This is a genomic window from Mycobacterium sp. 852002-30065_SCH5024008, assembly GCF_001665645.1.
Taxonomy (GTDB): Bacteria; Actinomycetota; Actinomycetes; order Mycobacteriales; family Mycobacteriaceae; genus Mycobacterium; species Mycobacterium paraffinicum.
In genome coordinates, this window is the sequence record NZ_LZSZ01000121.1 from 1 (window position 1) to 46971 (window position 46971).

Below are 46971 nucleotides of genomic sequence, written 5' to 3' on the forward strand. Positions count from 1 at the left end.
GATGTGTATAAGAGGGAGCCGACCTCATCCTCGTGGACATCTGCCGGTCGCTGCCGCAGCTGGACTATGAGTTGGCGACCGAAGACGAACTCGCAGAAACGGTGGCTCTGGTGGCCGAGTACGGCGGTCGCTGTGTCAGCCGGGTCGTCGACGTCCGCGACGAGGCTGCATTGCAGCGAGCCGTCGACGACGGTGTCGACGAACTAGGCGGCCTCGAGGGTGCGGTGGCCAATGCCGGTGTCCTCACCGTTGCTTCGTGGGACAAGACGACAGCACAGCAGTGGCGCACCGTGGTGGACGTGAATCTCATCGGCACATGGAATACCTGCGCTGCCGCGATTCCGCACCTGATAGCTCGTGGCGGCGGCAGTCTCGTGAACATCAGCTCGGCCGGTGCGCTGAAAGGTTATCCGCTGCAGCTTCCCTATACGGCCGCCAAACAGGGTGTGGTCGGTCTGACTCAAGCACTGGCCAACGAGCTCGCCGCGCAGAGCATCAGGGTCAACTCCGTTCATCCCACCGGTGTCCCGACCGGCATGATTCCCACTGCGTTGGGTGATCTACTCGGGGGCGAGCGCGCGGATCTGGTTCCGAGCTTCATCAACGCTATGCCGACTCCGTGCATCGACACCGTCGACGTCAGCAACGCGGTGCTTTTCCTCATCTCCGATGAGTCGCGTTTCGTCACCGGCTTGCAGTTCAAGGTCGATGCGGGAGTCACGATCAAGTGACGGCGCAGCGGCCGGCCGGCTGTCGCTGATCAGACGCCGGCTACTCGGTTGCCGTGCCTCGTGCAAGGCCGGTCAACGCAGCCAATCACATTCGGTCAGCTCAGCCGAGAGCTCCCACAGCCGTCGCGCGGTGCGCGGATCCCTGGTCTTTTTGCGCGACCTGGTGACCCGTGGTTTGCCGAACTGCAGAAGCGTGGGTGCGAGATAGGTGCCTGGCGCGAGATCCTGCGTCGCGGCGATGACGCTGGACCGCGCTGCGGTATGTGCGCTCTGCGGAAAGTCCTTCAGCCACCACTGATTCGACGACCATCGCAGAAATCCCCGGTCGTAACGGACGATGTCGGTGTCGGCACCCCCGGGGTCGACGGCAACGGCGGGCATTCCGCGTCGTCCCATCTCGCTGGTGAACAGCATCACCGCGAGCTTAGACTCGCCGTACGCTGACCACTTCGAATAACGCCGGGTTTGCCAGTTCAGGTCCTCGAGGTGCAATCGGCTGAACATGTGACTCAGGCTGGTCACCGAGACCACCCGGGTGGTGATCCGGTTGCTGAGAAGACATGTCAGCGCGTAGTGCCCCAGGTAGTTGATGCCCATGTGCATCTCGAAGCCGTCGGCCGTTCGGCGCAGCGGCAGACCGAGGACTCCAGCGTTGTTCACCAAAACATCGACCTCGTCAACAGATTCGGCGAATTTGCGCACACTCGTCAGATCCCCGAGGTCGAGTCGAGCCACCGCAACGTCGCCGCCGATAGCGGCTGCTACCCGCTCAGACTTCTCCATGTCGCGGGCAGCGATCACGATCTGGTGCCCTTGAGCGGCAAGCGCGGTCGCTGTCTCTTTTCCCAACCCACTGTTGCCGCCGGTAACGATTATCCGCACAATCCGGGGATCCTCATGCGATCAATCGACCTTATTGTGGCGTGGTCTGCGCCACGTCACCGTGATGAGGCGAGCCCTGCGCTCACGGTGTCGAGATCGTGACACCTGAGAGGTCCCCGGCGTCGCGCCAATCCTGGAGAAGTTTCTCGAACGCGTAATAGCCCAGGCCATACAACTCACCGGTATAGGAGCGTGGCCGTAGTTCACCCGTCCCATCGGCGATCTCCTGACCGTCATTGTTGAAATAGCCCGGTGTGCATTCGCGGATGAAGTCGGTGGTGTCGACAGAGACACTGCGGACATGGTCCACGTATGCGTCCTGGGCTTCCGACGTGACCTCGACCGTCGCGGCATTGCGCTGCGACGCCTGCTCGATGATCCAGGCGATGTGGCGGGCCTCATTGTTGAACGTCTCCGTCGTCGAGGCATTGAAACCGCCCTGGAAGAAGCCCATGTAGAACGAGTTCGGGAATCCGTGGGTCATCACACCGTGCAGCGTCCGAAACTCGTGCGCCCAGTTGTCGTAAAGCGACCGGCCGCCGCGCCCGGAGATCTTGTCGATTCCCCACCTCCGCTGTAGGTCGCTCGTCACTTCGAATCCGCTGGCGAAGATCATGCAGTCGATCTCGTATTCGGTGTTCTCGTGAATGAAGCCGCGCCTGGTTATCCGCTCGACACCTTGTGTGGGTGCCACGTCGAGAAGCGTGACGTTAGACCTGTTGAAGGTGGGGTAGTAATCGTCGCTTGACGCCGGCCGCTTGCACATGTGGCGGTACCACGGCTTCAGGATCGCCGCTGTCTTAGGATCTTTCACCGTTGAGTCGACGCGAGTCCGCAGTCGCTCCATCACGCGATAGTCCATGACTTCACGTACCGCGAGAAACTCCTCCGGTGATTGCGGCCATCCGGTCTGCTCGAACTGCGCTGAGAGATTGCGGTTGATCTCCGTCCATATGTCGCAGATCCGGTCTGGCTCACCAGGCAACAACCCGTCGAGCGCAGCCCGGTGGAAATTCATTTGGCGTTCCCGTTGCCAGCCGGGTTGTAAGCCGGCTATCCAGTCCGGATCAGTCGGGGTGTTGTGACGCTCGTCGACAGTTGAAGCGGTGCGCTGGAGGACGAACAGCTGTTCTGCGTATCGCCCCAGAAACGGAATCGCCTGGATTGCCGAGGCGCCGGTACCGACGATTGCCACCCGCTTGTCGCCCAGCTTGTCCAGAACGGGCTCTTCTTGACTGCCGCCGGTGTAGCCGTAATCCCAACGGGCAGTGTGAAACATCTCGCCCTCGAAGTCGTCGAGACCCGGCACGCGCGGCACCTTCGGCGTGTTGATCGGCCCCATGGCAATAATCACGAACCGGGCCCGTAGGTCGTCACCCCGATCGGTTCCGATGCGCCATCGGCAGATGGACTCATCCCAGCTCAACGCGTTGACGCAGGTGTGAAACAGCGCGCCTTGATAGAGACTGAACCGTTTGGCGACACTTTGGCAATACGTCCTGATTTCGAGGCCGTCTGCAAATTTTTTCGACGGAACGAAACCCATCTCCTCCAGCAGCGGCAAATAACAGTAGGAGTCGTTGTCGCAGGACAGGCCGGGATAGCGATTCCAGTACCAAACGCCGCCGAAATCACCAGCCTGTTCGATGATCCGACAGTCTTCGACGCCCGCCTTGCGCAGATGGTAGCCGGCCAAGACACCGGCCCAACCACCGCCGAGGATTGCCACATCCATCTCGTCGTTGAGCGCCGGGCGTGACACCCGCGGCAGGTGTGGATCGCTGTAGTCGAGTCCGGCGCTCGTTTCCGATGCCGGGGCATACTGGGCCTGCCCTTCGGGCCGGAGCCGGCGGTCGCGCTCCCACCGGTACCGCTGGCGGAGGGTGGGGATGTCCACATCTTCTGGGTCGGGCAGAGTTGTCGGTTCACACGTCATCGGCGTGGCTCCTCTGTCGGTCGGACGATGAACACCAAGGGGAGGCTTTCCATCGCCAGCAGCGCGGCGTTGGGAAGGTATCTGATGTCCTCGACCGGCACGGCCAGGCGTAGGTCGGGGAGTCTGCGCGCAGTCTGTCGCGCCGCGACCAGCAGCTGCATTCGTGCCAATGCGATTCCCAGACACAAATGAGTGCCGGCCCCGAAGGTCATGCTCTTCCTGAGGTTGATGCGGCTGGTGTCGAATTGGCGCGGGCATTGGAAGACGGATTCATCGTCGTTGGCCGAGGCGAACAAGATGAGCAGATGTGCGCCCTGGGGTAACTCGATGCCACCGAGGTGCACTGGGGCCGTTGTGACCCGCGACAGGGCACGTACCGGAGGTTCGAGCCGCAACAGCTCCTCGATGAGTTTGCTCATCTGCGCGTCGTCGTGGCCGGCCGCGTAGAACTGCTCGCCGATCTCCGGATTGGTCGCGACCTGGAAAAGGATGTTGGTAAAGGCTGTCGACATCGAGTCGTGGGTGTTGATCAGCAACGCGCGCGCAGTGGCGACCAGCTCTTCAAAACTCAACGGTTCCTCGTCAGAAGCGGGTGCCGTGATGATGTCGGAGAGCATGTCATCTTCCGGCGCGTCGATGCGCCGGCGAACCAGATCGATGAGATAGCGCTGCATCTCGGCAAGGTCATGCGCCGCGGCGATCATGTCTTCTCGAGTGTTCTGCAGACTGAATTGGGACAAATAGGCACTGCCCCAACGCTTGATGGTGGCCATGTCGAGGTCATCGACCTGCAGTTGCTGCTGGCTGAAAGCGATCGCCATAGGCAGCGCGAGATCGTGCAACCCGTCGACGCGTCCACGGTCGACGAAGCCGTCGATCAAGCCATTGACGAGAGCCTCGAATTGCGGTTGAAGGGAATTCATCCGCTTCCTGCTGAACGCCTGTGACAACAGCCGGCGCACCCGGGTGTGCTTGGGCGGATCAATGTTGGCGACGTCGGGAAAGAACCCACCGCCCTCGCGCTCTAATACTTCTTTGATCGCGTCGAGGTGGCCGCTCGCCATGTGCTTGTAGTAGCCGAGCTCCTGGGAGAACACCACAGGGTCGCGAAGTACCGTCATCAGGTCTTCGTGACGCGACACCAGATACATGCCTAGGTCTTCTTCGAAGTGGACCGGGTCGCTGTTGCGCAGCGCGCGATAGTAGTCGAACGGCTTCTCCTGCACGGCAGGGTCGATGAAGGACACCTTCTCCAGAAGGTCCGAATATTCGCCGCCGGCGGGGCAATTCGCTGCGCTTTCGGAATGTTCAGTCGTCACGGGTATGCCTTCTTTCGATCACTTGTTGGCAGTCGCGGTCGCCGACATGCGAGCCGTCTGGTTCTGGCTGTCCCAGGTGTGCGGGCCGATTCCGCGTTGCCGCAGATCGGCCTTGATCACGCGCAACGTTGCTTGGGTCTTGGGCAATTCGTCGATGAACTCGATGTAGCGAGGCACCATGAAACGCGTCATCCGGCTCGCGAGGTCCGCTGCCAGCTCTGGCGCGGTGATCGACGAGCCCGGACGGCGCACCGCGAACAGAAGAACCTCGTCTTCCATCGAGTCCGCCGGGACCGCGACCGCGGCGCACTCGACGATCTCCGGGTTCTGCAGCACGTCTGCTTCGACTTCGAACGATGAGATGTTCTCTCCTCGGCGCCGGATCACGTCCTTGAGCCGATCAACGAACGTGTACTCGCCGTCGGCGTTACGGACGAGCGCATCGCCGGTGTGGAACCAGCCGTTGCGCCACGCCGCCGCGGTTGCGCTGTCGTTGTTCAGGTATCCGGCGTTCATCACCCATGGCTCTCGCGCCCTGATAGCGCATTCTCCAGGGGTGCCGTCCGGGACCTCGTAATCGTTGTCGTCCACCAGCCGGACTTCGAAGCCCGGGTATCCCTGCCGAAGCCGGCCCACGGTGTGTTCGTTGGCGGGGTTCCACCCCGAACGGATCGCCACGCCCCCTTCGGTGCTGTTGTACACGGTGCAGATGCGCACGCCGAATCTCTCACTGAACTGCCGATAACTGTTGCCCAGGGGAGCCATGAATAGGTTGGTCAACGTGGTGGCGCCGTCCGGGCTGTTGGGATCGCGCAGTAGCACGTCTGCCATCGAACCCACGAGCATGCCTGTGGTGATAGCGAATTCGGTTATGTCGCTCCAGAAACTGCTGAGCGCGAATCGTGGTCGCATGACGACCTGGCCGCCGACCATAGCCGCGTTGTAGGGGATGGATTTGGAGCCGAAGTGGGCGTGTGACGTGGTGCAGTAGAAGACGTCGTCTGACGTGAGGTCTTCGAGCGGGAAGGTCCCGGAATTGATCGAGTGGAGCTGACCCCAGGGCAGACGTACGGCCTTGGAGGGCCCGGTGGTTCCCGAGGTGTAGGTGATACAGGCGATGTCGTGGAACCGGGGCTCAATCATCACGCGCTTCGCCTCGGCGACGTCGGTGTCGATATCGGTCGGCCGGGTCGGGGCGGGCAGCTCGGCCGCCGGGATAGCTGTCTCGTCATCGTCGTCGATGACGAGAACCGTTGTAATCGTGTGTAATTCAGCAGCAACGGCGTCGAGTGCGCTGAGGTGTCGTGAGGCGACAACGAGCAGCGCTGGTGCGCAGTTGTTGATGGCGTAGGCGAGCATACGGCCACGAAATTCCGGGTTGGTGGCCGCGTCGACCGCGCCGATGCTCGCCAGCCCCAGCCACACGGCCACGGAGTCCAGGCCGGTGTCGAGGACGGTGACCACGACATCCCCGCGTTTGACGCCCAGTGCGAGGAAGCGCGCTGACCACAGGGTCATCGACTCTTGCAGTTCGGCCCACGTTGCTGCCTTGCCGTCGACCGTTCGGATGAAGTGCCGACGCGGATCGGTCACGGCCATCCTGTTGACGATGGCCGGCAACGTTTCCTGGGTCGGCAAGGTCACGCGTACTTCCAGAAAGCCCGCATCATCGAGATCTTGCCGGCGTCATTGAAGGTGAAGTGGTCGATCAGCGGACCCACGTGCTGCAGGGCGCCGTTGCGGGTGACAACACCCTGCAAGATGGCGATCGCCTCGTTGCCGCAGATGACGATGTCGCGCTCGAGCCACAATTTCATCGGAGACAGGTCAGAAACCATGCCCCAGAACGTGGTTCGCAGGCTCTCGATCCCGCTGTAGGTGTCGACCCCGACCGGGTCTTCGAGAACGCTGTCATCGGCCCACAACGCCAACCAGCCCTCTTTGTCGTGATTGCTCAGCGTTTCGCAGTGGCTATTGATCGCTGCGACAATCGCGTCAGCATCGGGCATAGGTGTTCCCTCTCTCGAGATTCATTCAGTGCCGGGACATGGTCAGACTTTGCTCACTTCGTCGCTCCAGCCCGAGTCACGCTCCTGCACAGCAGCTTTGACGCCCTCTTCATGGATGATACGGAGGTGGTGCTCTTTGGCGACGGCTGCTTCCGCGTCGGGCACGTAGGGGTCTCGGCCCACGTCGACCATCGCCGACAGCCCGGCCGCCTCGTAAAGGCGGTGGGTACCGCGCTTGTTGGCCACGAGGTCGCCGGTTTCCATTCGCGCGATCTGCTCGGCAAAGCGCATCGCGACGGCTTCTTCCTCTCCCAGCGGGACGACCCGGTTCACGTAGAACAGTTGGCGCGCGGTGTGCGCGTCCAGCCATCCCCCCGTCATCCACAACTGCTTCATCACCCGGATGGGGAAGTGGAACGGCATCAGTGCATAGGGGCCGTACGGAGCGCCGACCCCCACCCGAGACTCTTCCCAACTGAAGCGCGAGTTTTCGGCGGCGATGACTACGTCCGCGGCGAGCAGGAATGTGTTCGCGTGGGGCCCGACAAAGCCCTTGGTGGCCACGACGAGGCCCTTGGTGAACCGCCACGGAGGTAGCAATTCGCCGGTGTGTACCCAGTACTTGTCCTCGATCGTCGCGGGTTCCTGTCCGCCGACGGTTTCGCTGGCGACTTGTTGGATGTCGTGTCCCGACGAGAAATTGGGTCCCTCTGCGGACAACAACACGCATTTGACGGCGTCGATACGGTTACAGTCGGCGAGAACGCAGTAGAACTCCTTCTCCATTCCACTGTTGATGGCGTTCATCTTCGCAGGCCGGTTCAGACGTACCGTGACGATGCTCCCGTGCCGCCGTACAACCAGGAACTCCATTCCTGGCCAATCGGTTTCAGACACGGTCTTCCCCCCGTCCCGCAACGTGTTCAGCCACGGGGAAGACCGAGAACATGTTGCGCGATGATGTTGCGCTGAATTTCCGACGTTCCGCCCGCGATGGTGGCCGCGACACCCCGGGTGTAACGCTCGAAACCGCTAGCGAAATACTCGTCATTGTTCATGTGCTGGTAGCGGCCGGTTAGGGGATGAAGCAGACCTTCGATCCCGGATGTCGACAGCACAACATCGGCGGCGCGACACTCGGCTTCCGAGCCCAGAAGTTTGAGTAACGAGACGGACGATGTGTCGGTTTCGCCCCGCGCGGCCCGGGCCAAAGCGGCTGATCCCAATGCGCGCAGGGCGTGATAATCGATGATCATCGACGCGTACTGGTCCTGGCCGAGCGGTGACTGAGGTTGACAATCGGCGATCAGGTTGTCGAGTCGATCGGCGAACAGCAACCACATCATGGTCCGCTCGTGGCCGAGCGAACCATTAGCCACTCGCCAACCCTGATTCAGCGCGCCGACAAGGTTTTTCGCCGGAACACGGACGTCGGTGAAGAAAACTTCGTTGAAGTCGAGATTGTCCGCGCTGGCGATGTCGCCGAAGGGCCGGCAAACCACGCCCTCGCTGTCGGTCGGAATCACCAGCGCTGAAATGCCCTTGTGCTTGGGTGCATCGGGGTCGGTACGCACGAAGGTCAGCAGGAAGTCGGCATCATGGGCCCCCGACGTCCACACCTTCTGGCCGGTGACGATGAAATCGTCGCCGTCGCGGACAGCGCGCGTCCGCAGGGAGGCAAGGTCAGAGCCGGCGTTGGGCTCACTCATCCCCAGCGAGGCTGTCTTCTCACCCCGCAGCACCGGGACGGCCCACTGCTGTTTCTGTTCCGGCGTACCGAACGAGATCAAAGATGTCGCAACGATGTTGACGCCTTGCGGATTGAAACTGTGGAAAATTCTGCGCCGGCACAGTTCGTCGAGATGGACGAATTGCTGTAGGACGGTGGCGTTGCGTCCGCCGAATTCGGGTGGCTGGGCGGGCAGCAGCCAACCCTGATCGAACAACAGGTGCTGCCAGTCCTTGGCCCATTGCGGCATATGCGACACCGACCGAGGCCGCTCCCGTGTGAGGGCTTCCGATGGGGTGTGCTCGTCGAGAAACGCGGCGAATTCGGCCCGAAAGGCTTCGACGTCGTCGTCAAAAGTCAGCTGCACCATACTCCTTCGCGACGAATGTGCGGTGCTCTTCTGCGCTGCCGAGCAACAGCTCGCCTGCTCGCGCGCGCTTGATGGCGAACTGCAGATCGTTTTCCCAGGTCAAGCTCATCGCGCCAAAGCATTGCATTCCGTGGCGCACAACCTGCGACTGGGCTTCGCCCGCAGCGGCTTTCGCCATGCGGGCAAGCAGGCGGCGGCGGGGATCGTGGGCGGCAATGGTGAGCGCCGAGAAGTAGGCCAACGCGCGGGCTCGCTCGACCGCTACGTACATGTCGACGGCCTTATGCTGCAGCGCCTGGAAAGACCCGATCACAACCCCGAACTGCTTGCGCTGTTTCAGGTGGTCCAGGGTGAGGTCGAGGATGCGTTGGCAAGCTCCGACAGTCGTGATCGCCATGGCGGTTAGCGCGACTTGAAGCGCCCGTTCGCGGTCGCCAACGACACGGTCATCCTCAGCGACGCGCACGCCGTCGAACCATAGGTCGGCGACATGCAGGACGGGATCGAACGTCGCTAGCCGGCGAGCAACCACCTGGCTGGCGTCGACGATGAACACCCCAGATGCGGTGGTAATCGCGAGCCGATCTGCGCGATCACCGTCCAGGACGAACCGGGCCACACCGTCGAGGAGCCACCCGTCACGCGCGCGCCGTGTTGTGACTCCGCCCCAGACGGCCGTGCCGGAGCCCGCCGGGTCATACCGATCACCCACCAACGGAGCGAACTGCGTGAGCGACGCCAAGAAGGGCGTCGGATCGGTCACGCGACCCAATTCTTCTAAGACGAGGATGAGTTCGATCAGATTGTCCGGATCGCTCAGCTCAGTCCAACCCTGATCCCGGTACCACCGCCAGAGGTCATCCGCGTTCGCGCGTCCTTCCGCGATCTGTCGAACCAACGCCGGCGGACACTGTTTGTCTACCGCCTCCCGAACCGTATCGCGCCAAAAGCGCTGGTCGTTGTCGAGCTCAAGAAGCACGCACGCTCCGTCTCCGTTGCAGGTCTGCGCCGAGAATACTATTCTCTTTAAATGAAAGTCAATGTTGGCGGTGGTTGACAATCACTATAAGCAGATAGCAGCATTCAGCATTGGCGGAGCATGTCGACGGTGGTCACCCCGGCCATCGAGCATCGCCCACGTCGGCGATCGCACCGGGCCGGTCACGAAAGGTGCGCGAGCACTCGGCGCCCGACTAGGCGGCCCGGCCGGACAACGCGGCTATCACTGAGCAGGAGAAGCATGATGGCAAGGCAGCCGAGTTCGGCAGCAGACGAAGAGTCGCGTGTCGAGATGGACGTGTCCGACGTCGACCACCGGGTCGGAAAGCCCATCGGTGGTGGACAGTTATGGGATCCCTGCAGTTCGTCGGATATTCGCCGCTGGGTCATGGCGATGGACTATCCGAACCCGCTGCATTGGGACGAGCAGTTCGCTCGGGACTCGGCTTTCGGCGGCCTCGTCGCTCCGCAGTCCATTGCGGTCGCGCTCGATTACGGGCACGGCGCGGCACCTGCCTGTGTCGGTCACATCCCGAAGAGCCACTTGATCTTCGGCGGCGAGGAATGGTGGTTCTACGGCTGTCCGGTGCGCCCGGGCGACCAGCTTTTCCAGCAGCGGCGTTTTCACGACTACAAAGTGGTGGAGACGAAATTCGCTGGACCGACGATGTTTTCGCGAGGCGACACCGTTCACAGGAACCAGCATGGGGTCTTGGTGGCCCGCGAACGTTCCACCGCAATTCGCTACCTTTACGAAGAGGCGACCAAGCGTGGAATGTTCGAAAGCCAGCTCGGCGAGATCAAGCGGTGGACGCAGCTGGAACTCGAGGAGATCGACCGAGTGCGCCGGGATTGGCTGGAATCCAATCGGGCCGGCGTTTCCCCGCGCTTCGATGAGGTCAAGGTGGGCGATACGTTGCCGCGCCGGGTCATCGGGCCGCACAGCATCGCCACTTTCACCACCGAATATCGCGCGTTCGTGTTCAACACCTGGGGCTCGTTCTATTGGGTCACGCCCGAAGGTGTCGACGACCCATGGGTGTATCAGGATCCGGGCTTCGGGAAAGACTTCGCATTCGACGAGGAAGACGCGTTCATCGATCCGCGCAAGCGTGACGGCCTGTATGTCGGTCCGTCACGGGGCCACATCGACGCCGATCGCGCGAGCGAAGTGGGTATGGCCCGCGCCTACGGCTACGGTGCGACGATGGGCGCGTGGTGTACCGACTATCTCGCCTACTGGGCAGGCCACGACGGAATGGTGCGCCACAGCAAAGCCGATTTTCGCGGTCCTGCTTTCGAAGGCGACGTGACGTACTTCGAGGGTGAGGTCATCGACAAGCAGTCCGAGTCGGCGTGGGGTATGCCTCTTATCCAGGTGAAGGTGCACCTGAAAAACCAAAACGGCGAAGAACTCGTCAAGTGCACAGCCGAGATCGAATTGCCGTTCTGAGCGACTCCGGCATCCGATGACGACCAACATTGCACCGGCGCCGTCGATCTCAGCAGGTCCGCCGTTGAGCGAAGAGCCCGGGCTCGGGGCACTCACACTGCCCGGCTTCCTGCGCGAAGTCACATCGATGTACGGCGATCGCGAAGCCCTGGTATTCCACTCGGCGGACGGGGATACCCGTTGGACGTACGACGAGCTGTGGGAGCAGGCCGTGCAAGTGGCGGCCGCCCTGCGAGCCAGTGGTGTCGGCAAAGACACCCGGGTGGGTCTGCTGATGACCAACCGTCCCGAGTGGTTGGCGGCGTTCTTCGGCATCTCGATGGCCGGCGGCGTTGCTGTGGCGCTGAGCACCTTTTCCACACCGGCCGAGCTCGAGTATCTGCTCACCGCATCGAACGTTGCGCTGTTGCTCTTCGAACGGCAGGTGCTGAAGACGGATTTCCTCGCGGTGTTGTCCGATCTCGTGCCCGAACTGGGTGAAACAACCTCCGCGCCATTGCAATCCGAGAAATTTCCGTTCCTTCGCGGGCTCGTGCTGGTTGGCCAGCCAGGCCCCGGTGCCGATGACTGGGCAACCTTCTTGGCCCGCGGCGCTCGGCAGCCGCGTCAACTGGTCTTGGCAACGGCGGAGGCGGTGAACCCCAGCGATGCAGGAGCGTTGTTCTTCTCGTCGGGTTCGACGAGCAAGCCCAAGGGCATCCTCAATGCGCATCGCGGCATCACCATTCAGATGTGGCGTTTCCGACGAGTGTGCGGATTCGAGCCGAGCGACGACATTCGATGCTGGTCGGCCAACGGATTTTTTTGGTCGGGCAATTTCGTCATGTCGCTAGGCGCGACGCTGGCGGCGGGCGGGTGCCTGGTGCTGCAGCCTACTTTTGCTGCCGTCGAAGCGTTGGAATTGATGGCCTCGGAGCGGGTGAACTATCCGTTCGCGTGGCCGCACCAGTGGGCTCAGATCGAGGCCGCGCCCAACTGGCACTCCGTCGATCTCAGCAGCATGCGATTTGCCGACGTCAAGACCCCGATCGCCCGCCACCCCACGGTCACCCACGAGTGGTATCTGCCGGACCACGCCTACGGCAACACTGAAACGTTCACGATAACAACCATTTTCGACGTCAACGCATCGCCGGAGCAGCACATCGACAGTTGGGGCGTCGCCCTTCCGGGTGTGACGCTGAAGATCGTCGACCCGATGACCGGCCACGTTGTGCCACGCGGCACGAGCGGCGAAATCTGTGTCAAGGGGCCCACCCTCATGCTTGGCTATATCGGGACGCCGCTTGATGAGACGCTCGACTCCGAAGGTTTCTTTCACACGGGCGACGGGGGGCACCTTGATGAGGCCGGGCGGCTGTTCTGGACGGGCCGGCTCACCGAGATCATCAAGACCGGCGGCGCGAATGTCTCACCGCTGGAAGTCGATGAGATCCTGGCCCGGTATCCGGCCGTCAAGGTGGCCAAAACCGTTGGTGTCCCGCACGAGACGCTCGGCGAGGTCGTCGTGGCCTGCGTTGTGGCACATCACGACTCGAGTATTGAGGCCGAGAAGATACTGATGTTTCTCCGCAAGCACCTCGCAAGTTACAAGGTGCCGCGTCACGTACTGTTCTTCCACGATGACGACATCTCGCTGACCGGCAGTGACAAAGTCAGAGTCGGTGAGCTACGTCAACTGGCCGCCGCGAAACTGCAGTCGCAACAGCGATCAGCCCCCGTCGGAAGTTGACGCCTCACCCCGATGCACGCAAGGCTATGAGATGGCGGGCCGCTCGCCTTCGTCTGACTTCGCGGTCAAGGTGCGACCGCCTTTCGGCACCACGACCAGACGACGTCTTCCGTCAAGCCAGTTTCCCCGATACCGCCATGCAACGCGTTGTACTGCCCCAGGGAAGTCATCGTCGAGCCCAGCAACGACGTCAACTGCTTTACCGTGAGATCTTGCCGGATCAAGCCCGCCCGCGAACACGCGGTCAGGATTTGCGTCAGTAACTGACGGTGGGGTTCCCACACTTTGGCAAACGCCTCAGGGTTCTCCAACTCCAGACTCAGGTTGTATATCAGCACCAAACGGCCGCCCACCTCCTGCGACGCTCCCGGCCGCGAAAGAACGGCGCGGCACCACGCCTCGAGTTGGGCCATGGGTCCATCGGCAGCCTGCACCTGAACTCGTATCGCTTCGGTGAACTGCGCGGTCAGGTCTTCGTACAAGGCCAGCAAGAGTTCGTCCTTGCCGGCGAAATGTTGATAGAAGGTGCGAACACTGAGATTGGCTCGATCGGCGAGAGCCTGGAGTGTGAAGTTGGCTTGACCCGATTCCTGGACCAATTCCAACGCGGTCGCCATGAATTGCGTACTGCGTTTCACCGCCAACGCGCGAGCTTCGCCGAGCCGACGCTCGATAGCTCGTTCCTGCCAGCCCTTTGTGGCATCTTTGGCCGCAGGCGTCTCTGCGGGCGGTTCGCCTGAAGTCACGATTGTCTCCCTGTCCAACAAAACGCCATAGGGCCACCATATTGGCACCAGCTCCGCGGTTACGACGGGATGCTGCCGCGTCAGCCCGCCGCACACGGCCTGCTCGTCGGCGACGTGAGAATCATCCTCTCAATATCGGAAGCGTTACTATCCTATTTTAGGATTGCGAATGCGCAGGAACCAAGTATTGACGTTACTCAAAATGTTAAGCTCGCGATGCTCGTGATCGTGCGTCCCTGCCGCGCCCGCCGAAATCGGCGCCGGATGGGGCGCGTCGTTGCTCGGGCCGGCGAAGGGCGAGCTTGCGCCGGTGAACCGCCCAGAGCGAACGATTGTCCTCACCGATCACCGATAGGGAGACGTAGTGATGAGTCACAACAGCACCTTTCAGGCCCTCGTTGCACGGAAAAACGAAGACCACTTTGACACGGCGGTCGAAACACTCGACATGTCCGAGCTGCCGCCCGGCGAAGTTCTTGTGAAAGTGCATTATTCGAGCGTCAATTACAAGGACGCCTTGGCGCTAACGCCGAACGGCGGGGTGGTACGCAACTATCCGATCGTGCCCGGCATCGATCTCACCGGTGAGGTAGTGGAATCGGATTCAGACGACTTCTCCGTGGGTGAGCTGGTGCTGGCCCACGGTTATGAGATCGGTACGGGCAGGCATGGGGGCTACGCCGAATACGCGCGGATTCCCGCCGACTGGGTGGTCAAACTCGGGTCACTCAGTCCGCACGAGGGTGCTGCCATCGGCACCGCGGGATTCACCGCTGCCATGAGCGTGGCCGCCCTGCAGCGGTATGGGGTCAGGCCCGATGACGGGCCTGTGGTGGTGACAGGCGCGACCGGTGGCGTCGGATCGGTCAGCATCGACCTGCTGAGCGCAGCGGGCTACCACGTCGTGGCGTCAACCGGCAAGCCCGGTGCCGCTGACCGACTCAGAGCGCTGGGTGCAGCCGAAGTCATCGGACGGCTGCCTGAAGACCCTGATGCAAAGCCGCGGCCGTTGGGCAAGACCCGCTGGGCCGGAGCGGTCGATTGCGTCGGAGGCGCTACCCTCGCCGACGTTCTCAGCACCGTGCGGTACGGCGGCGCCGTTGCGGCCAGCGGGTTGACCGGAGGCGCGGGCCTTAAGACCACGGTCATGCCGTTCATCCTGCGCGGAGTGGCATTGCTGGGCATCGACTCCGTGCAATTGCCCATCGGCGCCCGCCGCGAATTGTGGGATCAGTTGGGAGGATCGAGCAAGCCGCGGTATCTGTCCGACGTCGTGCACGACGTCCCTGTCAAGGATGTGATCGAGGTGCTCGACCAGGTACGCGCCGGGAAGTTTTCGGGCCGCGCGGTAGTACATATCAAGGAAGGCTTCTAGTCGACGAAGGTCTCCCGAGCTGCGCGACCGTGTGGCACGTCCTCACGGCGGACACTGTGGCGGTCTGACGTCAAGCACTCGTCGCCCCATCCCCCCAGGACCGCAGTGACGAGGGAAGCTCATCCTCGCGGCCCATCCAAGACGGATCACCCCGCGCCATGGTCATCCATCCCACCTCGTTCACGGCTGCTACCAGAAGCGCGGCGAACTCGTCGCGTACGAGGGGATGTTGTGCAGTCGCAACAGCGCTAGGCGGCAACAGCTAGCGCTGTTGCTCCGAGATTGTTGGTACGTCCCGGCTTTCGCGCGCATCCCCAGTTGATGCGTCGGATGGGTTGTTGTCGGCCATGGGGTTCTGAGCTCGGTTGGTTGTGAAGCGCCGGACGATTCGCAATTGTCGCCCCTCGCGTCCGGGTCCCCAGATGGCAACGGCGGCAGCAGAAATCAATACGACCAAGCCCAGCATCAGTAGAGATGAGTGCATCGCGAGCATGAAGGCGTCTTTCGCGTGCCTGGACAAATCGCGTCCTTGCGGTCCCAGACGGTCGGCGATCGTCAGCGCTTGTGCAAGCGAACCGAGAGCCGGTTCCCTGATCGTCGGTGGCAGAATCGCGACGTTGGAGACGAGTGCGTGGCTGTATCCCGCAGCGAGGATTGATCCGGCGAGGGCAATGCCCAGCGCACCGCCAATCTCCCTCGTCGTGTCGTTGATTGCAGAGGCTACGCCTTGCTTACCTAACGGGACCGATCCTGTTATGGCGGTGGTTGAGGGCGCATTGCAAATGCCCATGCCGGTGCTGAGGACGAACATCGGCCATGCCAGGTCAAAGTACGTCGAGTCGACATTGAGCAGGCGCATGCATAAGAGTCCTGCTGCCAGTATCGCGAGTCCCGCTGCTACGGAAATACGTAACCCTAGGCGGGGTAGGTACCACTGGGTGAGCGCGGCACAGACGAGGAGCGGGATCGCCAGGGGGCATAGCGCCATAGCGGTTTGCAGTGGGCTGTAACCCATCACGAGTTGCATGTACTGCATGATCAAAAAGAAGAACCCGAAAATAGCGAAGAACAAGGTTGTCATGCTGATGGAGCCGGTCAGCATGTCAGGTCTTCTGAATACACGGATGTCAAGCAGTGGATGCTTGCGGCGCAGTTCGACTAAACCGAAGAAGACGGCGAGCAGGATTCCACCGGCGAGGCAGCCATACACACTGGGGTTGCTCCATCCGCGAAGGGGAGCCTCGATAACGCCGAAGACGAAGACTGCTACCGCTGAACCGATAAGCAGGGCGCCCAACCAGTCGACAGGGGTTGCCTCCGGATCCTTCGAAGACGGGATGGTGAGGGCGAAGGCGAACAGCAGAGCGGCTGCTCCGACGAATGCCCAGAAGATGATCTGCCACGGACCGAACTGCGTGAGTATCGCGGTCCCCATGAAGCCGACTATCGCACTCGACGCGCACACGCCGGCCCAGATGCCAATTGCCTTATTGCGCTCTTCCTCCGGATAAGCCGCAGTCAGCAACGAGAGGGTAGCGGGCAGTATGGCTGCCGCGCCTACTCCTGTGGCACCGCGCGCAATGATGAGGGATGTTGGGCTGCCGAAATAGAGGGGCGCCAGCGATGCGGAGGCGAAGATGACGAGTCCGATCAGGAGAACCGTGCGCCTCCCGTACCGATCCCCCAATGCGCCGGCAGGCAGCAGCAGGCAGGCCATCACCAGCGTGTAACCGTCGACTATCCACGTCAATTGCGACTGCGTCGCAAGGGTTTCCTTCGCGATAGCGCCCAACGCGGCGTTCAGCGCCACCATCGACGAAATGACCAGTAGTACGCCCATCGAACAGACCACGAGAAGCCAGATTCTGGCACGTCCCGACATCAGGTTTGTCTCGGTGCGCCCAGAGTCGGCGATTGTTTTCGACACTTCCTCGTCAACCTCGTTGATCGTCGCGTTCCGCGTTCTGCGTTCCGTCGATACTCGGCCCGGTACCCGTCGCCCTTCAGTCACGTCGGGACGCGGCTGAAACCATCACGCTGATGTCTTCGCCTTGAAGGAGTTTGAACTGTGAGGTCGAGATCGAAGTAGCCCCCCATCGGGTGATCCTGCCGTCATCGCCAATCACGACGATTTCGTAGCAGCGAAGCTCACTTGTCGCGGACAGCGATTCCCCGCAGGGTGGTATCTCGAGCGAGAAGAAGCGATTTCCGCGTGCCGATGTCTCGAAGAATGTTTTCTGGAATCCACTGTTCTCCAATGATGCATCGAGCCAGTTGCTCCGTTGCTGTGCGCTCGGTCCGTATCTCGCCTGCACGAACACCTTTGGCAAGAAGCGCTTTCATCTGTCGAATCCGCGTGGTGAAAGACCATGCCGGGTTGGACGTGTCGGGAGGTGTTTGGCGCAGCCAAGCCAACTGAATCCGGAACTCGTCGGGGAATTGGTCCAAGGCATTGATGTTCAGCCAACTCAGCGCGTCGAGTTTCTCCACGGTCGTCGAATCCGAACGGACGATGTCCGTCCAGGCACCGCCAACCTTGCGTCCGAACTCGAGCATGATGGACAGCAACAGCTCGTCCTTGGAACCGATCAACCGGTAAACCGTCCCGGTGCCCAATCCCGACGCGGCGGCGATGTCGCGAACTGTCGTCATTTCGTATCCGCGCCGACCGAATTCGGCGCGCGCGACCGCCCGCAGGTGAGCAGCCTTGAGATCGCTGTCGTCGTCGGTGTCGATCCAACTCTCGATGACGTCCTTCGCCATAGTGAGTGCCTCCGACTTGTCGAGGTCGGCGTCGGCAGGGGAGTTGATTGCAAGGCCTTCCAGCAGGATCCGACTCTTCAGTTTGGCCACCTCGTCGACGGATGCGTTGTGTCGGACGGGATCGAGACCAGCGTGCAGCATGCTCTGGCAGATGCGGTCGGCCAAAGTCGGCAAATCGAAGTCAGGTCGGATATAGCCGCTCCAAAGGCCAGCGCGGAGCGCCTGCACCATCGCGGCCTGGATCTTGGCCGGCGGGCGCTTAGCCAGTTGGACAAGCTCGGGATCGTTACTGGGGCCCTCGTAGAACGACATCTGAAGCGCCGCACGATGTTCCACAGCGCAGCGTGCGATTTCACACGCAAGTGTGGTGATCTGGTCTGCCACTGGACGACGGTCTGGTTCGTCGACACGTTCGAGGGCAACGTCACCGATACGATCCAAATCGGCATGATAGCGCCGGATGAGTTCGACGAAGATAGCCTCTTTTGACTCAAAATGGTGATAGAGACTGCCGGCCAGAATGCCCGCGGCGTCGGCGATCTCTTGCAGCGATGTCCTTAGACCCTTAGCGGCGACGACGGCGCTTGCCGTTCTCAGGATTTCGGTGCGGCGGGTGGCGTCGACCGACTGTTGGTCCGCGACCGAGGCGAGCTGGCCATTGCGACGGATGTTCTTGCTTCCGGACCGGCTACGGGTGGAGTTGCGCTCCAAGGCGTCCGCCATCGCAAAGTCCTCCTTCGCCGATCATCACGCTGGTATACACCTTGGAGCATCTTATCGAACGCGACCCGAGCTGCGACGATGCTGCTATCTGACGTCCAGTGTGCCGACTGGGGCACGGCCTCATGTCGGTGAGGTTGACCGCGATGCCCGGAGGGGACGGTCGTAAGAAGGATCAGTCCGGTCGTGCGTTGCGACCTTGATGGTTCCGGCCATCATTGTGATCACTTCGGAAGTTGGGCCGCGTCCACCATCTTGGCGAGAAGGAGGACCTGCAGCTCCGTCGGCAACGGCGATCATTGCGCTCCGCGCGCGCGGACTGTCGATCGCCTCGCGGTGATTGCTGCGCTGTGCGCCGGCATCGATCCCGGGCGCGGTGAGACGGGCGGACAGCCATCCGCGTGACTTCGGGCATAACCCCTCAGCCTCTTGCGGGTACGAGAAATCCACGTTGTTCGAACACCCTCATCCGGCCTGACGGTTGATTGACTCGACTGATATCGGACCCTACGGTGTAACAATTATTAGGTCAAGATGCATGGTGCGTGGAGGGTTGTCGGGTGAGAGGGGTCGTCGACGACGAGCGAGTGCAGTCGCTCGGTATGTTGGCGTCGGCGCTCGCGGGGCGCCCAGTGGCCGTAGCCGCTGGTAGCGCCGGTGACCTGTCGTGGACCGACGGACGGACCGTGTACGTGGACCCGTCCGCAAAATCTCGCGCCAATGTGGAGGCGGTCGCCGTTCACGCGTCGATGCTTGCGGCGAACAGCCTGACGCAGGATATCGTCAACCGGCTGATCAGGCATCCCAAGCTTGCTCGCCGCTACCTTGCCGTCGAAGCGCATCGGGCATTGGTCGCCAACGACGACCTGCTGCCTGCGATGTTGACTACCCTGGCTGATCGCGAGCTCGCGGCCCTGAGCTGCTCAGCCGCGAACTCGCTGGCCATTGCCGCTGCCAAAGATGTAGTCGCCGCGCCGCCCCTGAATTTCGGAGTCATTCGCGCGAAGAACCTGATCGCGACCCCCAATCATGCCGAGCTGCCTGACGCGAGCCCCGGTCACGTCGCACGCAGAGAGGCTAAGGGCGTACTGGAAGAACTCGCCGACGATGCGGTTGACGACAGCGACGATCCCGACATGTTCACCAGCACGGTCGGCGGTGGTGGCTTCATCGGTAAGTGGCTCAAGAAGATGCTTTCGTCGTCGCGAAAGTCGGGGAAGGGCGGCGGTGGCCCGCCAGGAGCAGATACGCCGACTCACCACACGAACGCGGCCAACCGCGGCGCCAACGCGGTGTTGTCGACAGCTGCAAAGGCTGCTGCGGCCTTCACGGACGTGAAACACGATGGTGTGAAGTTGCCAGAGTGGGACGCGACCCGCGGCGCATATCGTCCGGACTGGTGCACCGTTCGCGAGATCGAGCCAACAGTCAAGCCTTTCGCGACGCAGAGCATCGAGGGTTCTATCGGGGTGCGGCGGCCTCTCGCGAGGCTCGGCATGGGCTTGCACCGGCGGCATCGTCAGTATCAGGGCGACGACATCGACATTGACGCGGCCGTGGAAACGCGGGTCGAGATACTGGCGGGATCAGCGCCCTCCGATGCGGTGTATCTCGACAGCCTGCGGCGGCAGCGCGATCTGTCAGTCCTTGTTCTGCTGGACATTTCAGGTTCGGCCGCGGAGCCCGGGACGCTGGGGCGGACTGTTCACCAACAACAGCGAACCTCGGCGGCCCACCTCGTCGTCGCGCTGCATGATCTGGGTGACCGAGTGTCGTTGTACGGCTATTATTCCCAGGGCCGGGCGGCGGTGACCCTGGTGCCTATCAAGCGTTTCGACGACCACATCGATGCAGGGCTGTTCAGGCGCTTGAACAGTCTCGAACCTGGCGCATACTCGCGCCTGGGCGCAGCGATACGGCACGGTTCAAACGTGCTCGAGCAGCGCGGCGGAACACCGCGACGATTGCTCGTCGTGTTGTCCGACGGGCTCGCCTACGATCACGGTTACGAACGTGCCTACGGTGCGGCCGACGCTCGCCGTGCGCTCGACGAGGCTCGGTGTCGTGGAATCGGCTGTGTCTGCCTGACTGTAGGGGCGGCGACGGACGTCGGATCACTGAGGAAGATTTTCGGCAGCACAGCGCATGCGGCGGTTGGCCGGCCCGAACAACTCGCAGGTGTCATCGGACCGTTGTTCAGATCGGCGGTGCGGGCCGCCGAAGTGCAGAAACGAGTGTCATGAAGAGCGCCTCATCGGATCGCGCTCGCCGTGGTCGTCGGTTCGGCATGGGTCAAGCCCTTGGCGAGTGGTTGAAAACAAACATCTGTTCCGATTAAGCTGCATGTCTGGGTCCGAGGGTGCTCGGCGACGTGGCCGCAACGGTGCGGACGAAGGAAGGGTCGGATGAACGACGAGGCCGGGCTCGCGCAGCGGAATGGTGCCGGGCCACAAGCCGATCCGGCTCGCCCTTACTACCGGTCGGTGGGCAATGAAGAAGCGATTTTCAAGGCGGCCTACCGAAGGGGGCTGTCGCTGCTCTTGAAGGGTCCCACCGGCTGCGGCAAGACCCGCTTCGTGGAGGCGATGGCCCACGACCTTGGTCGGCCGTTGATCACGGTGTCGTGTCATGACGATCTGACCACCGCCGACTTGGTGGGACGCTACCTGCTCCGCGGCAATGAAACAGTATGGGTTGATGGGCCGTTGACACGAGCGGTCCGCGAGGGAGCGATCTGTTACCTCGATGAGATTGTGGAAGCTCGCCAAGACACGACGGTTGTGCTGCACCCGCTCGGCGATCACCGTCGTCAACTGCCGATCGAGCGTCTGGGCATCACTCTCGACGCCGCGCCGGGCTTCGCTCTCGTCGTCTCGTACAACCCCGGATATCAGAGCGTGCTGAAGGACCTCAAAGACTCGACCAGGCAGCGCATGGTCGCGATCGACTTCGGTTATCCCGCCGCCGAGTTCGAGGAAGGGATCGTCGTGCACGAGTCGGGCGTCGACCCGGCGACTGCTGCCGCCCTGGTTCGCTTCGGCCAAGCGATCCGCCGCCTGGAGGCCGGTGGGCTCCGCGAGGTGGCCTCCACCCGCGTCCTCATAGCCGCGGGCCAGTTGATCACCGAAGGCCTGTCCATCGAGGATGCCGCACGAGCCGCGATCGCGGGACCGCTCACTGACGATGTGATCGTGTCCCGCGGTCTCAACGAGATGATCGAGATCTACCTGGGAGCGTCTGTCAGCGGAACTGATTGACGGTGCACAGGGCTGGACGTTAGTGTATGAACAAATATTAGGTTTGATAATTGGGAGGTAGCGGTGTCCTATGAGAGCAAAACCGACCCGATCAAAGTCGGCTATCTCATGGACTTCACGCTCGCTGCAGATTTCCCAAAAGATCTGCTGGACTCGTTCGTTCAGTCCCTCGACCTCGTCTTCGAAGATGCCGTCGAGAAGGGATTGCTGGACCGGTCGGTACAGGTGATCTACAAAGAGGTCGAGGGTCTGCCTAAAGGCACGGTCAAGGCTGTGATCGACGCCTACGCCGAACTTGTCGACGAGGGCTGCCTGGTGGTGTTCGGCCCCAACATCACTGACAACGTCGTCCCGATGCGCGAGGCGATCGAAGAGCGTTTCAAGGTGCCGGCGCTCAGCGTGACCGGGACCGACGACTGGCTGGGTGAGTGGACGTTCTCGTTCCCCCAGGGCTCCATGACCGATGAACCCATCTTCCTCGCCGACCTCATCGCCAAGCGGGGGTTGAGCACGGTTGGTGTCCTGGTCGAGCAGAGCCTGATCGGCGAGACCTACATGGGCAATTTCCGGCGCGCCTGCGCGCGCAAAGGCCTCCGGATCGTCGCCGAGGTGTCCATTGCCCAGACGGCACAGGACATCAACGCAGCGGTCCGTGCCCTGCACGATGCGCAGGCCGAGTCGATCGTGCACTTCGGCTTCGGCTTCGGCATCGTCTTCGTCAACCCAGCCCTGGAAGCCGTGAACTGGGACCCTCCGCGCTTCTCGACCACCGCGTGGCAGAACGCCTGGATCAACCCGGTGATGTGGAAGGCGTTCATGGGTTGGATCGGTGTCGACCAATACGACGAGGCCAACAAACTCGGACAGGAATTCCTCGATCGCTACGAGGCAAAGCACGGCAACCGTCCCGAATATTGCGTGTCCGTGGTCAACCACGACATCGCGTCGACTCTGGTGCGTGCATTTGCCGATGCCCACCCGTTGAGCCCGCGCGGAGTCAAAGAAGCGCTCGAGCGGGTGAAGATGATGCCCGCAGCTTCCGGTGCGCCGGGCACGCGAGTGTCATTCGGAAAGTGGACCCGCCGAGCCTGGATGGGCGCGGGGTACCTCGTCGCCCGCACGTTGGACGCCGACGGTGTCAACTCGCACCTAGTCGACCGATTTGGTCAGGAGTGAACGCATGGGTACCGGAGAATCGACGCCAGTGCTGGATGCCAAGCAGCAATCGGCCCCCGGACGGAGAGGCACTGGCAGCATAGGTTCGTGGCTGGCCGGCATCGGACTGCTCGCGTTCGTCGGCCTCTTCCTCGCGGTGTCGCGCACCAAGCTCGATCCGCGAGTCGCCAATCCCAACACCGTTGGCAGACCGCGCCCGGTCGAATTCCTTTTCGGTTTCACCGGATGGATGGGCTTCATCCAGGTGGCGACGGCACTGATGCTCGTGGCCCTGGTCGTCGTCTTCATCGTCGGCTGGCGTCGCAACCCGGGCAGTCCAGTGATGCTGATGTTCTTGGTCACGACATTGATCGTTTGGCAGGACCCCATCATGAACTGGGCGCCCTACGCGGTGTACAACCCGGATCTCCTGCACTGGCCGGAGTCCTGGATTCTCATCATGATGTCGCCGACGGTCGAGCCCTTCATCGTATTCGGTTATGTCACATTCTATTTCGGCCCGTATTTCGCGGCGGTGTGGGTACTGCGCAAGCTGCAGGCCGCGCGCGACCCGCAGGCCTTCGTCAGTAGGCATCCGCTCATCAGCCTCGGTGGACTCGTGCTGGTGATCGGGTTCATCTTCGACGCTGTTCTCGAGGTCGGGTCGATCAAGACCGGTCTCTACATCTACTCGCAGGTCATCCCGTTCGGGTCGATCTTCACCGGAACGACTTTCCAGTTCCCGCTGATCTGGGAATCGCTGGGGGTGACGTTCGTGATGATCCCGGCCGCGATCCTGGTCTACCGCGATGACACCGGTAGGCCGGTGGCAGAGAAGCTGGCCGCCAAGGCGAAGCTGTTCCCGGCGCGGCCCGTGCTCGGCACCTTCCTGGTGATGTTCGTGATCATCAACGTTTCCTACTTCGCCTACGGCGGCTGGTTCTGGGCGATCAAGGCAAGCGGCGCCGCCACGTCGGTGGCGTGCCCGTGGCCGTACCCCGAAGCCAAAGTCTTTGACCCGCAGGGCTATTACGAGGAAAACGGCGCCAAGGGGCCCTACTCCGTGGGTAAGTGGTCCACCTGGCAGTACGCACTGCCACACGGCCGCCCCGACGTACAGCTGGGCTCGAAGAGCAACCGTTGCGCGACAAAAGACTCCGGTGCCTGAACCTCGTAGCGTCGTCATCACGGGTGCCTCGCGGGGCCTGGGTTTCGCGACTGCGGTCCGCCTCTACCGCGAGGGGTGGCGTGTGATCGCCACCATGCGGACGCCCGCGCAGGGCATGGCCTCGTTGCGCAACGCGGTGGGAGCGACCGAAGACGACGACCGGCTCATCGGCGTCCAGCTCGACTTGATGGATGCCGCGTCGATCGCCGCTGCCGCCAAAGTGATCGTGGAGCGCGTCGGTGCGCCAGACGCCATCGTGCACAACGCCGGCATATCAGCGGCCGGTATGGTCGAAGAGACCGATACGGCGTTGTGGCACAACATGTTCACCACCCATGTGATCGCGCCGGTGGCTTTCACCAAAGCGCTGTTGCCGTCGATGCGGGCAGCAGGTCGGGGCCGGATCGTCCTCGTCGGCAGCGCGGCGGGCGTGCGCGGGCAGCCCGGCACGGGGCCCTACTCGGCGAGCAAGGGTGCGATGGAACGCTGGGGAGAGTCACTGGCGTTCGAAGTCGCACCGTTCGGGATCGGCGTGACCGTCCTGGTCACCGGTACGTACGAGACGGACATCATCACCGACGCCGGCACCAACGACGACCGTGACTTCGCCGGTCCATACGCCCGCCTTCACCAGACCATGAACAGCCGCGGCCGGTATGCGATCAAGTTCGCGCGCTCGCCAGAGCTCTTCACCGAAGGGGTGGTCAAAGCGTTGGCCGACGAAGGCCCCTTTCGCCGCCGCGGCGTAGGCCCCGACGCCTCGATGTTGCTGGTCCTGAACCGAGTGCTACCCGCGAAGGGTATGCACCTCATGTCCCGAATGATCCTTGGGATCCCTCGCTTTGGGTCAATGCGTGACGGGGCGTGGCCGCTCACCACCGCACAGCGGCTGATGGTGTCGGCCGCCAAGGTGCTGCCGCAGCCAGTCATGAACCGACTGGCGTCGCTGGCGATGCGGTTTTCACCGACACAGTCCGCCCCGAAGGAGCGTGAGCACAGTGACTAAGGCAGCAACAACGGTGGCGTTCGAGTCGAAGATGATGATTGACGGCCAGCTCGTCGATGCCACCCTCGGGGGTTATCAGGCCAGCGGTGCCGGACGCCAGAACGGGCTGGCGGGATTGCACCAATACACCGAAATCAAATCCGTGGCTTATCCCGCGACTGGACAGGAGCACCATGTCAGAGCTGTTTGACGCACTCGAAGACTTCGCCGCATTCGACGACGTCGTCTCCGGCAATGTCCGTGACCCCTACCCGGAATTGGCCAAACAGCGTCACGAAACCCCGATCCACCGGATCGAAACGTCGATGCTGCCCGGCGAGGAAGGCAAACCCGTCTTCATCGTCTACCGCCACGAGGACATCCAGACCATGCTGCGCGACGACGAAACCTTCTCGTCCCGCGCCGTGATTCAGATCTTCGGTGACGTCCTCGGCCATGGCGTGATGCTGGGTATGGATGAACCCATCCACGGCCGGCTGCGCTCGCTAGTGACCAAAGCCTTCACCCAAAAAGCTCTAGCTCGTTGGGAAGACGAGATCGTGGGCCGCATCGGCAACGAGCTGATCGACGGATTCGCCGCCGACGGCGACACCGATCTGGTGAAAACCTTCACGTTCCCTTATCCAAGCCGCATCATCGCCGCACTTCTCGGCCTGCCGGAGAAGGACTTTCCGCAGTTCCAGCGCTGGTCGATCTCCATGCTGAGCTATACCGTCTACCCCGAACGCGGCCTGGCGGCGTCGAAGGCGCTCGTCGACTATTTCACCCCGATCCTGGAGGCGCGTCGGGCGGAGCCCCGTGAGGACCTGATCAGCAGCCTGGCGGCCGCCGATATCGACGGACAAAAACTCGAGGACGAGGACATCTACTCTTTCATCCGGCTACTTCTTCCGGCCGGCGTGGAAACCACGTACCGCTCCCTGGGCACCTTGCTGTTCGCGCTTCTCACCCATCCTGACCAACTCGATGCCATCCGCGCCGACCGGTCACTGATACCCCAAGCGATCGAAGAAGCCGTGCGCTGGGATGCGCCCCTGCTCAACATCACTCGCGTCGCCACGCGCGACACCGAATTGGCCGGAGTGCCGATCCCTCAGGGATCGTCGGTCATGCCGATGCTCGGCGCGGCCAACCGCCAAGAAGATCGGTATGTCAACCCCGACCAGTTCGACATCTTCCGGCAAGCGAAAGTTCCCATCAGCTGGGGTTATGGAGTCCACGTGTGCCTGGGCATGCACCTTGCCCGACTGGAAATGCGCACTGCCATCAACCTGTTACTGGACCGACTACCCAACCTGCGCCTCGACCCCGACGGCCACGACCCGCACATCCGCGGCATGGTCTTCCGCTCACCGTCGTCACTGCCGGTGTTGTTCGACCCGGCCTGAGAGTTTGGTGACTCCGTGCGGTGCGGGGGAGTGAGCCGCTCTCCGGCTGATCGCTGACTTATGTTCATTGACAGGAATGAGACGAAGCGCATGACAGATTTCGACGCGGTTGACTTTTTCACCGATCAATCGCTGGTGTCCGACCCCTACCACTACTTCGCCCATCTGCGGTCGAAATGTCCAGTGGCCCAGGCAACCCCATTCAATGTGATGGCGATTACCGGATACGAAGAAGCTCTTGCGGTCTACAAGGACCCTGCCTTCTTCTCGTCGTGCAACTCGCTGGCGGGCCCGTTCTCCGGTTTCCCCTTCGGTCCCGATGGGGCCGACGACGTCTCCGATCTGATCGAGGAGCATCGCCATATTGCCCCCATGGCAGAGCACATCTCCAATCAAGACCCGCCGCTGCACACTCGGACCAGAAGCCTGATGAACAGGTTGATCACTCCGAAGCGCCTGAAAGAGAACGAGGAGTTCATGTGGCGGCTGGCGGACGAGCAGTTGGACACCTTCCTCGAGCGAGGTAGTTGCGAGTTCCTGGCAGATTACGCAAAACCCTTTTCCCTGCTTGTGATCGCCGACCTCCTGGGTGTCCCTCAAGAAGATCATGAGGAGTTCAAAGCGCAATTCGGGACCCAGGTTGCGGGGGAGCTCGGGGAGGGAACAACAGCGCACAACCCCTTGCAATGGCTCAACGAGAAGTTCTACGCCTACATCGAGGACCGCAGGCGCTCGCCGCGAGGTGATGTATTGACCGAGTTGGCCCAGGCGAAGTACGAGGATGAGTCGACGCCCGATATCGAGGACGTGATGAACTTGTCGACCTTCCTCTTTGCCGCGGGAACAGAGACTACTACCAAACTCGTCAGCGCGGCGGTACGTGTCATCGGTGAGAACCCGGAACTCCAAGCGTCGCTTCGGGAGGACCGAACCAAAATTCCGGCATTTCTCGAAGAAACGTTGCGCATGGAAAGCCCCGTCAAAGCCCACTTCAGAATGGCGCGCAAAACGACCACGGTCGGCGGAGTGGAGGTGCCCGCCGGGACAACGGTCATGCTGTTGCCCGGAGCATGTAACCGCGACGAACGGAAGTTCAACTTTCCTAATACTTTTGACGCGGATCGGCCGAATGTGCGCGAACAGATTGCCTTCATCCGCGGCGTCCACTCGTGCCCAGGTGCTCCGCTGGCGAGGGCGGAGGGCCGGATTTCGATGAACAGAGTGCTGGACCGCATGGCGGATATCGCGATTTCGGACGCACACCACGGCCCGGCGAACCAGCGCCACTACGAGTATGAGCCGACCTTCATCCTGCGCGGCTTACGTGAACTGCACCTGACCTTCACCCCCGTCGGCTGAATCGGGAGACCCATGTCGAACACCGTTCTCGTTACCGGCGGCTTAGGCCTGGTGGGCTCGGAAACCGTGCGGAGACTGGCCGAACTCGGCGGCCGCCGTGTGGTGGCCACGGACCTCGACACGCCGGCCAACCGGAAGGCGGCCGCGAAACTTCCTAGCGGCGTTGAGTTCCGGGGAGCCGACCTCACCGATTCCGCGCAAGTTCAGCGCCTTGTGGCGGAGACCGCCCCTGATGCAATCGTCCATCTCGCAGCGGTGATTGCACCGGCGATCTACCCGATACCGAAGGTCGGACGACGGGTGAACGTGGACGGCACCGCAAATCTGGTTCGCATCGTCGAGGCGCTACCGAAGCAACCGCGGTTCGTCCACGCGTCGAGCATCACCGTGATGGGCCCCCGCAATCCGCACCGCACGACTCCCCCCTTGCGGGCCGAGGAGCCGATGCGTCCCTACGACGTCTACAGCGGCCAGAAGTCCGAGGCCGAGCAGCTTGTGCGGGGGTCGACCCTGGAATGGGTGGTCCTGCGACTCGGGGCCGTACTCAGCCCCGATCTAGGGGCACTGCCAGTCACCGCCGATGCGATGTACTTTCAAGCCGCACTGCCCAGTGACGGTCGGGTGCAGACAGTGGATGTTCGCGACGTCGCCTGGGCGTTTGCCGCGGCAACCACCGCCGACGTCGCTCGCGAGATCCTGCTGATAGGCGGCGACGACTCCCATCGACTGACCTATGCCGAAGTCACCGCGGGTCTCGTGGCGGCTCTGGGCTTGCCGGGCGCCATGCCACCTGGCCGCCCCGGCGATCCGGACAGCGACGACGACTGGTTCGTAACCGACTGGATGGACACCACCCGTGCCCAAGAGGCGTTGCAGTTCCAGCATCATTCGTGGTCCGACCTGCGGGCCGAGTTGGCTAAGAAGTACCGGTTGTTGCACTACCCGGGTCGGCTCATCGCCCCGATCGTGCGACTCGCCATGGCGCGACGCTCGCCGTATCGAAATGCCCCGGGTCACTACGCTGACCCGTGGGGTGCGATACGCGCCAAGTTAGGCGAGCCGGCATGGGATCGGCCTCAAGCGTGATACCGAAGCGCCCCAGAGCTTGAAAGAAGCCGCACGTCGCGGAAAGGACGTTTATGCGAGTGCCCCGTGCTGTCGCAGAATTCCATCGTCATGTCACCAATCCTGTGGCTCGCTCGCTGACGCCGTGGCTTCCATGCTTGGGGACTCTCGAGCACATCGGACGTAAGTCAGGTAGGCGATATCGAACGCCCCTCTTAGTTTTCAAGACCCAGAACGGCTTCGCCATTCTGATCGGGTACGGGCTCGAATCGGATTGGCTCAAGAACGTATTGGCCGGCGGGCCGACAGTGCTGCACAAGTGGGGCAAAGCTGTCGCGTTGACCAGTCCCCGGATCGTAAGCAAGGCCGAGGCCGCACCACTCATCGCGCCGGCGCCCCGGCTGTTCTACCGATTGTTCCCCTACAACGAAGCAGCGTTGGTGTTGACGAAAACCGTGCAGACTCGGTGACGTCCTTAACGCTGCGATTCGATTGCCGTTGCGGACGCAATCGGGTTCAGCCTTGTGTGCCGGCTCAAGGGGGAGCTGGTCGAACGGAAGCGTATTGTCCGCAATGTTTACGCATCAGAACCGACGGAATACGCCCGACGAGCTCAAACTTTCGGCCTATGAACACTTTTGAGTTGCTCTGAGCGGGCCGGCAGTATAGGCTCGGAACAAATATTTGGGCATAGGGAGAAAGCTCAAACCAGCGTGAGGAGTTTCGGGTGCCGGGTCGTCTGGAAGGAAAAGTCGCATTCATCACGGGAGCGGCTCGTGGCCAAGGGCGCGCCCACGCGGTCGCGATGGCGAAGGAGGGAGCGGACATCATCGCCGTCGACATCTGCCGCGACATTCCCTCTAACCCATATCATTTAGCCGCACCCGACGATCTAGCGGAAACTGAGCGATCGGTGAAGGAAGTGGGGCGACGAGTCGTTGCGCGGATCAGCGATGTGCGGGAGCGCCACGAACTACGGGAGGCCGTCGAAGCCGGGCTTGTAGAGTTCGACCATATCGACGTCGTCGTTGCGAACGCTGGCATCCTTCCCATGTCCATGGGACGTCCTCACGATGCGATGTCTTTCGTCGACGCAAGTGACGTCGACCTTCTAGGTGTGATGAACACCGTTGCAGTGACGGTTCCGCATCTGACCGATGGTGCCTCGGTGATCATCACCGGGTCGACCGCGGGCATGATCAGCGGCACCACCGACAACCCGAACATGGGTCCCGGCGGGCGAGGTTACGGCTGGAGCAAGCGGGTCCTCATCGGGTACGTCGAAGAGATGTCGTTGGCGCTGGCAAGCCGGATGATTCGCGTCAATGCGATCCATCCCACGAACTGCAACACGCATCTGTTGCAGAACGACGGCATGTATGGCATGTTCCGTCCCGACCTCACGCAGCAGGGTAAGCAGGCCAGTCGCGAGGATGCCGAACCGCTGTTCACCCTCTTTCAGGCCATGCCGATTCCGTACATCGAGCCTGACGATATGGCCAACTTAGGCGTCTTCCTTGCCAGCGATGAGAGCCGTTACATCACCGGACAGCAAATCCGGGTCGACGGCGGCTCATTGCTGAAGTGGCCCAACGGACCCGGAGGCTGACCCGTCCGCCGACACCGCTGTCTAGCGGGGTCACCACCTGCTAGGCGCACAGCCTCGGTGAGCCCGGTTATCGAGTGCCACTTGACTCGATGGTGGCCGACGATTTACTGTGCTGGCAAAGTAACTTTCGGCGTGGCGAGAGATCCGAAGGCCGGGGCAGATGGCACAGGTACGGTGGCACGATTGCGGTATATCCCAACTGTGGCCGGCCCCTCGTTGGGGGTTGTCTGTCCAGGTTGATCGCTGGCGTTCTCCCGGGGTTGGCATGCCCGCATCCGGGGGCGGAAAGGATTGCCCATGGTGAGCAAATCACCTGAGGAACACGCCCGGAATTTCGATCTTCGTCACGAAGATTTCGACGACCAAGAATTCCTCTATGAGGTCTACGAAGTCATGCGGGAGAGCGAACCCTTCAGTCACCAGGATGTCCCTTTCCTGCCCGGCGCTGCGCCGGGCGGCGCGTGGGTCGCCACCCGCTACAACGACTGTTACGAGATTTTGCGTGATTGGCGCAGCTTCTCCAGCAAACCCTCTGGGCCGGACGGCTACGCGACGTCGTTTGGCGACATCGTGATCGCCATGGATCCTCCACGGCAGCAACACCTTCGCAAAGTTCTCAACCCGTATTTTTCTCCGGGCCGGATGAAGGAGTTGGAGCCCCAGGTGCGCGCGGTTACCGATGGGTTGATCGACAACTTCATCGAATTGGGCTGCGGCGATCTCGCCGACGTCGCATGGCAGCAACCCGGGATCGTGTTCTTCAGGTATCTACTCGGCATGCCCGTTGAGGACGTGCCGCACTACATCGAGACAGCTGACCTCGGGATCAATGGTGAGAGCGAAGAGGTCCGAATCGGTGCGATGACGAATCTCTACCTCCACGTGCGCGAGGAGATCGACAAACGTCGTGGTGCACCGCCGCGTGACGACCTGATCGATGTTTTGCTCGCCGCCGAGATCGACGGCGAGAAGATGAGCTTCGACGACGTTGTCGCGAATGTGATGCTGCTGGTGCAAGCGGGGCTCGAAACGACCTCGAGCGCAATGTCGTTCGCCTTCTTCTATCTGGGCACCCATGCTTCGGAGCGCGACCGACTCTTACGCGAAGCCGAGTTGATGCCCACGGCGATAGAGGAATTCATCCGGTTCGCCGGTTCGGTCCACGGACTGCATCGCTCAGTCGCGGAAGGGGTTGAACTAAGCGGCCAGAAGTTTTGTCCGGGTGAGACGGTCGTGGTGAACTATGCGGCCGCCAACCGCGACCCGCGCGAGTTCGAAGAGCCGAACAAGTGCATTCTCGACCGACAGGAAAACCGCCACCTCGGGTTCGGAGCGGGCGTCCATCGCTGTCTGGGCTCCAATCTCGCCCGACTCGAGTTTCGGGTGGGCGTCGAACAAACCCTGAATCGGATACCCGACTACGCCATCCCGCCCGGGTCGAAAGTTGATTTCCACGGGAACTCAGTCACTCGGGGTTACCGCGCCCTGCCCGTCGTCTTCACGCCGGGTGCCCGTGTCGGCCAGTGATGGGCGGGCAATTGCTCATATCACCTCGCAGCCAACGCAATAGCGCATCGTCAAGTTATGCCCGACAAGTTATCAAGTGCTACTTGACAGCCTGCCAAAACCGCTTCTAGCATCAGGTCAGCCGGTATTCGGTACCCGTCTTGCGCGAAGCCGCCCCGATTGCTCGCCCCCGATGAACCGGTTCGGTGAAATCAGGGAGGAACCCCGTGGACAAGCAAGATCTTCAATGGATGATCTCCGTCGACGACCACATCATCGAGCCGCCCAACCTGTGGGTCGATCGCGCGTCGGCCGCCGACCGTGATCGAGTCCCACACGTCGAGCGCATCGACGGCGTCGATACATGGATCTACGACCAAGCGCGCGCGTCGGTGCTGGGCATCCTGGTCGCGGCTCACCAAAGGCCGGCTGAGTACTCCCCGCTGCCAGTGAATTACGACGAGATGCCTCGTGCGTATTTCGATCCGGTTGCCCGCATCCCTGACATGGACGAGGATCACGTGATCGCGGGGCTCAACTTTCCGTTTTTCCCCCGGTTCTGTGGTCAGATGTTCGCCCACCTCGGTGACCGCGACCTAGGTCTCAAGTGCGTACGGGCGTACAACGACTTCGTCATCGACGAGTGGTGTGCGGCGGCGCCCGGTCGCTACATCCCGATGGTCATCATCCCGTTGTGGGATACCCGACTGGCAGTCGAGGAGACCCTGCGGTGCGCCGGCAAGGGCGCCAAAGCCATCGCCTTCTCGGAGAACCTGCACCCGCTAGGGTTCCCGTCCATCCACTCGGGGGCATGGGACGATTTCTTCGCGGTGGTGAACGAGACGAAGATGCCGCTGTGCACGCACATCGGCTCGTCGTCGGTCAGTCCCACCACGTCGCCCGACGCACCTTTCGGGGTTCAGGCGGTCAACATCAACCTCAACCTGGCGAACTCGACCACCGACTGGCTGTTCTCAGGCAAGCTGCAGAAATACCCCGACCTGAAGATCGTGCTGGCCGAGGGCGGCATCGGCTGGATCCCCTACCTCATCGAGCGTGCCGAACATGTCGCCGCCGACTACCAATACCTGCGCGCCAACAACTGGACGGTTGATCCGGCCACGATGCGCTTAACCCCCGTACCCACCGACCCCGAGATTTTCCCGGAGTCTCCGCGTCAGCTCTTCCGCGACCACATGTACGGCTGCTTCATCGAGGACGAATTCGGGGCGGCGAATCTCGACTTCATCGGTGTCGACAATGTGATGATCGAAACGGATTACCCGCATACCGACAGCCTCTGGCCCAACTCTCTTCAGGCCGCTCACAAGGCACTCGACGGCCGGTCCGACCTCGACAAGTACAAAGTCCTGCAAGGCAATGCCCGCCGGGTCTTCGACTTTGAGCCCGCCCCGTATCCGACGTCGAAGTAGTCGACGGCTGACGGAATTCGTGTGATGCGGGAGTATCAGAGCTTCATCGGCGGTCAGTGGTTGAGCGACAACGCCGTCGGCACCATCGACGTCATCGATCCGTCCAACGAGGAGTTGATCGGCCGAGTCGTCGACGGTGGGCCAAAGCAGGCGGTCATGGCTATCGAGGCCGCTCGCCGGGCATTCGACGAAGGTCCGTGGCCGTGGATGCCGGTGCGGGAGCGGGCGAAGGTCATCAAGCGGTTCGCTGAAGTCCTCGACCAACGCAAAGCGGACCTGAGGGAGCTGATCGTCGCCGAGATCGGCTCGACCGCTTTCATCACCGACCTGATTCAGGTTGGGGGTGCTATCGAGGCGGCCCATTACTACGGCGAGTTCGTCGAACACGATGTGACGTGGGTGGAAACGCCTGGCGGGCCCAGGGTTTCGGCGACCGGCCTGGGCGGCGTCACTGTCGTTCGGGAACCGGTCGGGGTGGTCGGAGTCATCACGCCGTTCAACTTTCCCTTCTCGATCAACATCCAAAAGTGCCTTGCCGCTTTGGCCGTCGGCTGCACCGTGGTGCTCAAGCCCCACCCCTGGACCCCGATGAACGCCTTGGAGCTGGCGAAGGTGGGTGAGGAAGCCGGCCTGCCCCCGGGCGTGTTCAACGTCGTCGTGGGCGGCACCGAAGTGGGAGAGGAGCTGTGCACCCATCCAGGCGTCGACATGATCGGTTTCACCGGTTCGACAGCGACCGGTCGACGCATCCGCGAAATATCGGCGGCAACGATGAAACGCGCGCAACTGGAGCTCGGGGGCAAGAGCGCGCACATCGTTCTCGACGACATCACCGAAAGTGACGTTGCGGGAATAGGATTCGGTCAAGTGCTGATGCATGCCGGACAGGCATGCACGGTCACGTCGCGACTTCTGTTGCCCGAGCATCTGCTCGATGCGTACGTCGAGGGCGTGAAAGCGATGGCTCCACTGATCACGGTCGGTGACCCGCGTGATCCCGCCATTGTCGTCGGGCCGCTGATCAGGGATCAACAACGTCAACGAGTGGAAAGCTTTGTTGAGGCCGGGCAAGAGGAAGGTGCGCGGCTGGTGGTCGGCGGCAAACGTCCCGAACATCTGGAACGCGGCTTCTACTACGAACCGACTGCATTTGTCGACTGCCGCAGCGACATGCGCTTATGCCAGGAAGAGGTGTTCGGGCCTGTGCTGGCGGTGATGACCTACCGCTCCGAAGACGAAGCCATCCGCATCGCGAACGACTCCATCTACGGTCTGGCGGGTCTGGTGATGACCCGCAATGCCGCAAGGGGATTCAACGTCGCCAGGCAGATCCGAACGGGCACCATCATGGTGCAGACTGTCGCACCCGGCGCCGACCTCGGCGCCAATCCGAGTGATGGGCAGGGCCCGGGCTGGTCTTTGCCGGCGCGCGGCTTGTTCAACGGCGGCGGGCCATTGGGCGGCTTCAAGCAAAGTGGACTCGGCCGCGAGCAGGGGCGCTGGGGTTTCGAGGAATACACCGAGCTGAAATCAATCACCATGATGTAGCGGGGCACTGCGCCTTCGAGACGTGGCGCGGGTCCGCGTCGGGACTTGGGGCTGGAAGGGTCGGCTTGATGGAACTTCTCAGGGACGTCCGGGTCCTCGAAGTGTCTCTGTTCTCCGCGGATGCACTGGGTGGCCACCTCGCAGACCTCGGCGCAGACGTAATCAAGGTCGAGCCACCTGGCGGCGGTGGGTTTCGCGGTTCGGCGGTTTCGGGCGGCGAGTTGCAGGACTCTCACTGGAACCGCGGCAAGAAGAGTGTGGCGATAAACCTGAAAACGAGTGAGGGTCAAGATGCGTTTCGCCGCCTGGCCGCGACGTCGGCGATAGTGATCGACGGCCTGCGTTACGGAACCGCCCAGCGGCTCGGCTTCGGTTATGACGACATCGTCGCGGTCAATCCGACAGTCGTCTATTGCGTGCTCAATGGTATGGGCAGCTACGGGCCCTACACCCGGTTACCCACACACGGGTTGTCCTTTGACTGTTTCGCCGGCTTGAGTCCGCCGATCATCGAAGCGGATGGAACGCCACGCCTTTCGGGCGCGGCGACAGGGACAACGGGGGTTCTGGCGGGACCGCTGTACGCAGCGATGGGCGTCCTCGCCGCGTTGCACGCCGCAGGGCGCGACCGCAAGCCGCAGTACGTCGAAGTCGCGCAGGTCGATGCGGCGATCAACTGGAACTTTCAACACCTCGCGGCGCTGGCGAACGGTCAACCGGCCTACGGTGAGGGAATTCGCGCTTCGCTTCGCTACCAGTACTACGAAACGAGCGACGGCAACTACGTGGTGTTCAACGCCTTGGAGGACAAGTTCTGGCTGAGATTCTGCGAGTCACTCGAGAGGATGGATCTCTACGAACCAGGGCGCCAGAGGCCGGGGGAGGATGACGAGGCAGAGGCCCGGCTGCGCGAGCAGTTGACAGCCATCTTCAAGGAACGCACACGCAGGGAATGGACCGACTTCTTCATTGCGACCGATATCGCGGGTGCGCCAGCATTTTTGGGATCAGATCTGTTCGAAGACGATCACACAAAGGCTCGTCGGCTCGTTTATGTGCAGGCTCAGCCGGATGGAGCCTCGCAGCGACTGATAGGAACGTGTATCAAGACCAAATCCGACGACGGATTTGCACCGCCGGCGGCGCCGCAAGTCGGGCAGCATACGGAAGAGTTACTCACCGCCCTGGCGGGCTACGATGCGGCCGGAATTGAGCGCCTCCGTTCGACCGGTGCAATCTGAACGCCGGCGCACGCCCCACTCAAGGTTCAGGCCACAGGCCGATAGCGGGACAACCACCTGCGCAATGCGCGCTATGGTCTGCTGGTGGCCATATCGACTCCCGTGAGGGCAGCGGTCGTGACATTGCTGGCGATGACGGCTGGCCTAACGGCGCCGCTCGCTGGCGCCGACCCGACACCCCAACAGTCGCCGTTTCCGGTAGGCAAAGCCGGCACCACCATCCATGTCACGGAATACAGCGCCGCGACCGCCGACGTCACGCTGAACAACGTGAGCTGGGTTTCGTCGGGCTGCACCGGGAGCGGCGGGGGCTGCAACGTCATCGAGCTCACCATCGTCGGCAAGTCCGACACACCCTTCAGCTACGGCGAGGCCTACGTGACTGCCGCGTCGTCGCCGTGGAGGCAAGACCCTTACCGGGACGTCGAACGCGGCTCATTGACGGTTGACTACCAGAAGATCAACAAGACGCCGCCCCTGCGCTCGGGCAGTGTCGTCAACGGCCAGACCGCCCACGGATACATCGCGTACGACGCCGTCAACCAAGGCGACATCTACATCGAGTTCAATGACCCCAACGCTCCGGCGGCGCCCACCCCGCTAGCGGGCTGGAAAGTCCACACCTAGCGGCCGCAGCCCGGCGACTGTTGCGGCGACGTCTCGCCGATCTCGGCGATAGACTTTCGGCGTCGGAGTTCCAGGCGGCGCCGGTCATGCTTAGTTCGCAGCGACCGCCGATCGTGAAAGTCGGTGGTGCGCGGTGATCGAGTCGGGTGGCGACGCCGCGCTGGAAGTCATGCGTTCCGACGAGGAAGCAGCCAACGGTTATCGGGAGTGGCTGGCCGCCGCGGAGCGCTCCGGTCAACGAGTGCTGCGGCAACCGGACGGCACGTACGTGCTGTGGCGGCGCGACGACGTTCTTGCTGCCATCCGCGATGGCGAGCTTTTCGCCAGCCGCCAAGGCGAGCTGATGCCCGGTAATCCGCCGTTCGGTCCGTACCGGAAAATCATGATCGAGCAGTTGTTCACTCCCGGCAACTCGCGGGACATGCTCGAGCCCGTGCGCGCGATCATCGAACAATGCGTCGGCGCCGTAGCGGCGCAACTGGACCGCTGCGACGGTGCGGGTGTCGCCGAGGTTGTCTGGCGCGCGGCCTTCGTCACGGTCTGCGGACTGCCGACGGATACCGCTCCCGACGCGGTCAACACGCAAATGGTGGCGGCAATCCGCCGAGCCCCACAGGGCGGCCCCGACGTGATCAGTATCCTCGCCACCGAACCGCTCACCGACGAAGAAGTACTGGGACTGATGGCCTCGGTGGGCCGAGGCTTCATCTTCGCGTCGTTCGCTATCAGGGCCGGACTGGCGGTGCTGGCCCGCCAGCCGATATTGCAGCGTGAGTTACGCGAAAACCCTGACCGGCAACGCAGGTTCATCGAGGAGCTGCTGCGATTGGATGGCGGGGCGAAGACCGTGTCCCGAATCACCAGCCGCAGCGTGACAATCGGCGAAACGACGATCCCAGCCGGGTCGCCTGTCGAGTTGTGCGTCGGATTCGTTCATCGCGACGAGTCTGATGACATGTCAGGTCATGACATCAAACTCGATGGCCCGCAGCGGAATTGGAGCTTCGGGGGAGGCCCGCACCGGTGTCCGGCCTCGCACCTTGCCCGGGACCTGCTGGGCGTGTTCTTTGAAGTGTGGCTCGCCAAGATTCCGTTCTTTTGGTTCGACTGGAGCGGCGGCGATGTGCCCAAAGCGTGGCATCCCAGACCCTACAGCCCTTCGCCCAGCGAGATTTTTGACGGTTGGTTCCCCGTTCACGTGCCACTCAGGTGGCGTCCGGAGCGGTGATCGGGGCCGGACGAGGCCTTGTGCCATGTCACCCTTGAAGCCCGCCGAAGCAGAGATTCGACGAGAACGCCGGTGGCTGCGCCGAGATACATCGCCGGTCCGGTTTGGAGCAGCTCGGTGATTACCCGCCATGAGAGCCGACTTTTGCCGAAGACGCCGCCGAGACCCCGGACGCGGCGCCAAATGAGGAAGTCGTACCCGAGGCTGGCGAAGGTTCCTTCCCTCCGCTAACGGGCGAACCCCGACCACCCATCGGAAATTGACACTTGAGCCCAATGTGACCGGAGAGAGGGCACGGCCATCTCTGGGGCCTCGGGGCGAAGATCGTCGGGCAGCGCGACCTGCGCGGTCACCCCCGGCGTGACGAACTTCATCGTCAATTTCGCGAATGAACACCGGTGTGTTGCGGGCGTTGAACGCGGGCATATGCAACATTGGAGCCATCTCAAAGACGCCGTTCGATCCGCTCACGTTGGGGTTTGCAGCCCATCGACGATGGTTGCTACTTCGGTTGAGATATCGGCAGCACGTTCAGGCTGCCGTGACACGTCGCAGACGACGATTTCCGTAGCGCCTCGAGGATTCGCACGTAACGTTGCAGCGATGGACGGCGTGGCAGAACTGGTGCCGGTGCTACCTGCGCACCGCTTCGATGAAGCCGGCCTCGCACGGCACTTGCGCGGAAAGCTTCCCGGCTTCGACGGTCAACTGGAGGTTCGCCAGTTTCAAGGCGGACAGAGCAACCCGACGTTTCACCTGCAAACCACCGCCGGCGAGTACGTCCTTCGCAAGAAGCCGCCGGGCAAGTTACTGCCCCGGGCACATGAAGTGGAGCGCGAACACCGCGTCATGTCGGCGTTGCGAGACACCGGTGTGCCGGTGCCGCGCATGCGGCTGCTGTGCAATGACGAATCTATCATTGGCACAACGTTTTTCATCATGGACTACGTCCCCGGACGTATCTTTCACGACCCGGCCATGCCCGAGAGCGCTCCGGCACATCGTGCGGCGGTCTACGAGGACCTCGCACGGGTCCTTGCGGCGCTGCACCGTGTGGACTGGCGCGCGGTAGGACTCGAGGGGTTCGGCAAGCCAGAAGGTTACCTGCAACGCCAGGTGGCGCTGTGGACGAGGCAGTGGCAGGCTGCGCGCGTCGAGGGCATGCCGGCGATGGATCAGTTGGCGCAGTGGTTGCCGGAACACCTGCCAACGGACGATGAACCGGCTTGCATCGCGCACGGCGACTACCGCTTGGGTAACGTCCTGATCCATCCGACCGAGCCCGAGATCGTTGCGGTACTCGACTGGGAGCTGGCGACCATCGGCCATCCGTTGGCTGACCTTGCCTACACCTGCCTGACCTACCATCTGCCGCCGGACTTCAGCGGCACGAGGGGTGTAGCGGGCGAGGATCTGACCGGCACCGGCATACCCGACGAGCAAGCATTCGTTGCAAGTTACTGTCGGCATGCCGACCGAGAGCCCGCTCGCTCGCTCGATGCCTTCATCGTGTTTTCTATGTTCCGCCTCGCCTCCATCACCGCCGGCGTGTGGCGGCGCGGGCTCGACGGCAATGCTGCCGACTCCCGGGCCGGCACATCAGAGATTCGGGACCGCTACCGCGCACTGGCGCAGATGGCGTGGGCTTTGGCGCAACAATTGGCGGCCAAGTAAAGCCACCCGAGCGAGCACGGAGTGCTCGACGTAGGCGCGAAGCGGTGCCGCTGTTCGTCCAGTTGCGGCCGAAGCCCTTTGCGCAATAGGCACTCTCAGCTGCTTGCCCCCTTGAGTGCGAGCGGGGTATACGGCTTAAGCGACTTGTCGAGAGTCACTTTGGCATTCAAGGGAGCGCAGTTGTTCCAGCGCTCAGGCCTTGGCGCGTTCGGGAATGCACCCGCCCGACATGGCATCACATTCGCGGGCGGGGCCCCGGCCGAAGATGGGGACTCAGCCCTGGTGCACGACGTTCTGGTTGCCGGTGTTGTTGACCGCCGGAGTGCCGGAGTGATACGTGATCTCGTTCGAGCCGCCGGACACCATAATGGAATTGGCCGAGTCGACGGTGACCTTATGCCCGGTCCCGGAAACGTTCAGCACGTCGCAGTTTCCCGTGACGGTGACCACAAGGTTGCCCCCGCTGACGTACAAGGTACCGTTGTCGCAGGCCACAGTCCTGTCACCACCCAATCCGTCGACGCTGTTGACAGGCCCTGCCAAAGGGGCTGGGGGCGAAAGCGGATCGGCCGTGGCGATAGTGGTGGTCGTGGCCGCGCCGAGGAGCGCAAGGCCGACCGCCGCGATCATCTTAATGCTCAAACTGCTTGACATGAGGGTCCTCCTACGAACTCGATAACGCCGCGTTTCCTCCGGCGATTTGGTTTGAGTTGTGGGACAACTCTTTTACATCCGATCAACACGCACGACTACGGGAGTAGGGCCTAAAGACCCATGTCCTGCGGGACTTTCGTCGCGTTGCATCCACCACGGGTGTCGAAGTGTCCATATTGCGACGGGGCGGGAACCTTACGTCTTATCGCCGTAGTGGCGCAGCGGAACTGAGAAATAATCCGGGTCGTTGCCGTCATGCGTCCCCGCCAACCCGAGTGAATGTACGTGTCGGCGAAGCGCTTTATTGACTCATGCTGGTCCTTCGGCGAAGACGCTTCTAAAACGATTGTGCACGTAGATATCCCGGTGCCGGGGTGCAGCGTGACGCGGCTTCGTCGACTAACGTCGGCTTTACCGCGGGTTGTCGGGGACGCTGTCGCAGCCAGGCCGACCATCGATGAGAAGCGCCGAGGTCAACGGACGGATCTACTACGCCCACAAAGATGTTGAGGTGGGGGGTTCCCGGCGAACGGCTGGACGACGGAGCCTCTAGACCATTCGGCTCATAATCTGCGGGTTCGAGCCCCTGCCTCACCGGCTAAATGAGCCGCGACGTTGTGCCAGTTTCTTCACTGCAAGGGTGACGTTCACAATTCGGGCCAGCCCCCGGCTGGGTAGCCGCCGAGGTGGTTACCCGCAAACCTGACCGATCTGTCCGTGATGTGGGCTCGCCTCGCATTGGCTAAGTTCGCGTCTGTAGATCTCACGCATGTAATCGTCGAGGCACGCTTGGTGGGCGGCGGGATCGGTGACGTTGACACAGGGATCGCCGGCGCCTGCTGGTGCCAAGGGAACACTGAGGGGTACCAGTGCTATGACTGCTGCCGCCGACACGCCCAATATTGCTTTCTTCATCAATATCCCCAAGCGCAGCGTGGTGGAGTTACGTCATCCCAGTTAATCGCAGGCGGGTGCTATCGGGCTAGCGGCGAAAGTCCCATAAGCGATGGTCATTGGTTTCGACATCCGCAGCCGCCCACGTCCAAGCCCTGCCAGCTGGCCCGCGCCTATTAGGAGTTATCGCGGCGCGGGAGGTTGTAGCGACATCGAGGGTGGGTATGGGTTCCGGATCGTCAAAGAAGGAGATGCCATGACCCGACGCCACGCGGATGAAGCGCCCAACAACACCGCCGACGACCCCGAGTCCGAGCCCAAGCAGGATGCTGAGCAGGTAGTGCCGGAGCAGGGCGAGGGTCCGTTCCCTCCCGTGGCCGGCGTACCCCGGCCACCCATCGGCAATTGACCATCTGAGCTGTCCGTTTTCGGTGGGCTGGCAGCACCCGTCGGCATCCCCAGGCCGAGAGTGCACAGGTGTCGCGCCGCAGCGGACGCGAACTTGGCACTCTACGGTCGGGAGGACGAGGCCGACCACGTGTGGAAATCCCGGGCCGGGGTATCCCCCCGGGCGTATGACTACAGCCAGGACACAACCGGATCAGCGCGAAATCGACGGCGTCCGGGGGATCGTTGACGCCATCTCCGGGGCCTTCGCGGCCAAAATCGTCGGGCAGCGCGACCTGCGAGAGTCGCTGCTCATCGGCCTGCTCGCGGGCGGACACATCCTGTTGGAAAGCGTGCCGGGCCTGGCGAAGACCACCGCAGCCAAGGTGCTCGCCGAGTCGATTCACGGCCGCTTTCAACGCATCCAGTGCACGCCCGACCTGCTGCCCAGCGACATCATCGGCACGCAGATCTATGACTCGGCGACCAACTCCTTCGTCACCCAACTAGGGCCGGTGCACGCCAACATCGTGCTGCTCGACGAGATCAACCGGTCCAGCGCGAAGACGCAAAGCGCGATGCTCGAGGCGATGGAGGAGCGGCAGACCACGATCGCCGGGCAGGTGCACCCCCTCGCGGACCCGTTTCTGGTCGTCGCCACCCAGAACCCCGTCGACCAGGAAGGCACCTATCCGCTCTCCGAGGCGCAGACCGACCGCTTCCTGCTCAAGGAGATCGTGCGCTACCCCTCCCCGCAGGAGGAGGTGGAAGTGATGTCGCGGATCGATGCCGGCATCTACGACAAGGGGCGGCCCGCCCCGCCGGTGGTCGGCCTCGAGGACGTGCTCCGCGTCCAGGACGTGGTGCGCCATGTCCACATGGATCGCGCGCTGATGCTCTATGCCAGCCAGCTGGTCGATGTGACCCGTCACCCCGCGGGGGCGCTGCCCAAGCAGATCGCGCGTCTGGTCGAATACGGCGCCAGCCCCCGCGCAACGATCGCGTTCTGTAAGGCGGCCCGGGCGCAGGCCGTGCTGTCCGGGCGTGCGCACGTACTGCCCGAGGACATCGCGAAGCTTGCGCACCGGGTGCTGCGGCACCGGCTCATCCTCGGATTCGAAGCGGCCAGCGCCGATATCACCCCCGAGGTCGTCATCGACGCCGCGCTGCGGGTCGTCAGGGTTCCCTGAGGCGTCGAAGGCCACCTTGGGTAAGCACCTCAACCGGGCCAAGGCGCACTTCGGCGCCGACACCCGCGGCCTGCTCGAAGGCGGCCGCTATGCGCTATTGCATACGCGCAGCATGGAATTCGACGACCTACGCCCGTACGTGCCCGGCGATGACGTCCGGGACATCGACTGGAAGGCCTCTGCGCGATCGGGCAGCGTGCTCATCAAGCGGTTCGTCTCCGAGAAGCACCACAAGATTTTGCTCGTCGCCGATGCAGGTCGCAACATGTCGGCGCTCGCCCCGAGTGCGGAGGGCAAACGCGATGTCGCCGCGCACATCATGGGCGCGGTGGGGTTGATCGGTCTACGGCGATCGGATCAGATCGGCATGGTCTACGGCGACCGCCGCGGCAGTGTGAACATTCCGCAGCGGCGCGGCGAGTCGCACATCGAGGGACTACTGCACCGCTGGTACCAGCACACTACGACCAACCCCGGCCGCAGTGACGTCGCCACCCAACTTGACTACGTCGCAACGCATTACCGACACGCCATGTTGATCATCGTCGTATCCGATGAACCCGAGGTCGATGACAGACTCGGCGCAGTGCTCGCCAGACTGAGCGGGCGCCACGACATCATGTGGGCGATGGTGTCGGACATGGCCGCGGTGGGTCCCGACAACACCGACGGGTACGACGTCGCCACCGGTCGTTTCGTCCTGAACGGAGCCGACCTCGGCCCGCGGGTGGTCAGCGCTTACCGCCGCGCCGAGCAGTCCCGTCGCAACCGCCTCGACGCGTTCCTGACCGGTCACGCGATTCCCCACGCGACTATCGCCGGCAGCGACCACATCCGGCGCGAACTCGTTCGCCTGACCGAGGTGGCCGCCCGTGCCGGATGATCTGCTGCGCCACATATTCGGTCCGCAGCCGTACGCGTCGTCGTGGCTTTGGTTGGCCGTGATCTTGGTGATTGCCGTAATTATCTGGTACGTAATCATTTTCGTATGGACCCTGCCCTCGCACCAACTGCGGCGCATCCCCGTCGTGCGGCGAGCGCACGCCTGGCTGATCCGTGACCGCTTCGCCCGCCGCGTGCAAGGCATCGCCGACGAGCACGCTGCCGGGCAGATGTCGGCTCCGGCGGCGTGCGCGGCGATCAGCCGGACGGTGCGCAGCTTTCTGCATCAAGCGACCGGGGTGCGGGCGCAGTACCTACACGTCGGGGCCATGGCCGATGCGAGTCTGGCCGCTGCCGCGCCGCTGCTGACTCGGCTCGGGGACGCGCAGTTCAACGCCGAGGCGCATGTCGATGTCACCGACGTGAGCATCCGGGCGCAGGAGTTGATCCGCTCGTGGACCTGAAATGGTGGCCGGTGGCGGCCATCGGATTGGCCTGCTTCGTCGCGGTTGTGGCGCTGGCGGCATTGCTGCCTATGACCGCTGCCCGCCGGCGGCTGCGGCCATTAGCCAACGTCGCACGGCTGACCCGGTTGCCCGAGTACGCGAAAGTGGCCCGGCTGCGATCACTGTCAACGGTGGTAACCCTGGTGGTCCTGACGGCCATGTTCGGCGCCGCCTCCTGGACGGCGGCCCGTCCGACCGTCGCCAGCAACGATTTCGACGCCGCCCACCCCGAAGACATCATGCTGTGTGTCGGGCAGCCGGTGACCGATGCGGCGACCGCTGAATTGCTCGACTACTTCGCGCGGCAGGCCGGCACGTCGCCTCAGCGTCAACGGATCGGCTTGACATCGGTCAACCGTCGCCTGGTGCCGCTGACGCGCGACCACCAGTACGCCGCAGCGCGATTCGGTGAGTACACCGGCACTCATGCGGCGCAGTCGGCGTCGTTCGCCCCCGCCGTGCCCTACACCGACTATGCGACGACTGTGAACGACGTTCTGGCGCTCTGTATGTCAGGATTCCCGACGATCGAGAAGGGCGGCACGCATCGGCGGTCGGTAATCTATCTCGGGCCCTCAGATCTCCGTGCCGCAGGAGACTCGCGCCCCGCACTGTTCACCGATACCAGTGTGTGGGACGTGGCCGAGCGCGCGGGAACGCAGCTCAATGTCATCGACACCGCGCCGTCACCGGCAAGCGCCTCGCTCGTCGCCCTCGCCACGCGGAGCGGCGGCAGGTACCTCGCACCGGGACGAGGATCGGTGGTCAAGGCAATCAACGACATTCGCGCACACACCCCACCCGCGCACCTGGCCGACGGCACCGTCGTGACCGCGGACTTCCGCGACGACCCGGTGGTGCCGCTGGTAATCGCGCTGCTGTCGGCGGCCGTCCTGTCGGTGGCCCTCTTGGTGTTACGCCGATGACGTTCCATCCTCTGCTGCCCTGGCCGATCTTCGCGGTCGTCGCAGGTGCGCTACTCCTGGCGCGACTGGTGGCGCTGCGCCAGGTGCTCCTATCGGCGGGGCGCCGGCGTGGTCGCGCGGCGCTACGGTGGACCAGTGTGACATTCGCGGTGCTGCTGCTCCTTGCCGCGACCATCCGCCCCGGACTTCGTGACGACGAAAAGAGCCGTGGCGCAACCCGAGCGGCTGGCGAGAACCTCAACGTGTTCCTCGTGGTCGATCGGTCGGCCGACTCAGGCGTCGACGACTACGGCGCCGGCGAACCGCGGATCGCGGGGATGCGCGACGACGTCGCCGCGGTGATCAAGCAGTACCCGGCGGCACGCTACGCGCTCGTCGGCTTCGCCTCTCGGGCCTCGCTGGACTGGCCGCTGTCCGAGGATGTCTGGAGCCTGCGCCCGACCGTCGCCGCGATCGGCCCCGAAAACGCGAGTCCCGACGTGAACGGGGGAGCGGCGGACAACGTGCTGCGATACCAGTTGATCCAGGCGGCGCAGCAGTATCCGGGTTCGCGAAACGTGGTGCTCTACTTCGGCTGCGGTGCGCCCGGTTCGCGCAGCCCCCAGGGTGACTTCAACCTCACGCAGAGCGCGGTGGCCGGCGGAGCGGTGCTGGGCTACGGCCGCAGCGACGCGATCAACGAAGCCGAATTGCGACAAATTGCCGCACAACTCAACGTGCCGTATGTCCATCGGGATCCGGGACAGTCTTTCCGGCCCGACCTGCCCGACACGCCGGATATCCGGGCGGAGGCCGACGGACAGACCGAGCTGTACTGGCTGCCCGCGCTGCTCGCAGCGGGGCTGCTGCTGGCCGAGATCTACCTTTCAGTCCGCGAATTCCGGCGCGGCCGCATCGCCCGGCGGGATCTGACATCGTGACTTCGAAACCGGCACGGCTGCGGCTGCGACGGCGGCTACTGATCTACTCGGCGCCGGTCACCGCCGTCGCGCTGCTGGTTACCGTCAAGCTGTTTTCCGTTGTGGTGGCCGGAAATTCAGCGGCCCGCGCCTTCGCAAGTGGCGACGGAGACACTGTGCAGGCCAATGCGGCAATCCTTGGCATGGCGAACGTGGTGGAACCGGCGAAGGCGCCGTTCGCGGCGGGCACCGCCGCCGTGCTTGACGGCCGCCTCGACGATGCCGACACTCACTTCTCCGCCGCGCTTGCCCGCACCGACGCCGACCGCTCCTGCCCGGTGCGGGTCAACCTCGAACTGGTCCGCGAGACCGAGGGCGACCGTGCCGCGGCGGCGGGCAATCGGGCACGCGCCGGGGAACGTTATGCGAGCGCGCTGTCCGTCGTAGACCAGGCGACGCAATCCTGTTTTCTCGGCAACGGTGACCCGGACCCGCAAAGGCGCGCCATCCGGGACCGCGCCGCGAACCGGTTGGCCGCCAAACGAACTGCGCTCAACGCTCCGCCACCGGCAACGCCCCCACCGCCCCGCCTCTTATACACATCT

The 46971-nt window shown here is 62.8% G+C and carries 41 protein-coding genes; 29 read left to right on the top strand and 12 right to left on the bottom strand.

What is annotated here, in order from left to right:
• Positions 1 to 26: 26 nt before the first annotated feature.
• Positions 27 to 731 carry a mycofactocin-coupled SDR family oxidoreductase gene (locus A5781_RS15735; RefSeq protein ID WP_082939369.1) on the top strand — a complete coding sequence of 235 codons (705 nt, stop codon included), beginning with the start codon at positions 27 to 29 and terminating at the stop codon, positions 729 to 731.
• 72 nt (positions 732 to 803) lie between these two features.
• Here A5781_RS15735 and A5781_RS15740 read toward each other — a convergent pair whose 3' ends face one another.
• From A5781_RS15740 to A5781_RS15775, 8 genes are all read right to left on the bottom strand, one after another.
• Positions 804 to 1613, bottom strand: a complete 810-nt coding sequence (locus A5781_RS15740) for an SDR family NAD(P)-dependent oxidoreductase (protein ID WP_067207852.1) — start codon at positions 1611 to 1613, stop codon at positions 804 to 806.
• An 82-nt stretch (positions 1614 to 1695) separates the two neighbouring features.
• Positions 1696 to 3549, bottom strand: a complete 1854-nt coding sequence (locus A5781_RS15745; RefSeq protein ID WP_067207856.1) for an NAD(P)/FAD-dependent oxidoreductase — start codon at positions 3547 to 3549, stop codon at positions 1696 to 1698.
• The gene (locus A5781_RS15750) at positions 3546 to 4796 is read right to left on the bottom strand and encodes a cytochrome P450 (protein ID WP_156624699.1); all 1251 of its coding nucleotides are present in this window, start codon (positions 4794 to 4796) and stop codon (positions 3546 to 3548) included. The genes A5781_RS15745 and A5781_RS15750 overlap by 4 nt, the downstream gene beginning before the upstream one ends.
• 90 nt (positions 4797 to 4886) lie before the next feature.
• On the bottom strand, positions 4887 to 6512 hold the full coding sequence (locus tag A5781_RS15755) for an AMP-binding protein (RefSeq protein ID WP_067207862.1): 1626 nt from the start codon (positions 6510 to 6512) through the stop codon (positions 4887 to 4889).
• Positions 6509 to 6877, bottom strand: coding sequence for a nuclear transport factor 2 family protein (locus tag A5781_RS15760; protein WP_067207865.1), 369 nt, complete (start codon positions 6875 to 6877; stop codon positions 6509 to 6511). The genes A5781_RS15755 and A5781_RS15760 overlap by 4 nt, the downstream gene beginning before the upstream one ends.
• Before the next feature lie 42 nt (positions 6878 to 6919).
• A complete protein-coding gene (locus A5781_RS15765) occupies positions 6920 to 7774 on the bottom strand; it encodes an enoyl-CoA hydratase/isomerase family protein (RefSeq protein WP_156624701.1) in 855 nt (284 codons plus the stop codon).
• A 26-nt stretch (positions 7775 to 7800) separates the two neighbouring features.
• Entirely contained in the window at positions 7801 to 8973 is a 1173-nt protein-coding gene (locus tag A5781_RS15770) for an acyl-CoA dehydrogenase family protein (protein ID WP_067207951.1), read from the bottom strand.
• Positions 8957 to 9955 carry an acyl-CoA dehydrogenase family protein gene (locus A5781_RS15775; RefSeq protein WP_067207872.1) on the bottom strand — a complete coding sequence of 333 codons (999 nt, stop codon included), beginning with the start codon at positions 9953 to 9955 and terminating at the stop codon, positions 8957 to 8959. Before A5781_RS15775 ends, A5781_RS15770 begins: the two co-directional genes overlap by 17 nt.
• A gap of 312 nt (positions 9956 to 10267) precedes the next feature.
• Here A5781_RS15775 and A5781_RS15780 point away from each other — a divergent pair, with 312 nt between their 5' ends.
• A complete protein-coding gene (locus tag A5781_RS15780; RefSeq protein WP_231990727.1) occupies positions 10268 to 11428 on the top strand; it encodes a MaoC family dehydratase N-terminal domain-containing protein in 1161 nt (386 codons plus the stop codon).
• 16 nt (positions 11429 to 11444) lie between these two features.
• Positions 11445 to 13160, top strand: a complete 1716-nt coding sequence (locus A5781_RS15785; protein ID WP_067207877.1) for a class I adenylate-forming enzyme family protein — start codon at positions 11445 to 11447, stop codon at positions 13158 to 13160.
• A gap of 65 nt (positions 13161 to 13225) precedes the next feature.
• Here A5781_RS15785 and A5781_RS15790 read toward each other — a convergent pair whose 3' ends face one another.
• Positions 13226 to 13906 carry a TetR/AcrR family transcriptional regulator gene (locus tag A5781_RS15790; RefSeq protein WP_231990728.1) on the bottom strand — a complete coding sequence of 227 codons (681 nt, stop codon included), beginning with the start codon at positions 13904 to 13906 and terminating at the stop codon, positions 13226 to 13228.
• Between the two features lie 367 nt (positions 13907 to 14273).
• Here A5781_RS15790 and A5781_RS15795 point away from each other — a divergent pair, with 367 nt between their 5' ends.
• Positions 14274 to 15281: an oxidoreductase gene (locus A5781_RS15795; protein ID WP_067207883.1), complete on the top strand. Its 1008-nt coding sequence runs from the start codon at positions 14274 to 14276 to the stop codon at positions 15279 to 15281.
• A gap of 262 nt (positions 15282 to 15543) precedes the next feature.
• On the opposite strand, the gene A5781_RS15800 is transcribed toward A5781_RS15795, so the two are convergent.
• The gene (locus A5781_RS15800; RefSeq protein ID WP_067207886.1) at positions 15544 to 17163 is read right to left on the bottom strand and encodes an MFS transporter; all 1620 of its coding nucleotides are present in this window, start codon (positions 17161 to 17163) and stop codon (positions 15544 to 15546) included.
• Positions 17164 to 17429: 266 nt separating this feature from the next.
• Positions 17430 to 18767 (bottom strand): TetR/AcrR family transcriptional regulator, encoded by a 1338-nt coding sequence (locus A5781_RS15805; RefSeq protein WP_082939371.1) that lies wholly within the window; start codon positions 18765 to 18767, stop codon positions 17430 to 17432.
• A 599-nt stretch (positions 18768 to 19366) separates the two neighbouring features.
• Between A5781_RS15805 and A5781_RS15810 the strand changes: the two genes are divergently transcribed.
• The 18 genes from A5781_RS15810 to A5781_RS15890 all read left to right on the top strand — a co-directional run bounded on the left by A5781_RS15810 (position 19367) and on the right by A5781_RS15890 (position 40028).
• Positions 19367 to 21007, top strand: a complete 1641-nt coding sequence (locus A5781_RS15810) for a nitric oxide reductase activation protein NorD (RefSeq protein WP_082939373.1) — start codon at positions 19367 to 19369, stop codon at positions 21005 to 21007.
• 162 nt (positions 21008 to 21169) lie between these two features.
• Positions 21170 to 22021 carry a CbbQ/NirQ/NorQ/GpvN family protein gene (locus A5781_RS15815; RefSeq protein ID WP_067207893.1) on the top strand — a complete coding sequence of 284 codons (852 nt, stop codon included), beginning with the start codon at positions 21170 to 21172 and terminating at the stop codon, positions 22019 to 22021.
• 63 nt (positions 22022 to 22084) lie between these two features.
• Entirely contained in the window at positions 22085 to 23197 is a 1113-nt protein-coding gene (locus tag A5781_RS15820; RefSeq protein ID WP_067207897.1) for an ABC transporter substrate-binding protein, read from the top strand.
• Positions 23198 to 23201: 4 nt separating this feature from the next.
• Positions 23202 to 24344 carry a spirocyclase AveC family protein gene (locus A5781_RS15825; RefSeq protein ID WP_067207900.1) on the top strand — a complete coding sequence of 381 codons (1143 nt, stop codon included), beginning with the start codon at positions 23202 to 23204 and terminating at the stop codon, positions 24342 to 24344.
• Entirely contained in the window at positions 24337 to 25350 is a 1014-nt protein-coding gene (locus tag A5781_RS15830; protein WP_067207903.1) for an SDR family oxidoreductase, read from the top strand. Before A5781_RS15825 ends, A5781_RS15830 begins: the two co-directional genes overlap by 8 nt.
• Entirely contained in the window at positions 25343 to 25540 is a 198-nt protein-coding gene (locus A5781_RS25640) for a hypothetical protein (protein WP_197503861.1), read from the top strand. Before A5781_RS15830 ends, A5781_RS25640 begins: the two co-directional genes overlap by 8 nt.
• Complete coding sequence (locus A5781_RS15835) at positions 25524 to 26738, top strand: cytochrome P450 (protein ID WP_067207907.1); 1215 nt, start codon at positions 25524 to 25526, stop codon at positions 26736 to 26738. Before A5781_RS25640 ends, A5781_RS15835 begins: the two co-directional genes overlap by 17 nt.
• Positions 26739 to 26828: 90 nt before the next feature.
• On the top strand, positions 26829 to 28097 hold the full coding sequence (locus A5781_RS15840) for a cytochrome P450 (RefSeq protein ID WP_067207960.1): 1269 nt from the start codon (positions 26829 to 26831) through the stop codon (positions 28095 to 28097).
• 12 nt (positions 28098 to 28109) lie between these two features.
• Positions 28110 to 29183: an NAD(P)-dependent oxidoreductase gene (locus A5781_RS15845; RefSeq protein ID WP_067207911.1), complete on the top strand. Its 1074-nt coding sequence runs from the start codon at positions 28110 to 28112 to the stop codon at positions 29181 to 29183.
• A 53-nt stretch (positions 29184 to 29236) separates the two neighbouring features.
• Positions 29237 to 29632, top strand: a complete 396-nt coding sequence (locus tag A5781_RS15850) for a nitroreductase family deazaflavin-dependent oxidoreductase (protein WP_067207914.1) — start codon at positions 29237 to 29239, stop codon at positions 29630 to 29632.
• Positions 29633 to 29889: 257 nt separating this feature from the next.
• The gene (locus tag A5781_RS15855; RefSeq protein ID WP_067207917.1) at positions 29890 to 30771 is read left to right on the top strand and encodes a mycofactocin-coupled SDR family oxidoreductase; all 882 of its coding nucleotides are present in this window, start codon (positions 29890 to 29892) and stop codon (positions 30769 to 30771) included.
• Positions 30772 to 31068: 297 nt separating this feature from the next.
• The gene (locus A5781_RS15860) at positions 31069 to 32298 is read left to right on the top strand and encodes a cytochrome P450 (protein WP_197503858.1); all 1230 of its coding nucleotides are present in this window, start codon (positions 31069 to 31071) and stop codon (positions 32296 to 32298) included.
• A 206-nt stretch (positions 32299 to 32504) separates the two neighbouring features.
• Positions 32505 to 33710: an amidohydrolase family protein gene (locus tag A5781_RS15865; RefSeq protein WP_082939374.1), complete on the top strand. Its 1206-nt coding sequence runs from the start codon at positions 32505 to 32507 to the stop codon at positions 33708 to 33710.
• A 24-nt stretch (positions 33711 to 33734) separates the two neighbouring features.
• Positions 33735 to 35258 carry an aldehyde dehydrogenase family protein gene (locus A5781_RS15870; RefSeq protein WP_067207920.1) on the top strand — a complete coding sequence of 508 codons (1524 nt, stop codon included), beginning with the start codon at positions 33735 to 33737 and terminating at the stop codon, positions 35256 to 35258.
• 68 nt (positions 35259 to 35326) lie between these two features.
• Positions 35327 to 36499 (top strand): CaiB/BaiF CoA-transferase family protein, encoded by a 1173-nt coding sequence (locus A5781_RS15875; RefSeq protein ID WP_067207923.1) that lies wholly within the window; start codon positions 35327 to 35329, stop codon positions 36497 to 36499.
• 132 nt (positions 36500 to 36631) lie between these two features.
• Entirely contained in the window at positions 36632 to 37126 is a 495-nt protein-coding gene (locus A5781_RS15880) for a hypothetical protein (RefSeq protein WP_067207970.1), read from the top strand.
• A gap of 169 nt (positions 37127 to 37295) precedes the next feature.
• Positions 37296 to 38354, top strand: coding sequence for a hypothetical protein (locus A5781_RS15885; protein WP_156624705.1), 1059 nt, complete (start codon positions 37296 to 37298; stop codon positions 38352 to 38354).
• Between the two features lie 603 nt (positions 38355 to 38957).
• A complete protein-coding gene (locus A5781_RS15890; RefSeq protein ID WP_067207929.1) occupies positions 38958 to 40028 on the top strand; it encodes a phosphotransferase family protein in 1071 nt (356 codons plus the stop codon).
• Positions 40029 to 40301: 273 nt separating this feature from the next.
• Here A5781_RS15890 and A5781_RS15895 read toward each other — a convergent pair whose 3' ends face one another.
• Positions 40302 to 40682 carry a DUF3060 domain-containing protein gene (locus tag A5781_RS15895; RefSeq protein WP_082939375.1) on the bottom strand — a complete coding sequence of 127 codons (381 nt, stop codon included), beginning with the start codon at positions 40680 to 40682 and terminating at the stop codon, positions 40302 to 40304.
• Positions 40683 to 41832: 1150 nt separating this feature from the next.
• Here A5781_RS15895 and A5781_RS25645 point away from each other — a divergent pair.
• From A5781_RS25645 to A5781_RS15925, 7 genes are all read left to right on the top strand, one after another.
• Positions 41833 to 41985: a hypothetical protein gene (locus tag A5781_RS25645; RefSeq protein WP_156622495.1), complete on the top strand. Its 153-nt coding sequence runs from the start codon at positions 41833 to 41835 to the stop codon at positions 41983 to 41985.
• Between the two features lie 166 nt (positions 41986 to 42151).
• Positions 42152 to 43153: a MoxR family ATPase gene (locus A5781_RS15900; protein WP_067207935.1), complete on the top strand. Its 1002-nt coding sequence runs from the start codon at positions 42152 to 42154 to the stop codon at positions 43151 to 43153.
• A gap of 16 nt (positions 43154 to 43169) precedes the next feature.
• Positions 43170 to 44036: a DUF58 domain-containing protein gene (locus A5781_RS15905; protein WP_067207938.1), complete on the top strand. Its 867-nt coding sequence runs from the start codon at positions 43170 to 43172 to the stop codon at positions 44034 to 44036.
• Positions 44026 to 44499, top strand: a complete 474-nt coding sequence (locus tag A5781_RS15910; protein WP_067207942.1) for a hypothetical protein — start codon at positions 44026 to 44028, stop codon at positions 44497 to 44499. The genes A5781_RS15905 and A5781_RS15910 overlap by 11 nt, the downstream gene beginning before the upstream one ends.
• Positions 44490 to 45467, top strand: coding sequence for a hypothetical protein (locus A5781_RS15915; RefSeq protein WP_067207945.1), 978 nt, complete (start codon positions 44490 to 44492; stop codon positions 45465 to 45467). Before A5781_RS15910 ends, A5781_RS15915 begins: the two co-directional genes overlap by 10 nt.
• Positions 45464 to 46387, top strand: coding sequence for a vWA domain-containing protein (locus A5781_RS15920; RefSeq protein ID WP_067207948.1), 924 nt, complete (start codon positions 45464 to 45466; stop codon positions 46385 to 46387). The genes A5781_RS15915 and A5781_RS15920 overlap by 4 nt, the downstream gene beginning before the upstream one ends.
• On the top strand, positions 46384 to 46971 hold a 588-nt coding region (locus A5781_RS15925), incomplete at its 3' end, for a hypothetical protein (protein ID WP_197503860.1). The genes A5781_RS15920 and A5781_RS15925, both read left to right, overlap by 4 nt.

Excerpts from the sequence above, each read along its gene's own strand:
- A5781_RS15745 (WP_067207856.1), bottom strand. The coding sequence starts at position 3,549 with ATGACGTGTGAACCGACAACTCTGCCCGACCCAGAAGATGTGGACATC.
- A5781_RS15760 (WP_067207865.1), bottom strand. The coding sequence starts at position 6,877 with ATGCCCGATGCTGACGCGATTGTCGCAGCGATCAATAGCCACTGCGAA.
- A5781_RS15780 (WP_231990727.1), top strand. The coding sequence starts at position 10,268 with ATGGACGTGTCCGACGTCGACCACCGGGTCGGAAAGCCCATCGGTGGT.
- A5781_RS15785 (WP_067207877.1), top strand. The coding sequence starts at position 11,445 with ATGACGACCAACATTGCACCGGCGCCGTCGATCTCAGCAGGTCCGCCG.
- A5781_RS15795 (WP_067207883.1), top strand. The coding sequence starts at position 14,274 with ATGAGTCACAACAGCACCTTTCAGGCCCTCGTTGCACGGAAAAACGAA.
- A5781_RS15800 (WP_067207886.1), bottom strand. The coding sequence starts at position 17,163 with ATGTCGGGACGTGCCAGAATCTGGCTTCTCGTGGTCTGTTCGATGGGC.
- A5781_RS15805 (WP_082939371.1), bottom strand. The coding sequence starts at position 18,767 with ATGGCGGACGCCTTGGAGCGCAACTCCACCCGTAGCCGGTCCGGAAGC.
- A5781_RS15810 (WP_082939373.1), top strand. The coding sequence starts at position 19,367 with ATGTTGGCGTCGGCGCTCGCGGGGCGCCCAGTGGCCGTAGCCGCTGGT.
- A5781_RS15815 (WP_067207893.1), top strand. The coding sequence starts at position 21,170 with ATGAACGACGAGGCCGGGCTCGCGCAGCGGAATGGTGCCGGGCCACAA.
- A5781_RS15825 (WP_067207900.1), top strand. The coding sequence starts at position 23,202 with ATGGGTACCGGAGAATCGACGCCAGTGCTGGATGCCAAGCAGCAATCG.
- A5781_RS15835 (WP_067207907.1), top strand. The coding sequence starts at position 25,524 with ATGTCAGAGCTGTTTGACGCACTCGAAGACTTCGCCGCATTCGACGAC.
- A5781_RS15840 (WP_067207960.1), top strand. The coding sequence starts at position 26,829 with ATGACAGATTTCGACGCGGTTGACTTTTTCACCGATCAATCGCTGGTG.
- A5781_RS15845 (WP_067207911.1), top strand. The coding sequence starts at position 28,110 with ATGTCGAACACCGTTCTCGTTACCGGCGGCTTAGGCCTGGTGGGCTCG.
- A5781_RS15850 (WP_067207914.1), top strand. The coding sequence starts at position 29,237 with ATGCGAGTGCCCCGTGCTGTCGCAGAATTCCATCGTCATGTCACCAAT.
- A5781_RS15860 (WP_197503858.1), top strand. The coding sequence starts at position 31,069 with ATGGTGAGCAAATCACCTGAGGAACACGCCCGGAATTTCGATCTTCGT.
- A5781_RS15870 (WP_067207920.1), top strand. The coding sequence starts at position 33,735 with ATGCGGGAGTATCAGAGCTTCATCGGCGGTCAGTGGTTGAGCGACAAC.
- A5781_RS15875 (WP_067207923.1), top strand. The coding sequence starts at position 35,327 with ATGGAACTTCTCAGGGACGTCCGGGTCCTCGAAGTGTCTCTGTTCTCC.
- A5781_RS15880 (WP_067207970.1), top strand. The coding sequence starts at position 36,632 with ATGACGGCTGGCCTAACGGCGCCGCTCGCTGGCGCCGACCCGACACCC.
- A5781_RS15885 (WP_156624705.1), top strand. The coding sequence starts at position 37,296 with ATGCGTTCCGACGAGGAAGCAGCCAACGGTTATCGGGAGTGGCTGGCC.
- A5781_RS15890 (WP_067207929.1), top strand. The coding sequence starts at position 38,958 with ATGGACGGCGTGGCAGAACTGGTGCCGGTGCTACCTGCGCACCGCTTC.
- A5781_RS15895 (WP_082939375.1), bottom strand. The coding sequence starts at position 40,682 with ATGTCAAGCAGTTTGAGCATTAAGATGATCGCGGCGGTCGGCCTTGCG.
- A5781_RS25645 (WP_156622495.1), top strand. The coding sequence starts at position 41,833 with ATGACCCGACGCCACGCGGATGAAGCGCCCAACAACACCGCCGACGAC.
- A5781_RS15900 (WP_067207935.1), top strand. The coding sequence starts at position 42,152 with ATGACTACAGCCAGGACACAACCGGATCAGCGCGAAATCGACGGCGTC.
- A5781_RS15920 (WP_067207948.1), top strand. The coding sequence starts at position 45,464 with ATGACGTTCCATCCTCTGCTGCCCTGGCCGATCTTCGCGGTCGTCGCA.